Genomic DNA, 40414 nt, shown 5'->3' with positions numbered 1-40414 from the left:
CTACGTCGACCGAGCCGACTTCAGACAATCCGAAGCCGTCTGACGACCCGAAGGATCCGGAGCCACAGCCGTCGGAATCTGAGGATCCGTCTAAGCCGAGCCCGACCGATGAGACTACGTCGACCGAGCCGACTTCAGACAATCCGAAGCCGTCTGACGACCCGAAGGATCCGGAGCCACAGCCGTCGGAAACTGAGGATCCGTCTAAGCCGAGCCCAACCGACGACACCACGCCGGCGGAGCCGACTGCGGAAGAGACCCCGTCCGAGGATCCGACCACTCCGGTGGAGCCTTCCGACCCGACTGATCCGAGCGAGCCGTCTGAGCCGGGCACTCCGTCCGACCCGAACGAGCTTCGTATTCCGGAGGTCGGAAGCCTGTGGCCGGTCCTCATTCCGCTGGTCCTGGTACCTGCAGTGATCGGTCACTTCATCAACCAGCCGGGAACTCCGGCTCCGAAGCTGCCTGGTCTACCGCTGAAGCCGCAGAAGCCTGGGGATGCCATCAAGGATCTGCAGCCGAAGGCACCGGGTGAGGCTGAACAGCCTAAGCCGCAGGCACCGGTGGAGAATGAGCAGCTTAAGCCGCAGGACCCGCAGCCGCCGGTGGAGAACGAGCGGTCGAACTCGGTTGAATCCAAGGATGTTCAGCCGAGCCAGAGCGACAACACCAGCCGCTACACTGGCAAGTCCCCGATCACTACGGATTCCAAGAAGAGCACCAACTCTGGCTTCCTGGCCAGCACTGGTGCGAACGTCCTGGGTCTGATAGCCGCAGGTCTGGCACTCATTGCCGGTGCAGCACTGCTGCTGCGCCCTGGTCGCCGCCGCAAGGAGTCCTAGAACTACCTAGGACCCCTGGGGCCAAGTTGGCCCTAGGCCACGGCTGCTAAGGCCGTGAAGGAAACGCCCGAGCATAACGCTCGGGCGTTTCTTGTTTTGTTTATCTGGCCCTCTGGCTACTCAGGTGGTGCGAGTACTTCTATCCGAGTGGAGTGGTGGCGTGGTCGCGGCTGGGAGGCAATCAGTTCATCCCAGTTCCGGTGGATAGGGCGGGCACGGGAACCTTCTGGCTTTGATGTTGCTTCCGCGCAATGTTGATAGCGCAAAAATTGAGCACGATGGGCGGCGCAACGAGGTCGGTTTAAGGGTTATCGTGCTCATTTTTCGCGGGCGGGGGAGTAGAGAGAATGAGCCGAAGAAGGATCCCTAGGTTCCAACCGGCGCAGCTGGCATAGCAAAGGCCCCGGCAACCACTACTCGGGGGGAGAGAGGTGGTAGCCGGGGCCTTGGAAGAGCCTAGACGCTGTTAGATGTCGAATGCCTCTTCCAGCAGGTTCTTCTGCTCAATCTGGTGAACCTTCGCGTTACCGGTTGCAGTCGAGGACTGCGAGCGACGGGAGACGCGGACCAGCTCCGGCATATCCGGGATGAGCTCACGCAGGTGCTCGTTGTAGAACGGCCACGGACCCTGGTTGGCCGGCTCGTCCTGAACAAAGCGAACCTGCTCAGCGTTCGGGTAGGACTCAAAGGCCTCACGCAGGCGGTTGAACGGAATCGGGTGAAGCATCTCCACACGCACGATGGCGATGTCATCGCGGCCATCGGCTTCCTTCTTCTTGGCCAGCTCCCAGTAGAGCTTGCCGGAGACCAGCATGATGGTCTTAACCTTGTCGGCGTCGCCCACCTTCTTACCGTCGATGTCGAAGAAGTTCGGGTCGTTGATAACGGACTGGAACTTCGTAACCTCAGTAAAGTCGGACACGGAGGAGGTCGCAGCCTTGTTACGCAGCATGGACTTCGGGGTGAAGACGACCAGCGGGCGCTTCATCTCACCGAGAGCCTGGCGGCGCAGCAGGTGGAAGTGGTTAGCCGGGGTGGATGGCTGGGCCACGGTCATGGAGCCCTCAGCGCACAGCTGCAGGTAACGCTCGATGCGGGCGGAGGAGTGGTCCGGGCCCTGGCCCTCGTAGCCGTGCGGCAGCAGCAGGATCAGGCTGGAGAGCTGGCCCCACTTGGCCTCACCGGAGGAGATGTACTCATCGATGATGGTCTGAGCGCCGTTGGCGAAGTCACCGAACTGTGCCTCCCAGGCCACGACGGCATCCGGGTTACCCACGGTGTAGCCGTACTCGAAGCCCATGCCGGCGAACTCGGTCAGTGCCGAGTTGTAGACCATGAACTTACCGCCGTTGCCCTTGGACGTAGCCAGGTGAGCAACCGGGTTGTACTCTTCGCCGGTGGCTGGGTCGAAGGCCACAGCGTGGCGCTGGGTAAAGGTACCGCGGCGGGAATCCTCACCGGCGAGGCGAACAACCTTGCCGGAGTTAGCCAGGGAACCGAAGGCGATGAGCTCGCCCCAACCCCAGTCGATGCCGCCCTCGCGGGCGGACTTCTGGCGCTCCTTGGCAACCTTGCCCACACGCTTGTGGTACTCGAAGCCCTCCGGCGGGGTGCCGTAGGCATCGCCAATCTCCGCCAACTCCTCGGCGGTGATGGAGGTATCCAGACCGCGGGTGAGGTCCTGGGAGGAGGTAATACCGGTCTGTTCCTTCGGGCCGGCCTTCTCTGCTTCCTTGTGCTCGGCGAAGACGGACTCCATCTGGTCATGGAAGTCACGTGCAGCTGCCTCTGCCTCTTCATCAGACAGGTCACCGCGGCCGATAAGCTCCTCGGTGTAGCGCTCACGTACGGACTTGTGGTTGTCGATGATGTCGTAGAGCTGCGGCTGCGTCATGGACGGGTCATCGGCCTCGTTGTGGCCGCGCAGGCGGTAGCACACGAGGTCAATAAAGACGTCTTTGCCAAAGCGGCGGCGGTACTCGGTAGCGAGCTTACCTACCCAAACAACTGCCTCCGGGTTGTCGCCATTGACGTGGAAGACTGGGCAGTCGAAGCCTTTGGCCAGGTCGGTGGCGTAGTGCGTGGAACGGCCAGAATCCGGGGTAGTGGTGAAGCCCACCTGGTTGTTGACCACAACGTGGACGGTACCGCCGGTGGTGTAGCCACGCAGCTGAGACAGGTTGATGGTCTCCTGCACCACGCCCAAGCCGGCGAAGGAAGCATCGCCGTGGAGCATGATCGGGACAACAGTGTGACCCTCCGGGCCCTTGTCCAGGATGTCCTGCTTGGCGCGGGCAATACCTTCCATGACCGGGTCAACGGCTTCGAGGTGAGACGGGTTAGCGGCCAGGGTGACCTTGATTTCACCGTCGCCGAACATCTGGAGGTGCTCGCCCTCAGCACCGAGGTGGTACTTCACGTCGCCAGAGCCGCCGAGCTGGCCGCCCTTGTAGTTGCCATCGAACTCACCGAAGATATCGGCCAGCGGCTTGCCCACGATGTTGAAGAGCACGTTGAGGCGGCCGCGGTGCGGCATGCCGATGACGACCTCGTCGAGGTCCTGGCCAGCGGCAGTGTCCACGATGGAGTCCAGCAGTGCGATGAGGGACTCCGCACCCTCCAGGGAGAAGCGCTTCTGGCCCACGTACTTGGTCTGCAGGAAGTTCTCGAAAGCCTCGGCAGCGTTGACCTTCTGCAGGATGTACTTCTGCTCAGAGTTGGACGGCTTCGGCATGCCGGCCTCAATCTGCTCCTGCAGCCAGCTGCGCTCGTCGCGGTCCAGGATGTGGGTGTATTCGGAGCCCACCTTGAGGGTGTAGGCGGAGCGCAGGCGGGTAACCACCTCGCGCAGCGTCATGGTCTCCTTGCCACCGAAGCCGCCCACGTTGAAGGTGCGGTCCAGATCCCAAATGGTCAGGCCGTGAGTAGACAGGTCGAGGTCGCGGTGGTCCGGCCACGGCAGGCCCGGCTGCTTCCAACCCAGCGGGTTGATGTCAGCCAGCAGGTGGCCGCGGGAGCGGTAGGCCTCGATGTACTGCATAACGCGCGTGTTCTTATCGACGCCCGTGTTGGGCACGTCAGCAGCCCAGCGGAAGGGCTGGTAGGGAACACCCAGGGACTCGAAGAGCTCGTCCCAGAAAGCGTCGTCCAGAATGAGCTGGCCAATGGTGCGCAGGAATTCACCGGACTCCGCGCCCTGAATAACGCGGTGGTCGTAGGTGGAGGTCAGGGTAACCAGGCGGCCCACGCCCAAGTCAGCCAAGCGGTCGGCGGAGGTGCCGGCGAACTCAGCCGGGTAGTCCATAGAACCGACACCGATGATGGAGCCGGAGCCCTTGGTCAGGCGAGCGATGGAGTGGCGGGTACCGATGCCGCCCGGGTTGGTGAGGTTAATGGTGACGCCGGAGAAGTCATCCATCGTCAGCTTGTTCTTGCGGGAACGGTCAACGATGTCCTGGTAAGCATCGATGAATTCGGCGAAGGACTTGTTCTCTGCTTCCTTAATGGCGGCAACCACGAGGGCGCGGGAGCCATCCTTCTGCGGAAGGTCAATGGCCAGGCCCAGGTTGACGTGCTCCGGCTGAACCACGGTGGGCTTGCCGTCCTGAATCTCGTAGCGCACGTTCATGTCCGGGTGGATCTGAACGGCCTTGACCAGGGCGTAGCCAAGGATGTGGGTAAAGGAAATCTTGCCGCCGCGGGTGCGCTTGAGGTGATCGTTGATCATCGCGCGGTTTTCCCACATGAGCTTGACCGGGATGTCGCGGACGGTCGTAGCAGTCGGGATCTCCAGGGATTCGTCCATGTTCTTGGCAATTGCCTTGAACATGCCCTTGAGCACGCGGGAGCCGGGCTCCGGGGCGTCCTTGATGCGGTCGAGCGGGGACTCCGACTTCTTCGGATCTGCCTTCGCCTTCGTTGCCGAAGACTTCGAGTCGCTCGGTGCCTTAGCACCAGGAGCAGCAGGGGACTTCTCTGCAGGCTTAGGAGCGGAGCTTTCCTTCTTTTCTGCCGGCTTCTGTGCCGGGGCAGAAGCCGTGGAGCCAGACGCCTTGGCGGAGGCCTTGGGCTGTGCGGCTTGCTTGGGAGCCCCGTTAGCCTCAAAGTAGTCACGCCACTCCTTATCTACGGAGTTGGGGTCCTTTGAGTACTGCTGGAACTGTTCGTCAATCAGCCACGCGTTCGGGCCGTAGATGCTCGATTTGCTCACGGCAGGTGTTCGCCTCTTTCTGTGCTTTAAAGTTTGTCTTTAATCGACTGTAGTAGGCCATTCCATGGGTACGAAAGGCACCCGGAAAGGTGTCTCCCCATATGATACGGCCCGCGTAAGTTTGCTCACTACCCTGGGGCGCGTTTCCCGGTTTTAATCCCCCTGCAGGGGGGAGAGTTGGGTGCCCGCATGGTTAATAACTTGGCGGGCAATTTTACGGTTGGCCGTCGTTCCCAGCACTGCGCCTACCCCCATCGGCAAGAGTTTAGACAGCCATGCCCACTTCACTTTCTTACGGGCCTGCTTCAAGAAGAGCTTGGTCAATCGGCCGTTGATGCCACTGAGGGTGGGCCCGGAGAAACGGGAGAGGGTAGCAGCGGACTTCATACCGGAGAGCGTGGTGACGTCGCCAAGCATGGTGTCCACCAGAGCACTGCCCTGGGAGCCGGTGAGGACTACGAGAACGAGGGCGCGGCGGCGCTCTTCGTCGCGGATATCATCGCCACGCAGGTGCGCCGAGGCCAGGATGTACCACGCAGCAGCCTCAAGGAAGACGAGGGATTCTGCACCAACGGCTGCCGCGCCGGAGACCAGGCCGATGCCGGGGATGGCGGCCGAGGCACCCGCGGCCGCACCAGTGCCGGAGACGATATTGAGGAAGTGCTTGTCAATGAGCTCCTGCAGTTCCTCGGGAGATGCGTCCTTATTCTTCTTCTTTAGACGGTCGACATAGCCGATGATGATGGAGGATTGCGCCGACACCACCTTGTTGGTGGCCGCCAGAAATCCTTGACTAATGCGGTTGCTCTCGTCCACAGAGAGCTTGTCCACCTCGACGGGCGTGTTCTGTTCTTTCTCGCTAATTCCGAACATGTTCTTCACCTGATTTCGTCTACATTGTTAACGGTATGTTCACTACCGTATCGAAAAAGCAGTTCCCAGCGCAGAGTCAGGCTGGGGGATTAGTCTAGGGTCCATGAGCGAGTACGAGCCTTTCCCGCCGCGCGAGGTAAGCGCGGCTGCGGCCCGCCTGCTTGCTGAGTCTTTACACGCCCGGGCCCGCGCCGCTCAGGAAGCAGCGCGGACGGCGTTGGCGGATGAGATTACGGTTCTCACATCCTCTGGGTGGGTACGCGGCAGCGTTGAGGAGGACTTGCGCCCGGACCGGCCACTGTCGATGCCAGTGCGTTCGTGGCGCGGCATTCCTTTTGGGGCCGATACCGCGGGGGAGTATCGCTTCCGTGAACCGCGCCCAGCGCCGGCGTGGGAAGGGATTCGGGATTGCCGTGAGTTCGGAGATGTGGCCCCGCAGCCGGTCTATTCGTGGACGGACCGCATCGAAGGCACAGAGAACTGCTTGACCCTCGATATCGTCCGCCCACACACCGAACCCAGCCCTGGCACTGCCCCAAACACGGAGAAGCTCCCCGTTGTCGTCTACTTACATGGCGGCAGTTTTATCGTGGGTTCTTCGCACATGCTCATGCTGCGCGGCTTTGAGTTCGCCGCGCAGATGGGCGTGGTCTATGTGTCCGTCAACTTTCGCTTAGGGGCGCTGGGCTACCTCGACGTGCGCAGTTTGGGAGGGGAGGCCTGCGCTAACCCCGCGGTGGCGGATCAAGTCCTTGCTTTGGAGTGGGTTCGCGATAATATTGCTGCCTTCGGCGGAGACCCGAATAACGTGACTCTTATGGGCGAATCCGCGGGTGGCGCAGCGGTGCTGACCCTCATGGCGGTGCCCCGCGCGGAGGGCCTCTTTCACCGCGCCATTGCGCAGTCGCCGCCAATTGGCATGATTCATTCTCGTGCGCAGTCAATGTTCTGGGCGCGTGAGCTTGTGGACAAAATGGCCTTGCCGCGTGATACCACGGCAGATGATTTGCGCCGTGAGGATTTCGCGGACTTGGTGCGCTCGGGTCAATCCATGATGTGGCGCGCAGGCGAGTTGCTTTACCTGAACTCCTGCTACGCGCCCACCGTGGATGGTGAACTTATTCCCCAGCATCCGATTGAGGCTTTCGAGGACGGTGCCCAGCACCCGGTGCCGCTGCTCATCGGAACTAACTCCGGTGAGGCGAGTTTTGGAAAGTTCCTCTATCAACGTCAACGCTCCCGCGAACGTGCGGCCTTGCGGCTGTTGGCGTCTTTCGATCCGGAGAGCGCGCCGGACGTCGTTGCGGCCTACGGTGGGGCGGTCTCGCGCAGTGACTTCGGGGACTTGCTGACCGACGCCCTCTTTTGGGCCCCCACCGTTCGTGTCGCCTCCGAACACGCTCGTCGGTTCCCCACGTGGATGTATCGTTTCGACTTCGCGCCGGCAGCGTTGCGCTGGCTGGGGTTGGGGGCGATGCACTCGATGGAGTTGTCCAACATCTTTGGCGATCCTGGTGCCTCGCGCGTGTCCTTTTTGACCACCATGGGCAAGTCCTCCGAAATGGAGGAGGTCACTGAGAATATGCAAGAGCAATGGAGGGCGTTCATTAACGGCGGCGCTCCGCGCGAGGATTGGCCGCGCTACCGGGCCCCGCAGCGCGAGACGATGATTTTCGACGTGCAGCCTCATATCGAAGAGGCACCAATGGAGGCGCGCCGCCAGGCCTGGGAGTCCTATGACATGTTGGAGTGGGGAACCGGACGCCCGGAGATTCTGAAGCTTTTGGGTTTCATGCCCGATGACCACGATCGCGGGTAGGATGTGTGGGGCCTTGGTAGCAGCCGGGGTGACACTGCCACATGGACGGATGTTGATCACATGAGCTTTTTTGAAGATATTGCTTCTGCGCTGGACGGGGAAGGCATTGAGTCCCGCGTCAATGACGATGTGATGTTCGTGCCCATCACCTCTGACTTGGAGATCCAGTTTGTAGAAATTGACCCGATTCTCCCCGCCGCAAACGTCTACATCGCCGCCGCAGATGTGGATGAGGATGATGAGGATTTCGAGGCCGTCTTGGTCTCCGTTGCGTTCTCTGTGGAGGATGCGGTGGAAGCCGTGTCGCGCCATATCGCTACCGACCAAGTGGTCACCGTGCTCCGAGACCTTCTTGAGGGCACCGATGAGCGTATTGCTGAGTTGGAGTTTCTCCAGGATGAGTTCAACCCGAACCTCGTCGTGGCGGAGGTCGCCAACGATTCCGAGCTGCGCGTGCTCGTGGAAACCATCGACGGCGTCCCCAGCGCTGTGGTGCGGTTCCTCTCCTTCGACTTTGATGAGGACGAGCTCGACGAGCTGGAAGATGAAGCTATCAACGAGCTGTGGGAAAACGACGCCATGGAGGACCTGGGGGAGGAAGAGCGCGTGGCGCTTTTCGACGCCGGCGAGTTCGACGACGCCACCCTCGCCCCCATTATCGAGGTTCCCGCCGAAGCACTCGAGCTTGGCACCTACACCGACTTTGATCGCCTCTTTGACGTCCTGAGCTTGGTCTCCGACCAAGCCCTGGATTGGGAAGCGCAGCTGGTCAGTGTGGAGGACCCCGACTTTGATGAACCGGACGTCTACGACATTTTCGGTGCCGATGACGATGAGGACGACGATGACATTCTCTTCGACGATGCCGATGGCGACGAGGTCGAAGACGATGATGCCGACAACGAAGCCGATGATGGCGCCAACAATGGTCCAGAAGGCAGCGACAGCTAGGATTAGTCGCCTCCTAGGCATGGGCACGCTAGGATAATCGGGTACATTTTGAACTCGATGAGGAGCAGCCAGGGTCTATGCCGGTCAACAGGGCTTTTCGTGGTCAGCGCGTCAGCGTTGTCCTTGGCCTAGCCTGCGCAGTGGTGGCCTGGGGCCTCACCTTGACCCCGAGGTTCAAGTTTGCCGAAAGGACCTTTGAATCCCTCCTCCCAGCAACCGTGTGGGGCTTGAGTTTTCTATGCGTCCTTCTCCTCTTTGGCTCCCAGCGAGGGCTATGGAGTAGGCATGCGCTCATCAATGCCTTGCTCGCAGTTGTGGTGGACATGGTGGGCTCGACGGTGTTCTTCAATCTCCACATCCCGCTCTATATGGACACGGTGGGAACGGTGTTCATTGCGATTATTTATGGCCCTGTTCTTGGAATGGGAACCGCAGTTCTGGCGTTGAGCCTCAGATGCGTCTTCAGTCCTTTGGAACTTGCTTACCTGCCCAACGCGTTGATTCTGGCGTTAATGGTGGGCTGGCTAGCACGCCGTGGTGCGTTCAAACGCATGATTTCTACCCTGTTTGCGGGCTATGGGCTCGGCATCATTGCAGCGCTCGTGTCGTTGGCCTCGACCCTGTTTGCGCTGAACCAGATTTTGCCCCGCGGCGCCCGAGAGCTCGCCAACTTCTTCCTGTTGATTACCCACGACGAAACCACGGCGACACTTCTCCAAGTTCTAACCTCACACCCGCTCGATAAGGCCTTTACTGTCGTGCTGGTGTGCTTGTTTATCCGCTTCGTGCCGAAGCCCGTGCGGAACTCGTTCGACCGACCAGAAACCCAGTCGGCCGTGGCCCGTGTGCTGACAGAAGATCGTTTCACCCTTTCCTTGGACGAGGAACCTCCCCGCAACTTCGTCGGCCGACTGCAACGCTACCTGTAGAGCGCCGCGGCTTACGCAGCCTGGCTGAATCCTTCGAACAACGACAGCGGAGAGCGTACTGGGGTGTACGTGCTATCAACGAGCCAGACGAAGGTCGCAGCACTGCTGCTTGAAATCTCATGCACTGCCGAGACTAAGTTCGTGGGAACGAGCGCGCGAACCCACGCTTCCGCGACCGCAGGGGACACGGGCCGTCCGGTAGGGGAGGTAATACGAACGGTAATGAGGTAGGTCGGCACACGTTTTTCCCCGAAGCCAAGTACACGAGCTTTCGCCCGTTCGCCAACACGGTGACGCGACACAGTTAGCGTCAGCGGCGGGGTGGATTCTCCTTCCTCGCCCCGAAGCGGTACTGAGGGAAGTGACTTTGATGGTGGCCGCCATTGCGGTGTGGGACGCGCCAATGAGCGTGGATGGCGAATGATGCTTTCCACGGAGTTCAAGGTGTCACTGTGGTGAAAGAGGATATCTGCTGTGAGTTCTCCAGCATGAATGCTGGGCTGAGTGGAGCGCGGAACCGAGGTACGAAAGCTGTTGTAATTCTTCATGGCCCTCACAGTAGAAAGCGGTGTGGACATCGAAACCCACACTATCGAAAATGTGTTCGATGATTTGGGTGGGTAGGCTACAGTTGGTGTCGCTATGAGTAAGGGCGTTGCACAAGAACTGAAGATTCCGCGGGAGATCTGGGTGATGGTTACCGCGGGCTTTATCATCGCATTGGGCTATGGGTTAATCGCGCCCTTGCTTCCGCAGTTCATTGTCAGCTTCGATGTGTCGATGGCGGCCGCGGGACTGGTGGTCTCCATTTTCTCTGCTAGCCGTCTCATCTTCGCACCAGCCGCTGGCCGCCTCATCGATCGCGTAGGCACGCGCGGTGTCTACCTGACGGGGTTGTTAACCGTCGCTATTACGACGGGTCTTGTGGGTATTGCCCAGGAGTATTGGCACATCGTGGTGCTGCGCGCCATTGCAGGCATTGGCTCCACCATGTTCACTGTGGCAGCCATGGCGCTCATCGTGAAGCTCTCGCCACCCGCTATTCGCGGTCGGTGCTCAGCCACGTATGCCACGTCCTTCCTGCTGGGCAACGTTATCGGCCCACTCGTCGGCGCCAGCTTGTCCTTCCTCGGCTTTCGGTGGCCCTTCTTCATTTACGGGCTAGGAGTGGCGCTCGCGGCACTCGTTGTCTGGGTTCTGATGCCGGCGGTCGACACCGATGCTGAGCGTCAACACTGCCTTCCGCCGATGAAGCTGCAGGAGGCCTGGGGTGATACCGCTTATCGAGCAGTATTGACCTCGAATTTTGCCCAAGGATGGATCAATATGGGCGTGCGTGTTGCAGTCCTTCCACTGTTTGCAGCGTCCATCTTCCATAATGGTGGCCAGGCCTCGGGCATCGCACTCGCGGTCTTTGCGGCGGGAAATGCAGCCGTGCTGCAGTTTTCTGGTTCCTGGTCTGACCGTATTGGACGCCGGCCACTCATTCTTGCGGGCCTTGTGGGCTCGGCGCTGTTTGTAGGAACGCTGGGCTTGGCGACGTCCGTGTGGACCCTCCTTGTGCTCTCCGCCTTCGCCGGTGCTTCATCAGGGCTTATTGTGCCGTCGCAGCAGGCGGCCATCGCCGATGTGGTGGGGTTGAAGCGTTCTGGTGGACAGGTGCTTTCGACCTTTCAGATGGCTGGTGACTTTGGGCAAATCCTGGGGCCGATCGTGATTGGATTCCTTGCGGATCGATTCGGCTTTGGGGTGGCCTTCAGCATGTGTGCCATCGTGGCGGCGGGCGGAGTCCTTGCGTGGAGCTTCGGGCGTGACACCTTGCAGGATAAAAAAATTGTGTTGCAGGGGCTTCGCCGAAAGTATAAGTAGAACCTGCAAAAAGTCACTTTATTTGGCCACATTTTGAAAGCTGAGGCGGCCCTTAAAAAACTTTTTGTTAAACTTGTGGTGTGAATTTTCAACAAAGGGTGGAGCGCCACCGGGCGGAACTTAGTCGGGCAGACGAGGCGGTTGTTGATGTGATTCTTAGCCGCCCGCAAGAAGCGGCCCTGTGGCGCGGCGAAGACGTCGCTGCCAAGGCCGGCGTCCACGGCTCTGCCGTGACTCGAACAGCCAAGAAACTTGGATACAAAGGCTACCTGGAGCTGCGCCAAGAATTGCGCATGTTGCATGACCAGTACCTTGCTGCTGAGCATTCCAATGGCCGTCGGGCATTCCGCAATGAGGCTGGACAGACGATTCTGGGACAGCTGGTGTCCAAGGAAATGGATTCGTTGTCCGCGGCGTCGGGAAGCGTTGACCAGCATTCCATTAACAGGGCAGCGGACTTGGTGATGAATGCCCGCGATATCTACATCTATGGCCGCGGCAACTCCATTCCACTGTGTGATCAGGCAGAGCGCCGCTTTCGCCGACTGGGACGATCTGTCCACGACCTTGCGGGTGAGACGGACCACGACATCGCTGAACAGCTGCTCCGCATGGGGGAGCCGGACCTTCTTATAGTCTTCGCCTTCCGCCGTTCCACGCGTCCGCTACGTCAGCTGCTGAACTATGCTGAGGCGGTTAAATGTAAGGTCCTTCTCATTACGGATGACCTGCGTGTTGTACACCCAGTACCTGTCGTCACTCTGGCCGCTCCCCGTGGCGATGAGGGAACCTTTACCACCCTGTCGGTTCCAATGCTCATGCTAAACGCCATTGTGCTGTCGATTCAGCGGCGGTACGAGCATGATATTGCGCCGTTCCAGCAGAAGCTGAAGAATATTCTCGAGGGCTTCGAGTACTAACGAGAGGTATGTGCTCGCTTGCTGCAGGCGGCCCAGCGTGGGGCGTGGCCCAATGCAGCCTTGAAGTCACGCTCGCGAAAACGCGTGAAGCCATACGTGGAAGCCTCGGAACCGGTAGTAGGGCGGCTCCATCGCTTCTGGCTGCGTTTGCTGGAGGCTTCCATGCCTCTCCTCCGTAAGTTGCTCAACGGGTGTATATGCTCAGCGGACACTAAGCATCTAAGAGAATATTAGGTTAGTGCAAAATATCAGTCAATTCGCCACCATGAAATCCTCTCATTCGGGGGTGTGATTCTGACCAAATCCAAATGCCAACGCCCGATCTGAATCTGATACACCGTGATTATCGGCATTCTTTGTTGAATTGGGGGTGCCAGTATGTACCCGAGGTTAGCTAGCGTTACCAGACCGTAAGTTCCTGAAAATTCTTACATAACTGAATCAATTGCGGCAGTTCTATCTCCACTTGGTGGAGGTGTCCTCGACCTAAAGTGGCCAGTTATTGTTTAAGCGACCGTTCGTCCTGCCGCATACAGCTTCTTAGGCATGTCGCGACGTAGGCTCCATTCGAATTGGATGGGCTTTTCGCCGCGGTGAGTTACATAGTCAACGTTGCCGAGGAAGGTATAGGCCGCTGCGGTATCAACCTTGTTCTTCTTGGTGAAACGAGTAGCGATGATGATGTTTCCGCCGAGTTCTTGGTGATGGATGTAGCGCTTGGCCATCGCTGACTTCAAAGTGGTCGTGGATTGAGATTCCCAGTGAAGTCGATCTGGAGATAGCGGGTAGTCGCGGTAATTTGTCGAAGCACTTACATTCTCATCCTTTTGGAAGGTCACCAAGAAGAGATCAGTGTTTGATGTGTCGAAGCGTTTGACTCCTTCGCGGGGAAGGTTGGCGAGCTTTTTGAGCGGGCCTTCATCCAAGGCACCGACAAGTTCAGCAAGGCTATAGTCTGCATGCGTCTCGAGCACACTGTGAGAGGACTGCTGAGGAATTACGCGGGACGCTTCAATTGCAATCCGCATGACTTGATTGACTTCGTTGACGAACGCGGGATGGGACCGAACGATTTCAAGCGCTTCATCCAACGAGCCCGGGATGGCTTTATTGGAATTCGCCCAGAGCGCCAGAACGAGCATCGTGGCATAGCGCTTTTCGCGGTCAGTCATGTCCTGTTCTGAGGGGCCGTCGGCCTCCATGAGTCGGCTGTATGCCGCTACGCGGCCGGGGTCATTGATGTGGAGCAGAACTCGGATACGGCTCAGGAGGAAGGATTCTTCGCTGTCCTCGTTGGACGGAAGCAGAAGCTTTTCATCACGGAGGAGTGTGGTCCAGGAGATTCCTTTCCTGCGGTAGATGTCCTCCAGAGGAATATTGGAGGCGTGGATGAAAGCCGCAAGGTCAGTGGTGCCGTGTTCACTAATCTGAGAGCGGATCTTCTTGACTGTGTTTCGTGCCAGACGCTTGACGTTGGCCAAAACGCGGTCTGTCGTCACACGGTCCAACGTGATGTTGGAACCCGGTGGCGCAGTGGGGAAGCCCTGCTCGACTTCCTTCATGAAACTTTTGCCGCGGGCAGCGGTTAGCACTTTGAAGCGTTCTTCAAAGTCGAATTCTTCGTGCTGGAGTCCAAGAAAATCGAACACGATACATGCGTCCTTACCCTGGTTAAGGCGCAGTCCGCGGCCCAGCTGCTGAACGAAAAGAACCGGGCTCTGAGTTGGGCGCAGGAGCAGCAGAGTGTTGATAGAAGGAATGTCGACACCCTCGTTGAAAATGTCGACCGCAAAGATGATCTTGATGTAGCCATCGCGCAGCTGTGCAATAGCTCTTCTGCGTTCCTCAGTACTTTGCTTGCTGCTTACCGCTAAAGCAGGAATACCAAAAGCGTTAAATTGCTCCGCCATGTACTCGGCGTGGGCGATCGAAACACAAAAGCCGAGGGCTTTCATCTCGGAGAGATCGAAGATTCGGCGATTGAGTTCATTGATGATGAAACGGGTGCGCTTTTCTCCAGCCTTTATATAAAACTCGCTGAGCTCTGTCGTGTTGTAGTCTTTCTTTCCTCTGTTCCATGTCAGACTCGAGAGGTCGGTATCGTCATCGACCCCGTAATAGTGCAAAGGCGCGAGTAGCTGTAGGCGAAGCGCATCCCAGAGGCGTAGTTCATGGGCCACGCGGTAGTCGAAGAATTTCTGGACGTTCTCGCCGTCTCCGCGCTCGGGTGTTGCTGTGAGTCCGAGGAGCTCTTGAGGTTGGAAGTAATCGAGAATCTTTCGGTAGGTCGTGGCCTCTGCGTGGTGGAATTCATCGATCACGATGACATCGAAGTGGTCAGGAGCTATGCGCGTCAGGCGTTCGCCGTGGAGGGATTGAATACTTGCGAAAACATGGTCCCAGCGACGAGGCTCTTCGCCGCCAACCAGAAGTTCACCAAAATCGGAGCTCTGGAGAACCTCCCGGTAGGTGCGCTGTGCCTGTTGGAGGATTTCCCGGCGGTGAGCCACAAACAGAAGGCGCGGACGGCGTCCAAACTCATCACAGAGGTGGCGATAGTCTAAGGCTGCGACGACAGTCTTACCGGTGCCGGTAGCAGCGATTAGCAAGTTCTTGTGTCGGCCGTGCACTGCTCGCTCTGAACGCAATGCCTCCAGCATCTCCTGCTGATAGGGGTAGGGCTCGACACGCAGGCCCGATAACTCAAGCTTCTCTCCCTCCTTTGCTTCGAGGAACTTCGCTCCACGAAGTGCTTCAAGCAAGCGCTCGTAATCACGCTCCGGGTCGAAATGTTTGAAGTGATTGTCGAACCAATAGCTGTCAAAAGTCTTGATGAACTTCTCGATGATCTCCGGAGTGGTAGAGCGGGAGCCGCGAACGTTCCACTCCCATCCGTCGACAAGGGCAGAACGGGACAGGTTAGAACTGCCGATGAAGGCGGTATCGAATCCGGACTCACGGCGAAAGAGCCACGCCTTTGCATGCAAGCGGGTGGTCTTGTGCTCGTAGCAGATTCGAACCTCAGCGTTGTAGTCTTCGACAAGACGGCGCACTGCAGCGGCTTCAGTCGCACCGCAATATGTTGAGGTGATGACTCGCAGAGGTTTCTTGTGGTCGCGAAGGTATTCCAGCTCATCACTAATGACAGAAATTCCGGAATTCTTGATGAATGCGCAGAGCAGATCGACTGAATCCGCAGTACAAATCTCGCGCGCAATTTCCACCGACATGTTGGTGTCGTCCACGCTATTGGTGAAAAGCGCGCTGGAGTTCAGGGATACTTCGGGCAGGACTGGTGGTTCGGTGAGCTCTGAACTGTAAATCGCATAAAGGAGCTGTTCAGCTGATACCTTTTCGTCTGCACCAAAGTGCTGCGCGAGGTCATTGATGAGCGCGACGCGTTCTTCCGGCTTTTTGACTTCGAGCAGCCGTTGTTCAATAAGCCGGGCGAAGTGTTGGGAAACGGCCGTGGCAAATCTTGGATCGACATCCTTAGTGGTCACCTCGGTAATTCCGGAAGCCGCAGTGGGAAGGGCTCGTTGAGTTTCCTTGATGCGCTCGTGGATACGAGCCGTGACGGGCGTTTCGTAGATGCCAAAAGGCAGCAGGGAATCAGAAGTCATAGGCGTGAGGAGATGAGCTCAACGGCAGGGATGTCAGCGGGAGCCCAGTCGAGCTCTTGTGCTTCGGCGGCGGTGACCCACCGGGTGGCGTCATGGTCGGTGAGTACAAGGTCACCGGATTGGATGGTGCACAGGAAGGTGGTGAGTTCGATGGTGGCGAACTCATAAGTGTGAAGCGTCGTGGTGACTTTCTCACCGACAGTCGCTGTGAGAGAGAGTTCTTCTGCCAACTCGCGAGCTAATGCCTCCTGTGGAGTCTCGCCCGGCTCAATCTTTCCACCCGGGAATTCCCACATGCCGGCTAGAGATTTTCCTGGGGCCTTACGGCAAGCCAGGAATCGGTCACCATCAATAAAGATGGCGCCGACAACACGAATCGGAAAACTCATGTGACCAGTATGCCGGCTGGGCCGGCTCTTAGCCAGAAGGTACGGCCTGGTTTTAGGCCGAAACCGCAGAAAAGTGTGCGGTCACGATGTCGTCGATAAGCCGGGCGGCGAGCTTGGCTGTGCGGGAGTCGAGGTCGAAGGAGGGGTTGAGCTCGACGACGTCGACAAGCGCGAGGCGTCCCGTGGCGGCGAGGGTGACGGCGAGTTCGCGGATGATGGGGAGGTCAACGCCGAGGCCTGCGGGGGCAGAAACGCCCGGGGCTTGTGCTGCGGGGAGGACATCCAGGTCAATGGAGAGATGGATGGAGGCGTCATCGGTGCACAGGTGCTCGGCGTGGGCGCGGACCTGCTGGAGGTTCATGGCGAGCAGTTCCTCGTCAAGAGTGATGGCGACGCCGAGGTCGGCGGCCTCGTCGAAGAGGACCTTGGTGTTGTTGGGGCGGGAAATGCCGAGCACGGTGTAGTCGAATTTCTCGCGGCCAACGAGTTCAGAAATCTGCTTAAACGGCGTGCCGGAGGTCGGCACGTCCGCGGTGCGCAGATCGAAGTGGGCATCGAGGTTGATGATCTTCAGCGGGCCCTTCGCCTGAAAAGCGCCGCGGTGAGAACCGAAGGCAGTCTCATGGCCGCCGCCCAAGATGATGGGCAGGTGGCCGGCATTGGAGAGGGCTTCCACAGAGGTGGAGAGGCGTTCGTGGGCGGACTCCAGGTCGGTGCCTTGGGTGGTGATCGTGCCGGCGTCGTAAAGCACATGCGCATGGTGCACCGCGAGGGAACCGAGGGCACTGCGCAGTGCTTCCGGGCCCGCAGCCGCGCCGGGGCGGCCATGGTTGCGCGCCACTCCCTCGTCAGAGGCGAAGCCCAGTAGTGCTACGCCGGGCTGCCCCTGGGGGTTGTCCACGTCGAGGGGACGAACCACGCTGTGCCACCGCGCGTGCTCTGGGCCGGGGCCATCGGAGCGGCCGGACCACTCGGGGGCAGGGGAGTAAGCGGGGGCATCAACGCTGTTCATAGCTATCCTCTCGAAACGGGGCTGGGGTCAGTGTGTGCAGTGGCGTGGTTGTGCCGGCCGGTGAGGTAGAAAATGGCTGTCATGAGGATGATGAAGCCAACGCCTACCGCTAGGGCCGGACGATACTGCGGCTGCCATGCCATGATGCCAAAAGTAAACGTGATGAAGGCGATGGCGAAGTACTGTCCCCACGGCCAGAAGGGAACCATGTAGGTCAGGCTGGCGCGTTCCTGTGGCGACATTTTCCTACGGGAAGCCACGTGGGCCAGCAGAATCATGAGCCAGACGTAGATGGTGGCGAACGTGGCGAGGGAGGCGATGACCTCGAAGACGTTGTCAGGGATGAAAGCGTTGAGGGCAGTGCCGATGACCAAGACGATGAGCAAAATGACCATGGTCATCACCGGTACTCCGCGTGCTTTCTTGGCCATGACTTTCGGCGCTAGGTTTTGGCGTGCCAAGCCGGTGAGTACGTTGCCGGCGCCGAAGAGATCGGCATTGATGGCGGAGACTGCCGCGGTGATGACCACGACGTTGAGAGCGGCTGCTGCCCACGTGACGCCCAGGGTGGAGAAGATTTGGACGAAGGGGCTTTCCTCACCAGTGATGGTGCGCCAGGGGTTGATCATGAGGATGACCAGGATGGCCAGCACGTAGAACAGCAGGATGCGCACAGGGATGGTGTTGACGGCTTTGGGGACGGATTTCTCCGGTTCCTCGGCCTCAGCACTGGCCACGCCTACGATTTCCGTGCCGCCGAAGGCGAAGAGTACGAGGATGAAGGAGGCCACCATGCCGGAAGGGCCGTTGGGGAAGAAGCCGCCGTCATTGACCAGGTTGGCAGGGCCGGTGGTCTCTGCGGTGGAGAGGCCAAAGACAAGGACAGCAACGCCGCCAAGAATCATTGCGACGACTGCGCCGACCTTGACGATGGTGAAGGCGAACTCCAGCTCGCCGAAGGCTTTGACCGTGGCGAGGTTCGCGCCGCCGACGAGTAGGAGGGTGGCTGCCACCCAGACCCATTGCGGTGAGCCGGGGAACCAGAATTGCATATAGACGCCGATGGCGGTGAGGTCTGCGAGCGCCACGATGACCATCTCAAAGGCGAACATCCAGCCGGTGATGTAGCCCGCCCAGGGGCCGAGGAAGGCGCGGGCGTATTCGGCGAAGGAGCCGGTAACGGGGTGGTGGACCGACATCTCTCCGAGCGCGCGCAAGAGGAAGTACACGACGGCGCCGCCGAGGAGGTAAACCAGCAGCACGGAGGGGCCAGCAGCTTGGATGGCGCTGGCGGAGCCGTAGAACAAGCCGGTGCCGATGGCGGAGCCGAGTGCGATGAAGTGCAGGTGGCGGTGTTTCAAGCCTGGGCGCTTGGTGGTTTCTGCCACGGGAATGCGTCCTCCTCTGTACCCCCCTTACGTGGCGCTTGGGAATCTAGCGCCGCGGATGAGGGGGAGTGGTTGGTGCGAGTGATTCTGTGAGCTACTTTCCTCTAGTTCAGACGTGTGGTCAATTTTGCCGTGAAGGATGCCCGGCTGGACCTATGACGACTGACTCACCGGGGGTGTGGGGGTGACCTGCATGACATTTGTGTGTGGCGCCGCTAGTATGTGGAGGACCTGCGTGTGGCTGTCGCGTGGGCATGGTCAAAGCCGCGTCGTACGTTTGTCGTTGACGTGTGCTTGCTTGGTGCGTTTTTAACAAGAATGCGTTCTGGGCTGTGCTAATGACGAGTCGTTTCCACCACCGTGAGGTAGAACATGAAATCTGAAGACGCAATCGTTGACGCCTTCTACGAGAGCGAAGACGATGTCCCCTCCAAGAAGGGCATCTGGCGCCTTTTTGTCTACAGTGCCATCGGCGCTTTCGTATTCTTCTTTCCCATCAGCTACGACGGGAAGAAATCCATCCCGCTTGACCACATGGTCACCATCATCCGCACCTATGCCGAGGAGTTCGTGCCCTGGTTCATCCTGGCGCTAGCGCTTTACGGCACGGTGCGCAGCATCGTGAACAAGAATTGGCAGGAGGGGCCGCTGCAGGCGGTCTTTACTGTTCTCAATGTGGTGGGACTGGTGGTCTCCTTCCTCATGGTCATTGGAACTCTGCCGGGAGTGCTGGGCAACGACGACATCGTGCCTTTCCTGTGGAACTCCATCGCCACGCCAGTGGGACTCATTGTTCCTATTGGTGGTGCCTTCTTGGGCCTGCTCATTGGCTATGGCCTGCTGGAATTCGTGGGCGTGTTCATGCAGCCCATCATGCGCCCGCTGTGGCGCACGCCGGGGCGCTCCGCCATTGACGCGGTGGCCTCCTTCGTGGGTTCTTATTCGTTGGGAATCCTCATTACTGACCGTGTGTATCAGCGTGGCGGTTATACCGCGCGTGAGGCGTCCATTATTGCGACGGGCTTCTCGACGGTGTCAGCGGCGTTCATGGTTATCGTGGCCAAGCAGCTCGACCTAATGGACATGTGGGGCATCTACTTTGCGGTTTCCCTCGTGGTGACCTTCCTGGTCACGGCGATCACCGTGTGGATTCCGCCGTTGAGCAGGATTCCGAATGAGTATGTGGGTGGCGTGGAGCCAGATCCGGAAAAGCCGGTCAAGGGCAACTTCATCAAGGCCGCCTGGCGCGAGGCGCTGCTAGCTCTGGACCGTGCGCCCTCCTTGGGTGCTGCCATTTGGGAGAACCTGCGCGATGGTGTGCGCATGGCGGCAGCGATTGTGCCCTCCATCATGTCCGTGGGCTTGATTGGCCTTGTGCTGGCAAACTTCACTCCGCTCTTCGATTGGCTGGGCTACCTGTTCTACCCGTTCGCGTGGATTGTCCAGCTGCCGGAGCCAGCACTGGCGGGCAAGGCGGCGGCCATGGGAATCGCGGAAATGTTCCTTCCCGCAACCGTGGCGGCTGGCTCCTCAAGCATGGTGCTGAAGTTCGTCATCGGTGTGGTCGCCATTTCCGCCATCATCTTCTTCTCCGCGCTGGTGCCCTGCATCATGGCCACCAAGATTCCGATCAAGCTATGGCACTTGGTCGTCATTTGGTTCGAGCGTGTGGTGCTCACCATCATCATTACGACGCCGATTGCGTTTTTGGTGACCTAACTAGGGCTCACACGAGGGCTCATTAGACTGTGGGCTCATGAGTACCTCCCGAGTCCCGGCGGCGCGCAATGCGCTGGAAATCCTCCGGCTGTTGTCTACCATCGACGTGCCGATTTCCGCCGCACGCATTCGCAGCGAGCTGAATTTGCCGCGGTCCTCCACTTACCACCTACTCAAGGAAATGGTGGACGCGGGATTCGTGGTGCACGTTCCGGAGAATCAGACCTATGGCTTGGGCCTTGCTGCCTACTCCATGGCCGCGGCGTATGCCACGCAACAGCCCCTCGTGCGAGCAACGCAGGGGCACCTCGAACGCATAGCCAGCCGTGTGGGCGGCTCGGGGCACCTGTCGCGCCTGGCGGGATCGGAAATCCTCTACCTCAACGAGGTGCGCGCGCCAGGGGCGTTGTCCTTGGTGACGGAAAGGGGAGTGCGGCTGCAAGCGCAACGGACGGCCTCCGGGCGAGCCATGCTGGCGCTGCTTCCGGAAGCAGAATGGCGGGCGGCATACTTCCCCGGTCCCTTGGGATTTGGTGAATACAAGGACATCCTGCGCCAAGTGCGTAAGCGCGGGTGGGCCGAAGAGATTGAGGTGGTGGCGCGCGGTCAGGCGTCGGTAGGCGTGGCGGTGGTGGATCACGTTGGCAGACCCGCGGCGGCGCTGGCGGTAACCTTTCCGGTGGGCACTGCCGATGCTGCCAGCGTGGCGCAGCAACTGCACGAAGCCGCGCAGCAGGTGGCGGGGAGGATGTATGGACGCGGCTAGCGAGGGCAGAGTGTACGCAGAAAGTCTTGGCGCGCCGGGGAGCCTGTTGTACTATGAGCGCAGCGCGTAAGGCTGTCGCGCGTATCACTATTTTTCTAAACTTGTGAAAGCAAGTACGTATTTTCGCGTGCCTTTCTCCCCACCGGTGGGTGAGGTGCGGGCAACGCGGCGACGTTGAAGGAGCCTTACATGTCTCATACTTATCCTTCCACCGTGACTGTGGGAATCGGTGCCTTAAGCATCGAGGAGGTCGTGGCCGTTGCGCGCTGTGGCGCGAAGGTAGAAATCTCCAATGAAGCGCTAAATGAAATCGCCACCACGCGTGACCGCGTGGAAGAGCTGGCCCAGGACCCGACTCCGGTGTATGGAATCTCCACTGGTTTCGGTGCGCTTGCGCGCCGCCACATTCCGGAAGAGATGCGCGCCCAGCTGCAGCTGTCCTTGGTGCGCTCCCATGCCGCGGGTACCGGCCCGGAGGTAGAGACCGAAGTGATTCGCGCTCTTATGCTTCTGCGCCTGTCTACCTTGTGCACCGGCCGTACCGGCGTGCGTCCGGTCGTGGCTGAGACCTATGCGGCAGTGCTTAATGCCAACATTCACCCGGTGGTTCGCGAATACGGTTCCCTGGGCTGTTCCGGTGACTTGGCTCCACTTGCGCACTGTGCGCTGGCCTTGCTTGGTGAAGGTGAGGTGCGCGTTAACGGCGGTGAGGTTACCCCGGCCGCCGAAGCCCTTGCGGCTGCGGGCATTGAGCCGCTGCAGCTGCGTGAGAAAGAAGGCCTTGCCCTTATCAACGGCACCGATGGCATGCTGGGTCAGCTCTGCCTGGCCATTACTGACCTGCGTGAATTGGCCAAGATGGCTGATATCGCCACTGCGATGACCGTGGAAGGCCTGCTGGGAACCTTGGTGGTCTTCGCCGACGACCTGCAGCAGCTGCGCCCGCACCCGGGCCAGGCTGATGCTGCTGCCAATATCCTCACCGTGGCAGAAGGTTCTGCGATTCTGGAGGCCGCCCTTGAGGAATTCAAGAAGAACCAGGTGCAGGATGCCTACTCGGTGCGTTGTGCGCCGCAGGTGGCCGGTGGCTTCCGCGATACCTTGGCGCACACCGCGCTGGTGGCCGAACGTGAACTGGCTGCCGCCGTTGATAATCCTGTCGTAGCCAAGGACGGGCGCGTCGTCTCCAACGGCAACTTCCATGGCGCGCCGGTGGCCTATGCGCTGGACTTCCTGGCGATTGTGGTGGCTGACCTAGCCTCCATTTCTGAGCGCCGCACCGACCGCTTCCTCGACACTGCCCGCAACCGAGGCCTTAACGCTTTCTTGGCCGATGATCCAGGCGTGGACTCCGGCCACATGATTGCGCAGTATGCGCAGGCGGGCATTGTTTCTGAGCTCAAGCGCTTGGCCACCCCATCCTCGGCGGATTCCATTCCGTCCTCGGCCATGCAGGAGGACCACGTTTCCATGGGCTGGTCTGGTGCGCGCAAGCTGCGCAAGGCCGTCGACGGCCTGCAGCGCGTGCTCGCCATCGAAATCCTTACCGCCGCCCGCGCCATCGATATGCGCGAAGGTGAGCCTGCCAAGGGCACCGGCGCGGTCATTGATGCTCTGCGCCAGACCGTCCAGGGCCCGGGCACCGACCGCTACCTCTCCCCGGAGATTGAGGAGACCGTGCGCCTAGTCAAGGAGGGCGCTCTGGTGGCCGCGGTAGAGGAGGCCGTCGGCACGCTGCGCTAAGCGCCATCCCTGCCCCATGGTCGTGCTGTCCCGCACGTTCCATGGGGCTTTTTCTGTGCGCACCGCCCCCTAGGCACCGGTCGCTCGACAGTCTGGAATCTGAGACAGATAGCCGAAAAGTACCCTAGATCAAGGTCATGGGTCACAGTAACTTGTCCTGTGTGACGCCGACCAAGCCTCTAGGGACAGCCCCGGGAAACCGGCCTGGGGCTTGGGAGGGCGTCGAGAAGCACGAGCGAAAGGAAGTCATGTCTGAACCCCGCGAAGTACGCGCCCCGCGCGGAACCGAACTCACCGCCAAGTCTTGGCAGACCGAAGCCCCGCTGCGCATGCTCATGAATAACCTCGACCCCGAGGTTGCTGAGCGCCCCGAGGACCTCGTGGTCTACGGCGGCACCGGCCGAGCTGCCCGCAGCTGGGAAGCCTTCGATGCCATCGTGGAGTCGCTCAAGGACCTTGAATCTGATGAGACCCTGCTGGTGCAGTCCGGCAAGCCGGTGGGTATCTGGAAGACCAACGAGTGGGCACCGCGCGTGCTCATTGCCAATTCCAACCTGGTCGGTGACTGGGCTAATTGGGAGCACTTCCGCAAGCTCGAGGATGAGGGCCTCATGATGTACGGCCAAATGACGGCCGGTTCCTGGATTTACATCGCTACCCAGGGCATCCTGCAAGGCACTTTCGAGACCTTCGCGGCCGTGGCCAAGAAGCGCTTCAACGGAACGCTTGCCGGCACGTTCACCCTGACCGGTGGCTGCGGCGGCATGGGCGGCGCACAGCCGCTGTCCGTCACCCTCAATGGCGGCGCTTGCCTCATCGTCGATGTTGATGAGACCCGCCTGAAGCGCCGCCAGTCCAAGCGCTACCTCGATGAGGTTGTTACCGACCTGGATGAGGCACTCAAGCTGGTGCTCGACGCCAAGGAGAACAAGAAGCCACTGTCTGTTGGCCTCGTAGGCAACGCTGCTGAGGTCTTCCCGGAGGTGCTGCGCCGCCAGCGTGCAGGCGAGTTCACCGTGGATATCGTTACCGACCAGACCTCCGCGCACGATCCGCTGAGCTACCTGCCCACGGAAATCACTGTGGAAGATTGGCACAACGAGGCTAAGGCAGATCCGACGACCTTCACCAAGAAGGCTCGCGAGTCCATGGCTGCTCAGGTTCAGGCCATGGTGGAATTCCAGGACGAAGGTGCGGAGGTCTTCGACTACGGCAACTCCATCCGTGACGAGGCCCGCAAGGCCGGCTACCAGCGCGCCTTCGAGTTCCCAGGCTTCGTTCCGGCCTACATCCGCCCGCTCTTCTGCGAGGGCTTGGGCCCGTTCCGCTGGGCAGCGCTCTCCGGGGACCCGGAGGACATCAAGGTCACCGACCAAGCGCTCAAGGAGCTCTTCCCGGACAACGAGCACCTACACAACTGGCTCGATGCTGCGGAAGAGTACGTGGAGTTCGAGGGCCTGCCGGCACGTATTTGCTGGCTGGGCTACAACGAGCGCCACAAGGCTGGCTTGCTCTTCAATGACCTGGTCAAGGAAGGCAAGATTAAGGCCCCGATCGTCATCGGCCGCGACCACCTGGACTCCGGCTCCGTGGCCTCTCCCTACCGCGAGACCGAGGCCATGCTCGACGGTACCGATGCCGTGGCCGACTGGCCGCTGCTCAACGCCATGACCGCTGTCTCTTCCGGTGCCACCTGGGTCTCCATCCACCACGGCGGCGGTGTGGGCATGGGACGCTCCATCCACGCTGGTCAGGTCACCGTCGCCGATGGCACCGAGCTGGCCGCCGCCAAGCTGCGCGCGGTGCTCACCAACGACCCGGGCATGGGCGTTATCCGCCACGTGGATTCCGGTTACACTCGCGCCAAGGAAGTTGCCGACGAGCGCGGCGTGCGTATCCCGATGGAATTCAAGGCCCGCGACTAGACAAGAGAGGAAAAGAAGATCATGTCCACCCTGTTTACTGGAATCTCAGAGCTGCGCACGGTGTCAGAGGCAGGCACGCTTGCCGACGCCTCCCTCATCGCCAACACCGACGGCACCATCGCCTGGATCGGATCGGCGTCCGAGGCGCCGGCCGCGGACGAGAAGGTCGACCTTGGCGGGCGCGCAGTTCTGCCGGGCTGGGTGGATTCCCATACCCACATGATCTTCGATGGCGACCGCTCCGCCGAATTCGAGGCCCGCATGGCGGGCGAGTCCTATCAGGCCGGCGGCATCGCCGTGACCATGGATGCGACCCGCTCGGCGGGGGAGGAGCGCCTGGAAAAGCTTTTGGTGGAGCGGATTGCCGCCGCCCACCGCGGTGGTACGACGACCCTGGAGACCAAGACCGGATACGGTCTCGATACCGAATCTGAGGTCGAGGCTGCTCGCGTGGCCGCCCGCCACGTTGATGACGTCACCTTCCTCGGCGCGCATCTCGTGCCGCCGGGAGCGGAAGCCGAAACCTATCTCAACGAGGTGGTCGGTCCCATGCTCGACGGCGTGGCCGAGCACGTGCAATGGATCGACGTCTTCTGCGAGCGCGGCGCCTTCAACGAGGAGCAGTCGCGCCGCGTACTGGAGGCAGGCAAGGCCCGCGGACTTGGTGTGCGCGTGCACGGCAACCAGCTCGGTGAGGGCCCTGGCGTAGCGCTCGCCGTGGAGTTGGGTGCGGCCTCCGTGGACCACGTCAACTACCTCAGCGACGCCGACGTTGAGGCGCTGGCTTCCTCTGACACCGTGGCCACGCTGTTGCCGGCCTGCGACTTGTCCACGCGGGAGCCGCTGGCCCCGGGGCGGAAGCTTCTTGACGCCGGCGCCACCGTCGCCATCGCCTCCAACCTCAACCCCGGCACGTCCTACACGTCCTCAATGAACTTCTGCGTGACCACGGCCGTGCTCCAGCAGCACCTCACGCTTGATGAGGCTATTGCTGCCGGCACCGTGGGCGGTGCCACCGCGCTGCGTCGCCAGAATGTTGGTGAAGGTAAGGATGCGCAGGGCCGCCCAGCCAAGGGTTCGCTGGTAGTCGGCGCTGCCGCTGACCTGCATGTCCTCGATGCCCCGAGCGCTATTCACCTGGCCTACCGTCCGGGTATGCCGATGACGTGGAAGACCTTCGTGGGTGGTCGCGAAGTGGGCTGATGAAGCCTCGCGAGTCTTAAAACTCTAGAGTGTGAAAGTTTGCAGTCTAGAGTGTAAAAAGTGCCACGCTGCTGTAGGCTGTGGGCATGCACTGGACGGTTGAACAGCTCGAGGAATACCTCGAGCACTGCCGCCTCAGGCAGTCGGATACCACGACTGTGGAGGTGAAATCGGGACGCAGAGGAATGCCTCAATCTTTAGGGGCAACACTGTGTGCCTTTGCCAATATGCCTCGCGGAGGCACGGTCATCATTGGCGTCTCAGAACCGGACTTTGTGGTGCAGGGAGTTGACAGCCCTGCCACCATCGAGAGCGCCTTGGCAGACCAGGCGCGTACTCTCGTGGAGCCGGCCCCCTATATCGAAACGCAGACCCTGTACGTGGAGGGTCGCGCTGTTGTGCTGGGACACGTGGAAGGGTTACTTCCGCACCAGCGGCCAGCGTTGTATCGCGGCCGCCCTTATTTGCGCATGGCTGATGGTGACTACGTGATGAGCTCAAATGACCTCCGCATGGTAGAGGTTGACAAGCTTCATGCGCGTGAGGCCATGGCCTACGATTCGGTACCCGTACCAGGCTCCGGACTGGACGTCTGCGAAGAATCAGCAGTGAAATCTGCCATTGTGGAGCTACGCAAAGCTACGCCTCGCCTCACAGAGGTCAGCGATACGGAGCTGCTTGAGCTTTTCCGTGTGGTGGATGTTCAGGGACAATTGAGCGTGGCCGGGCTCTACGCATTGGGGCGCTTTCCACAGGGGTTCTTTCCGGACCTTCATATTTCAGCCGCAGTCCAATATCCAGCTGGGGACGAAGGGCCGCGTACTCGCAATCTCGAAGAATTCTATGGCTCCGTGCCTGAGCTTGTGGATGCCGCGGTGGCGTGGGTGGAACGCAACATCGATGTTGATTTGGTGTACGGGACTGATGGCCATGTGCGTGAAGTACCGGAGCTTCCCATGGCGGCGGTGCGTGAGGTCATAGCCAATGCCGTGGTCCATAGAGACCTCGGGCCAGAAAGCCTGGGTGCCGGTAAATTCATCACTATTCGGCTGACCCGTCAGGCACTTATCGTGACCAGTCCTGGTGGGTTACGCGGCATCTCCGTGGAGGAATTGTCGGGAACAATTTTGTCGCCGGTGGCGGTAAATCCGCGGCTGTACACTTTGGCGACCAAGCTGCGCCTTGACGACGGTGAACGGGTCATCGAGGGCCAGGGCGGAGGCATGCGTGTGGTGTTTGATTCGTTGAGACGTGCTGGGCTGCGTGCGCCGACGCTTATCGATACTGGCGTGCGCTTCACCGTCATTCTGTGGCGCCCGACAAAGGGCAACGAGCCCGACAACGCTTCGTTCCACCAAGCGCCGGTAGAGCCGCCACTTGTTTCTCCACCGAGTGCTGTGGAACCCACCAGCAGCGTGGTGGAGGACAGTCTTGTTGCCCAACTCGGTGGAAACGCGGCTCTTGTTCTTTCTGCTTTGAGGCGGCAGGGAGCACTGCCACTCGTTGACATTGTGGCTAACACTCGCCTCACACGCGGCCAAGTTCGTTACGCCTTGGACAAGCTTATGAAATCTGGGCGGGTAGTGATGAACGGCAAACATGGAGACCGTGCCACGCGTTATGCCCCGCATGATCCGGACACAGAGTAAGTGCATGCCAGGTACTCGGCTGACGAAATGGCTAAATAAGAGTAGGTGCCGTACTCTGGTCTGAGCAATGAGCATTACCGATAACGCCACCGGCGGCGTGAACGAGCCGGAAGAATTCAATATGTCGGAATCTCAGGAAAACTCGCAAGGTGGCGAGGCGCAGGACGCTTCGCAGGCTTCTAGCCAGGACACCGGGGCTGCGAATAACCCTGAGGACACCGGCGCTGAAGAAACTTCAGCCACTGACAACTCCCAGGGTTTTGCACACCTCGGTTTGCCTGATGACGTTCAGGAAGCCGTAGCCAAGGTGGGCTTTACCCAGCCATCCCCGATCCAGGCAGAGACCATCCCGATCCTCATGGAAGGGCGCGACGTCGTCGGCCTCGCCCAGACCGGTACGGGTAAAACCGCAGCCTTTGCGCTGCCGGTTCTCTCCCAGATCGATACTGATGCCCGCCATCCGCAGGCACTCGTTCTCGCGCCCACGCGCGAGCTGGCCCTTCAGGTCGCGGACTCCTTCCAGTCCTTCGCCGACCACCTGGGCCGCATTGAGGTCCTGCCTATCTATGGCGGCCAGGCCTACGGCATCCAGCTGTCTGGATTGCGCCGAGGTGCCCAGGTCATCGTGGGTACTCCGGGCCGTGTCATCGACCACTTGGAGAAGGGCTCGCTGGACATCTCCCAGCTGCGTTTCCTCGTCCTCGATGAGGCGGACGAGATGCTCAACATGGGCTTCCAAGAAGACGTTGAGCGCATTCTTGAGGACACTCCGGAGGACAAGCAGGTAGCACTGTTCTCGGCCACCATGCCGAACTCCATTCGCCGCCTGTCCAAGCAGTACCTCAACAACCCAGCGGAGGTTACGGTCAAGTCTGAGCGCCGCACGAATGACAACATCACGCAGCGCTTCCTACTGACCCCGCACCGCCACAAGATGGATGCGTTTACCCGCATCCTGGAGGTCATTGACTACGACGCCATCATCGTCTTCTGCCGCACCAAGCATGAGACCGAAGAGGTTGCGGACAACCTCAAGGAGGCTGGCTACAACGCAGCCGCCATCAATGGCGACATTGCCCAGCAGCAGCGTGAGCGCACCGTGGACCAGCTCAAGGACGGCCGCCTGGACATCCTCGTGGCTACTGACGTGGCAGCGCGTGGTCTTGACGTGGACCGCATTACCCACGTGGTCAACTACGACATCCCGAATGACACTGAGTCTTACGTGCACCGCATCGGCCGCACCGGCCGTGCTGGCCGCACTGGTGAGGCCATCCTGTTCGTCACTCCGCGTGAGCGCCGTATGTTGCGCTCCATTGAGCGCGTGACCAACGCTCGCCTCGAAGAGATGGACCTGCCGACTGCTGACGAGGTCAACGCAAAGCGCAAGGAGAAATTCTTCAACTCCATCGGCGCCTCGCAGGAGGACAAGCAGTTCGAGTTCTTCCGCGACATGGTGCGCGAGTACTCCGCTGCAGAAAACGTGGCCATGGATGACATCGCTGCATCCATTGCAGTGCTGCTGCAGGGCGGTACGGACTTCCTGCTGAAGGAACGTCCCGTCACCAAGAAGGACCGCCGTGAGCGTGAGCGCTTTGAGCGTGATGGCCGCGGCCGTGATCGCGACGGCCGTGGCCGTGACCGCGGTGGCCGCGACCGTGACCGTGGCCCGCGCCGCCCAGACGGTGACTTTGAGACCTACCGTCTGGACGTGGGCAAGCGTCAGAACGTGCGCCCAGGTGCCATCGTTGGTGCACTGGCCAACGAAGGCGGACTGACCTCCAAGGACTTTGGCCGCATCACCATCGCGGTAGGCCACACCCTGGTGGATCTGCCGAAGAATCTGGACCCGGCAGTACTGGACCGTCTCAAGGACACCCGCATCTCCGGCCAGCTCATCAAGATTCAAAAGGATACCGGCCGCCCGCCACGCCGCAACTTCGACGATGACCGCGGTGGCCGCGGTGGCCGTGGAGGTCGTGGTGGCCGAGGCGGATATCGTGACCGCGACCGCGGCGGACGTGGCGGCCGTGGAGGCTGGCGCGATTAAGCAACTGTCGGCACTGGTGACGTACTAGTGCCAACACAGAAAACCTCCCGAACTCTGAAAAGTCTTCGCTCAGATGGGGATTTATGAGCAGACTTTTTAGAGTTCGGGAGGTTTTATGCTAGCGGTGCGCTGTGTTTGCGCTCTGGTAGCGCACTAGACGTACATGAGGATGGCGCAGACAACCCACAGCAGGTTGAAGATACCGGAGAACATCGCCAGCTGCTTCTTCAATTTGGCAACATCGGCGGTGCCGGGGGACGTGATGGCAGCCAAAGCCTTGTTCTGCTTCGGAATAACCATGGCGAGCAGGATGACCCATGCGATGACTGCGAGCAGGATTGCGATGTGGAACTGGACCTGGGACTTATAGGCGTCAAGGTCAGTAAGGAAGACTGCCAGACCGATAACCGGAACGATGGTAGAGATGTAGCCATAGGTGGTGGTGATCTTGTTGAGGACGCCCGCAGCACCAGCAGCGGACGCATCGCCAGCAGCGGCCTTCTCAAGTTGGCCCGGGAAGGCAGAAGTGGAGACACACACGGTACCGACCAACAAAATAGCGGCGAAGGCGTGGAGGAAGATGAGCAAGCTAGTCATGAGGAGAAGTATTTACCTTTCTGGTCATGGGTTTCCCTGCGAAAGTCTAACGGCGCTCCGTAATGAAATCGAATCGACACTGATGACGCATGGCCTCGTAGTCGCGGGCGGGAAGTGGTAGTTCATACTTCCGCGCCACGGCAGCGAGCCTTCGCGAATAGTCACACCGGTCTGTCGGTGGAAGCCAGTCACCAGGCAGTGAATCTGACTTTGCTTGGTTGAGAGTTCGGGCGGTGGCAACGAGGTTGAGTGGGTCGTTAGCAAACGCGAGCTTGTGCTCTCTTGTCCACGTCGACGCACCGAGGTCCCATGCTGCGGAGAGTGGAAAGACGTGGTCCACTTCAACGCGGTCCGGGGCAGGGCCGCTGGAGTAAGGGTCATAAAGGATGCCGTTGACGGTTTGGGTGTCTTTGATGGCCTCGCGTGTGCCGGGCAGCCAACCACCAAAGTCAGCACGTTCATAGCCGGGTGTCGATACGCGCGCGGGCACTGTGGCCACTCCTAGGTTGGGGCCGGGGAAGAAGTGGTAGACCCCGTAGACCAGGGTCGCAACGGAAAGCAGACTGATGTAGGCGGTGCGCGCGTTCATGCATTTTTAGACTGCGCGGTGGTTTGGGTGGTTCCCGCAAGAGTGGGAAGCTCGTGCGCGCATAGGCGTGTTGGATGGGTGCAGTCACACGGCATTTACTAGAAGGCATTAGTCAGAAGGTTTCTTTTTTTTGGGGGGGCAAAGGCACCTTTTAGAGGCCTTCACACGGCGTATTCGAGGTAAAGACGCCTTGTGAGAAATGCCTTTTGAGTAGTGACCAATGCGGTGCCCTGAATGCCACAAGCGAAACCCCGCCGCAGCAGTAACGGGACTGCTGAAGCGGGGTTCGCGCGTGAGGAGGGAGAGGGGAGAGGCTTACTTCTGAACCTTCTCCGCGGCCTCTTCGAAGTCGAGGTTCTTGTTGTTCTCGACGAGCTTGGCCAGGCGGGAAGCCTCCTCAAACTCCTGGGTGACCTTCTCATCCGGAGCCTTGGTGGCTATGGATACACCGATAGCCACAAGCAGGGCGGAGATGAAGCCCGGAACCAGCTCGTAGAGGGTATCGCTCAGCGGGCTCATGCCCCAGCCGATGGCCACGACGGCGCCGGTGAGCATGCCGGCGATGGCGCCGGTGGAGTTCAGGCGCTTCCAGTACAGCGACAGAAGGACAATCGGGCCGAAGGCAGAACCGAAACCAGCCCAGGCGAAGCCAACCAGACCCAGAATCGAGTCGGACGGGTTGATGGCCAGCAGAGCGGCGATGACAGCGATGGCCACCACGGCGGTACGGGAGAGATTGATCAGTACGTTTTGGCTCGGCTTCTTCTTGGCGAAGATGAGGTAGAGGTCCTCAATCAGGGAGGTGGAAACAACCAGCATCTGGGAGGACATGGTGGACATGATGGCTGCCAGAACAGCGGTCAGGACCAGACCAGCGAAGAGCGGGTGGAACATAACCTGTGCCATGTCCAAGAAGATGGTCTCGTAGTTCTCCTGGTCGGTGATGGAGTGGTTGGTCTCAGTGAAGAAGACGGTACCGGACAGCGCCACGAAGATAGCACCGATCAGGGAGATGCCCATCCAGCTGACGCCGTAGAAACGGCCCGCGCGGGCATCGGAAGGCTTACGCAGCGCCATGAAGCGCACGATGATGTGCGGCTGGCCAAAGTAGCCCAGGCCCCACGCCAAGTTACCAATGATGACGGCAGCGGAAACGCCGGAGAACAACGAGAAGTAGTTCGGGTTCTCAATAACGCCACCGGTGGCGTAGGGGTTCTCAGCAGCGAAGCTGAAGATCTCCCCCGGGTTGTCCAGGGAGAACAGCACCATGATCGGCACGATGATGAGGGAGGCGAACATGAGCAGGCCCTGGACGGTATCGGTATAGGACACCGCGAGGAAGCCACCGACGAAGGTGTAGAACACCGTCACGGCAGCCACGACGAGCATGCCGACCATGTAGTCGCCTCCGAAGCTGGACTCGAAGTAGCGGCCACCGGCGACCATGCCGGAGGACACGTAGAAGGTGAAGAAGAAGATAATGATGGCTGCAGCGATGATGCGCAGCATACGTGATTTATCGTGCAGACGGTTCTCGAAGAAGGACGGCACGGTAATGGAGTTGCCGGCAATTTCAGAGTAGGAGCGCAGACGCGGCGCAACCCACTTCCAGTTCGCCCAAGCACCGGCAAGAAGACCGATGGCCATCCAGAGCTCGGACATACCGGTGAGGAACAGGGCGCCAGGCAGGCCCATGAGAAGCCAGCCGGACATATCGGACGCACCGGCGGACAGTGCGGCTACGAACGGGTGAAGCCCGCGGCCGGCTAGAACATAGTCGTCGTATTCATCCGTCTGCTTGTAGCTCCAGAAGCCGATGGCGGCCATGGCAAGCAGATAGATGATCATCGCAACGACGTACCAAGTGGAGTCTTGCACTGATCTCTCCTTGAGATTGAGATTAAGAGTAGGACTCATTCACGCTAACGAGGTAAACGGCCCTGCCCAACTGAAAATCGGCAAGGTGACCAGTATTCGGTTACCTTGGTCACAGCTTAATGTACGGTCTTACTGGCGTAACGCTGAAATATAACGAGACTATAACAATTGGGTATTTCGGCAGCATTTGGGAACTTTCTGCACAAAGTGCCCCCAGATGGTGTGCTGCTAAACTGGCCGTTATGGCTTCTTACCTGCTGCATGGCCTCTGGCTGCCCGTCTCTGGCCTGAGTCTGTGGATCGAACAGGTCGAAGGACACAAGATCGTCATGCCCTCCGCCGTTCCTGAGGGCACCTTCCCCGATGTCGTCGACACCATCTTGGAGAAGAAGACGTTTCGCAACCGAGCGCGGGTATCGCTGCGCACGCCGAAGGGAAAAGACGTCTCCCTTATGGTGCCCATGGCCATGTTCGCGCCGGACGAGGCAGTTGAGACCCTGGCCAAATTGGAATTTCTCGATACTGGCAGCCAAGCGGTGACGGCAGAGCAGCGCTTGACCATTGCCCCAGATCTCATGTGGCTCATTCGGGCTTACCGCGGTCTCTACCGCTTTGTGCGCGCCGGACGCGTAACTATTCGCCTCTCCTACCAAGCCGGCGAGTGGTACCCCATGTGGCAGCTCGCCTCCGGATTAGGAGAGCGCAGCTGGCTGGCGGAGATGCTTGCCTCAGCACCAGGCATCCTGACGATTAATAACCGTGCGCTCTCTGATGATTTAGCTGATGAACTCACGCACTGGATCGCCTATACCCAGCTGCGCCCGCAGATCGATGCTCCACGGGCAGCTCCCTGGCATGATTTCGCCCTCTCGCTGCTGAAGACTGCACCAGTGAAGAAGGGGCGTGCCCAGCTGCTTCGCGGGCTCAACGAGTGGAAAGACTCCATCACCTCGGTAGATCTACAGCTGGTGTTCCTCGTTGAAGAGCCCAGCAATGATGAAGACCCTGAAGAGACCGTCTGGCCCATCCGCGTGCTTGTGCGCTCCGGCACCGATTCACCGCGGCCGGTGAAGCAGGAGCAGTTGGATCGGGGGAGCGTCGAGAAGCTGCGCGATGCCCGCCGCCACGCCTTTGACGTGGCCCCGCGCCTGAAATATAACTCTGGGGCACCTTCACCCTATGCCGGTGACTGGGACGTGTATCTGACGACTGAGCAGCTCGTGGAGTTTGTCACCCACGATGCTGCCGCCTTGCGCAAGGCCGGTTTTACCGTCATGCTGCCGAAGTCCTGGTCGCATATGGAGACTAAGGCCCGGCTAGAAACCGTCGAGGCTCACGATCCAGCGGAGGGCGCCACTAAGGCCCATATCGGCATGGAGAAACTCGTCAACTATGACTGGAAGCTCTCCGTCGGTGATACGCAGCTCACCGACGCCGAAATGGAGGAGCTGGTGAGGTCCAAGTCAGGCCTTATTAAGCTGCGCGGCGAGTGGGTCATGGCGGATACTCAGGCGCTCAACAAAATTCAGCAGTACATGCGCGAGCTCGCCGATACCGCCCGCAGGCGAGCCCTCAAGGAACTCGAACAGCTCGCCAAAACCGCAGAAATGGCTCGCCAGCTGGAGCAGCCCGGCTGGGAGGAGCTCGTTGCTGAAGTAGAGCGCCGCCGCAAGGAATTCAACGAAGGCGAAGAAGAAAACCTTGTCTCCATCGCGGACCTGCGCGAGATGGCGCTTAAGTCCATGGCGGAGGATCCCATCGCCTTTACCGGCTCGCAGTGGCACACCTCGCTGCTCGGAGGCCTGGAGACCACCGCCCCGGACCGCGTGGATATCCCGGATACCGTCCACGCGGAGCTGCGCGATTACCAGCGCCGCGGCGTGGACTGGCTCTATTGGATGTCCCAGAACAATATTGGAGCAGTGCTTGCCGACGACATGGGGTTGGGCAAAACCCTCCAACTACTGTCGTTGCTGGCCGTCGAAAAGGCGGCGGCGTCAAGCGCCGCCGCGAAAGACAAGGGCGCCGCGGGAAAGACGAACGCCGCGGAAGACAAGGACGCCGCGGGCCAAGAGGACACCGCGGCGTGGAACCCCACGCTGGTCGTCGCCCCCACCTCCGTCGTGGGCAACTGGGCTCGCGAGGCCGCGCGCTTCGTGCCGAGCTTCAAAGTCGTGGTCCAGCACGGCACTGGCAGGCTTAAAGGCGAGAAGCTTGTGGAGGCAGCGCAGAACGCTGACGTCGTGATTACCTCCTATGGCACCGTGGCCCGAGACTTCCTCACCCTGAGCAAGGTGGACTGGGACCGCGTCGTGCTCGATGAGGCCCAGGCCATCAAGAATGCAGCAACGCGCTCCTCCAAAGCAGTGCGCGCTATCCCGTCGCGCCACCGCGTGGCGCTGACCGGTACGCCGATTGAGAACCGCTTGTCAGAGATGCGCTCCATCCTGGACTACTGCAACCCCGGCATTCTCGGCTCGGCGTCCTTTTTCCGTAACCACTTTTCCAAGTCCATCGAACGCGAAGGCAACGAGGAGATGGCCGAGCGTCTCCGCCTTCTCACCGCGCCGTTTATCCTGCGCCGGCTCAAGACTGACCCGAACATCATCGATGACCTGCCTGACAAATCCGAGCAGATCATCACGGTGCGCATGACCGACGAGCAAGCAGCGCTGTATAAGGCACTCGTTGCTGACGTGGAACAAGCCCTAGGCAAAAAGGAGGGCATGTCGCGCCGCGGACTCGTGCTGGCCTCGCTTACGCGTATCAAACAGATCTGCAACCACCCGGCCCACTTCCTTGGTGACGGCAGCGCGGTCATCATTAAGGGCAAGCACCGCTCCGGCAAGGTGGAAGAGCTCATGCGCATCGTTGACCAGGCGATTGAATCTCGCGAGCGCGTGCTCATCTTTACCCAATACAAGGCCTTTGGCGATATCCTCCAGCCTTATCTATCCGACCAGTTGGGCACTGACATTCCTTTCCTCCACGGCGGGGTAAGTAAGAACAAACGTGACCAGATGGTGCAGGATTTCCAAGCCGACGATGGCGCTCCCGTTATGTTGCTCTCGCTGAAGGCGGGAGGTACGGGGTTGAACCTCACGGCGGCGTCGATTGTCGTGCACATGGACCGCTGGTGGAATCCGGCCGTGGAGAACCAAGCTACCGACCGTGCCTTCCGCATTGGCCAGGAGCGCAACGTGCAGGTCTACAAGATGATTACCGCTGGCACGCTGGAGGAATCCATCCAAGACATCCTCGACGGCAAGACGCAGCTCGCCGGCGCCGTGGTGGGCGAGGGCGAAGGCTGGCTCACGGAGCTAACCCCTGAGCAGCTGGCAGATCTCATGAGCTACAAGGGACAGGAGAACTAAATGGCACCGTCACGCCCTGGAGACGACAACGTCATCTACGCCAACTTTGGCACCCGCAAGCGCGTCAGCACCCCTGAGGAGGTCCACCGCGTAGACCGTGTACGCACGATGCAGCCGGCTGCCACGCGCGTGGTGAACTTTGTCAACGGGCAGACGGATTCCGGGCGCATCAGCCGTGGCCGCCAATACGCCACGGAAGGTCACGTCGTGGGCCTTGACGTGCGCAATGGTGCGGTCCACGGCAAGGTCGCCGGCTCCCAGAACGAGCCTTTCGCGGTGCTCATCCAGGTCCCGTACCGCAACAACGAGGACATTGGCCGTTTGTCGGAGATGTTTGCGCGTACCCCCAACTCCGTGGCGAAAGCCAGGGAGGGCATGCTTGCCGACGACACCCTCGACATCCTCTTTGCCGAATTCGCCGACGACCTCCGTTTCTCCTGCACCTGCCCTGATCCGGAGTATGTGTGCAAACACATCGTCGCCGTGGCAGATCGCCTTGCTGCCCGCATGGATGCCGATCCGTCTGTCATCTTTGCCCTGCGCGGACTGGACTTTGCTCGTTTGGAGCAATCCGTCATGGAGCAGGCGAAGGCCGCCTCGGAGGATTCCTATAGTGGTGTGGATATTGACCCTGAGGAGCGCAATGCCTTGTTCTGGGAAGGGCGCGAACTGCCACCCCTTCCCGAACCTAAGTACGCACCCGCGGTCGATGATTCTGACCCTGACCTGCTGCGCCGAGCCATGCGTGCGGTGAGCCATACGAACATAGATGTGCTTCGCGCAGTCTCCGATGTCGATGACCTTTACTACCATCTGACGCATTAACGATTTTGCCTCCGTGTCGAGTGAGGAGTAAGAATTCATGGCCGCTGTCACGTTTATCCATACCTCCGATTTTCAGCTGGGGATGACCCGCTGGTTCCTCTCACCAGCAGCGCAATCGCGCTTCGATGATGACCGTGAGGAGGCGGTAGCGCGGCTTGGCAAGCTAGCTACCGAAACGGGTGCCGAATTCATCGTCGTGGCCGGTGACGTGTTTGAGCACAACTCCCTCAACAAGTCCACGTTGCTGCGCGCAAAAGAGGTCTTCAAGAACTTGCCCGTGCCGGTCTATTTGCTGCCGGGCAACCATGACCCGCTCGTGGCGGACTCTATTTTCTTTCACTCTTTTGCAGATAACGTCCACGTTATTGCAGATTCCAACCCCATCGAGGTGCGCCCGGGTGTGGAAATCGTCGGCGCGCCCTACCTGTCGAAACGCGCGAATTACGACCTCGTGCGCCGTGCACTGGAGCCCTTGGAGCCTGTCGATAAGGCAGCGGGTGGGATCGCCCGCATCGCGGTGGGGCACGGCCAAGTGGAATCGCGTGCAGGTGAGTCCGCTGATACGGATGCGGACACCATTGACTTGGCATTCGTGGAGCGCTGCCTCGACGAAGGAACTATTGATTATCTCGCGCTGGGCGATACGCACTCCACAGCCTCTTTAGGCCGCACCGGAAAAGTGTGGTTCTCCGGCAGCCCGGAAACCACGGCTTTCGATGATCGCGAGCGTGATTCCGGTAATGCGTTGGTGGTGACGGTTGAGGGTGATCGGGTGGACGTCGCTAAGCATAGCGTCGGACGCTGGCACTTCCACGCCATTGATGCTGACCTTAACTCGATGGAGGAGGTTGAGCGTTTCTTGTCGGAGCTGGATGAGCTGCCGGGAAAGACGCGCACCGCGGTGAAGTACAGCCTGCGCGGAACGCTGGGCCTGAATGCACAAGCACGCCTGGAGCAGGGCCTGGCGGATTTGGAAGAGGTCTTTGCCTCCCTGAAACCGCGGGAGAGGACGATGGATCTGCATCTGGCGCCGTCGGAGGAGGAATTGGGCGAGTTGAGTCTGAGCGGCTACGCGGCCGATGCACTGGCAGAGTTGCTCGAGGATCTGGACAACCCCACCGCCCGTGATGCGGCCAACCTGCTGTTTCGTCTCAGTGCGAAGGGAGCCTAAACCATGATGCAGCTACATTCTGTTGAACTGAAAAATGTCCGAGCTGTGGAACGCCTGGTGGTTTCGGATTTGCCGGAGACTGGCGTCGTGGTGATTGGCGGCCCGAACGAGGCCGGTAAGTCCACGCTCGTGGAGGCCATCGACTTTGTGCTGACGGAAAAGCACACGGCGGGCTCGAAGAAGATTAAGGCGCTTAAACCGGTGGGCCGTGACGTAGCGCCCGAGGTCACGCTGGAAGCGACCGTGGGGCCGTACCGTTTCCGCATCCACAAGAGGTGGTTGAAGAAGCGTGCCTCGGAATTGCAGGTGTTGTCTCCGCGCCCCGGGCAATGGACAGGTGCTGAGGCCGACAATGAGCTCGACCGTATCCTGAGCGAACACCTTGACCGCGCGCTGCTCGATGCGCTGTTTGTGCGCCAGGATGACCAGAATGAGGGCATCGCTGCAGTCGGCATTCCGTCTCTAACTGCCGCACTGGAAGAAGAAACCGGGGCGAGCGCTGTGGCTGAGGATTCCGAGCTACTCACGCGCATCGAAACTGAGTACACGCAGTACTACACCGCCAAGACGGATAAACCGGCAGGGGAGTACAAGGCTGCTATCGCGGCTTTAAAAGAGGCAGAGGAATCGCATGCCTCTGCTGAAGCCGCCCTGCGCGAGCTCGACGGTGTGGTGGAGCGCTACGAGGCTGCGGAGCTCAAACAGAACGAAGCTGAGGCCGCCCTGCCTGCTGCCGAAGAGGACTGCGCTCGCCTCGATGCAGATCTTGTCGCGGCACGCGCGGCTCAGGAGAAGGTGAGTGCTCAAGAGGCTGCCGTGACCCGCGCTGCGGAGGCCGTGACGCGTGCTCAGGAGGATGCCGAGCGCCGACAGGCCCTCGTGGAGGAGCACTCCCTCGCGGTCAAGGCCGCCGAGCGCGCTGCGGCGGTTCTGGTGCAGGCAACTGAACGCGCGGACACTGAAGCAGCTGCACGGGCGAAACTCGAAGAAGAACGCGCTGAGATACAGAAAACTTATGACGCAGTGCGTGAGGAGCGCCAGCGGGCTCGCCGTGCGCAGCAGCGCGCGGAGCACCAAGCGCTGGGTGCACGATTGAAAACGCTGGGCACCTTGGAGGAGGCGCTGGCGGTTCGCCGCCGTGAACTGGCCGCAGCACCCGCCATTGCAAACCTTGGTGCGCTAGAGGAAGCCGAACGTGAGGTCAGCATTCAGAAGCGCCTGCGCGCGGCCGCTGCCGCGAAGCTCTATGTCACCGGCTCCGGTGACATCTCGGTGGACGGTGAGCCTCTGGTTCTCGATCGCGGTAAGGAAACCCCGGTTGAACTGCACGATGGCACGATGGTGTGCATCGGCGAGGTCACTGCCCGCTATGCCGCCGCTGCCGGTGAATCCGGAGTCGATGGTGTGGAGAAAGCCCAAGCGGAGTTAGCCCGACTTCTGGACAACGTTGGCTGCGAAAGTGTCGAGGATGCTCGCGCTGCCCATGAGAAGCACCAGCAGCTCGCTACAGCGGTCGACAGCGCTTCCCGCGAACTGGCTGCTGCCCTGAGCGGTGACGATCTGGGCGAGCTCCGCGCACGCTTTGAAGCGAGTGCCGTTGAGGAATCAGAGCCGGCCTCTGACGGCGATGGCGAGCTGCGAGAGCTCGCCGTTGTGGAGAAGGAAGAAGAGGAGCTGCGCACTCAGCTCGACGAGCTGGAGCGTGCGTTGGCTCCCTACCGCGAGAACAAGGCTGGGGCAGCCCTCGACGTTGCTCAGGTCCGCGCCGACGAAGCCGAATCGCAGCGTGGCCTCAAGGCCCAGGCCCTTGCCGCCGCCCGCGAACAGCGTAGTGACGACGACGTTCATGCTGCTATAGAGAAGGCTCGTACCGCACAGGCCCACGAGGAAGCAGCCTTTAAAGAGATGTCGGGCGTGGATGTTGCCACCGCGGAAACCTTGGCACAAGGCGCAAGAACGCACGTCGAGTCGCTCAAAGCGGCTGTGTCTGATGCCAACGGTGAGAAACGCGAGCTTACTGGCCGCATTGAGATGTATTCCGGCGCTGCCGAGGCACTAGAAAGGGCCGCTGCCGAGCTGGAGATAGCCCGCGAACGCCAC

General features: G+C 60.2%; 28 protein-coding genes (1 of these 28 running past the window's edge). 17 read left to right on the top strand and 11 right to left on the bottom strand.

Features of this window, described 5'->3' with window-relative positions; translation table 11 throughout:
- Window positions 1-842 (top strand): LPXTG cell wall anchor domain-containing protein (locus QP922_RS08835; protein ID WP_284808983.1); only part of this gene is annotated, 842 nt, incomplete at its 5' end.
- Between the two features lie 466 nt (window positions 843-1308).
- Here the strand turns inward: QP922_RS08835 and QP922_RS08830 are convergent.
- The gene (locus tag QP922_RS08830) at window positions 1309-5052 is read right to left on the bottom strand and encodes a multifunctional oxoglutarate decarboxylase/oxoglutarate dehydrogenase thiamine pyrophosphate-binding subunit/dihydrolipoyllysine-residue succinyltransferase subunit (RefSeq protein ID WP_284808982.1); all 3744 of its coding nucleotides are present in this window, start codon (window positions 5050-5052) and stop codon (window positions 1309-1311) included.
- Window positions 5053-5205: 153 nt separating this feature from the next.
- The gene (locus QP922_RS08825) at window positions 5206-5925 is read right to left on the bottom strand and encodes a hypothetical protein (protein WP_284808981.1); all 720 of its coding nucleotides are present in this window, start codon (window positions 5923-5925) and stop codon (window positions 5206-5208) included.
- Window positions 5926-6028: 103 nt separating this feature from the next.
- On the opposite strand from QP922_RS08825, the gene QP922_RS08820 reads away from it, so the two are divergent.
- The 3 genes from QP922_RS08820 to QP922_RS08810 all read left to right on the top strand — a co-directional run bounded on the left by QP922_RS08820 (window position 6029) and on the right by QP922_RS08810 (window position 9624).
- Window positions 6029-7744: a carboxylesterase/lipase family protein gene (locus QP922_RS08820; protein ID WP_284808980.1), complete on the top strand. Its 1716-nt coding sequence runs from the start codon at window positions 6029-6031 to the stop codon at window positions 7742-7744.
- Window positions 7745-7804: 60 nt separating this feature from the next.
- Window positions 7805-8695: a DNA primase gene (locus QP922_RS08815; protein WP_070671812.1), complete on the top strand. Its 891-nt coding sequence runs from the start codon at window positions 7805-7807 to the stop codon at window positions 8693-8695.
- 77 nt (window positions 8696-8772) lie between these two features.
- Window positions 8773-9624: a hypothetical protein gene (locus tag QP922_RS08810; RefSeq protein WP_284808978.1), complete on the top strand. Its 852-nt coding sequence runs from the start codon at window positions 8773-8775 to the stop codon at window positions 9622-9624.
- Between the two features lie 11 nt (window positions 9625-9635).
- Here the strand turns inward: QP922_RS08810 and QP922_RS08805 are convergent, their stop codons facing one another.
- On the bottom strand, window positions 9636-10172 hold the full coding sequence (locus tag QP922_RS08805) for a hypothetical protein (RefSeq protein WP_284808976.1): 537 nt from the start codon (window positions 10170-10172) through the stop codon (window positions 9636-9638).
- A 94-nt stretch (window positions 10173-10266) separates the two neighbouring features.
- Here QP922_RS08805 and QP922_RS08800 point away from each other — a divergent pair, with 94 nt between their 5' ends.
- The gene (locus tag QP922_RS08800) at window positions 10267-11493 is read left to right on the top strand and encodes an MFS transporter (protein WP_284808975.1); all 1227 of its coding nucleotides are present in this window, start codon (window positions 10267-10269) and stop codon (window positions 11491-11493) included.
- An 80-nt stretch (window positions 11494-11573) separates the two neighbouring features.
- Window positions 11574-12413, top strand: coding sequence for a MurR/RpiR family transcriptional regulator (locus QP922_RS08795; RefSeq protein WP_284808973.1), 840 nt, complete (start codon window positions 11574-11576; stop codon window positions 12411-12413).
- On the opposite strand, the gene QP922_RS08790 is transcribed toward QP922_RS08795, so the two are convergent.
- The 5 genes from QP922_RS08790 to QP922_RS08770 all read right to left on the bottom strand — a co-directional run bounded on the left by QP922_RS08790 (window position 12410) and on the right by QP922_RS08770 (window position 18825).
- A complete protein-coding gene (locus QP922_RS08790; protein WP_284808972.1) occupies window positions 12410-12577 on the bottom strand; it encodes a hypothetical protein in 168 nt (55 codons plus the stop codon). The genes QP922_RS08795 and QP922_RS08790 overlap by 4 nt on opposite strands.
- Before the next feature lie 342 nt (window positions 12578-12919).
- Window positions 12920-16036, bottom strand: coding sequence for a DUF3427 domain-containing protein (locus QP922_RS08785; protein ID WP_284808971.1), 3117 nt, complete (start codon window positions 16034-16036; stop codon window positions 12920-12922).
- A complete protein-coding gene (locus QP922_RS08780; RefSeq protein ID WP_070671801.1) occupies window positions 16033-16425 on the bottom strand; it encodes a (deoxy)nucleoside triphosphate pyrophosphohydrolase in 393 nt (130 codons plus the stop codon). The genes QP922_RS08785 and QP922_RS08780 overlap by 4 nt, the downstream gene beginning before the upstream one ends.
- A gap of 52 nt (window positions 16426-16477) precedes the next feature.
- Window positions 16478-17437 (bottom strand): formimidoylglutamase, encoded by a 960-nt coding sequence (gene hutG, locus QP922_RS08775; RefSeq protein WP_284808968.1) that lies wholly within the window; start codon window positions 17435-17437, stop codon window positions 16478-16480.
- A gap of 2 nt (window positions 17438-17439) precedes the next feature.
- A complete protein-coding gene (locus tag QP922_RS08770; RefSeq protein ID WP_284808966.1) occupies window positions 17440-18825 on the bottom strand; it encodes an amino acid permease in 1386 nt (461 codons plus the stop codon).
- A 372-nt stretch (window positions 18826-19197) separates the two neighbouring features.
- Here QP922_RS08770 and QP922_RS08765 point away from each other — a divergent pair, with 372 nt between their 5' ends.
- The 7 genes from QP922_RS08765 to QP922_RS08735 all read left to right on the top strand — a co-directional run bounded on the left by QP922_RS08765 (window position 19198) and on the right by QP922_RS08735 (window position 29880).
- On the top strand, window positions 19198-20544 hold the full coding sequence (locus QP922_RS08765; protein WP_284808964.1) for a YjiH family protein: 1347 nt from the start codon (window positions 19198-19200) through the stop codon (window positions 20542-20544).
- A 37-nt stretch (window positions 20545-20581) separates the two neighbouring features.
- Complete coding sequence (locus tag QP922_RS08760) at window positions 20582-21310, top strand: IclR family transcriptional regulator (RefSeq protein WP_070671793.1); 729 nt, start codon at window positions 20582-20584, stop codon at window positions 21308-21310.
- 189 nt (window positions 21311-21499) lie between these two features.
- Window positions 21500-23053, top strand: a complete 1554-nt coding sequence (gene hutH / locus QP922_RS08755) for a histidine ammonia-lyase (RefSeq protein ID WP_284808961.1) — start codon at window positions 21500-21502, stop codon at window positions 23051-23053.
- Between the two features lie 248 nt (window positions 23054-23301).
- Window positions 23302-24978 (top strand): urocanate hydratase, encoded by a 1677-nt coding sequence (gene hutU / locus QP922_RS08750; RefSeq protein WP_284808960.1) that lies wholly within the window; start codon window positions 23302-23304, stop codon window positions 24976-24978.
- A gap of 21 nt (window positions 24979-24999) precedes the next feature.
- On the top strand, window positions 25000-26181 hold the full coding sequence (gene hutI, locus QP922_RS08745; protein WP_284808959.1) for an imidazolonepropionase: 1182 nt from the start codon (window positions 25000-25002) through the stop codon (window positions 26179-26181).
- 86 nt (window positions 26182-26267) lie between these two features.
- Window positions 26268-27830 carry an RNA/DNA-binding domain-containing protein gene (locus tag QP922_RS08740; protein WP_284808957.1) on the top strand — a complete coding sequence of 521 codons (1563 nt, stop codon included), beginning with the start codon at window positions 26268-26270 and terminating at the stop codon, window positions 27828-27830.
- Between the two features lie 67 nt (window positions 27831-27897).
- Window positions 27898-29880, top strand: a complete 1983-nt coding sequence (locus QP922_RS08735) for a DEAD/DEAH box helicase (protein ID WP_284808956.1) — start codon at window positions 27898-27900, stop codon at window positions 29878-29880.
- A gap of 153 nt (window positions 29881-30033) precedes the next feature.
- Here the strand turns inward: QP922_RS08735 and QP922_RS08730 are convergent, their stop codons facing one another.
- From QP922_RS08730 to putP, 3 genes are all read right to left on the bottom strand, one after another.
- Window positions 30034-30477, bottom strand: a complete 444-nt coding sequence (locus tag QP922_RS08730; RefSeq protein ID WP_070671780.1) for a DUF2269 domain-containing protein — start codon at window positions 30475-30477, stop codon at window positions 30034-30036.
- 46 nt (window positions 30478-30523) lie between these two features.
- On the bottom strand, window positions 30524-31066 hold the full coding sequence (locus tag QP922_RS08725; RefSeq protein ID WP_284808953.1) for an HNH endonuclease family protein: 543 nt from the start codon (window positions 31064-31066) through the stop codon (window positions 30524-30526).
- A gap of 315 nt (window positions 31067-31381) precedes the next feature.
- Entirely contained in the window at window positions 31382-32944 is a 1563-nt protein-coding gene (putP, locus tag QP922_RS08720) for a sodium/proline symporter PutP (protein ID WP_284808951.1), read from the bottom strand.
- Between the two features lie 242 nt (window positions 32945-33186).
- Here putP and QP922_RS08715 point away from each other — a divergent pair, with 242 nt between their 5' ends.
- The 4 genes in view from QP922_RS08715 to QP922_RS08700 are tightly spaced (at most 37 nt apart) and all read left to right on the top strand, a layout consistent with a single transcriptional unit that may run on beyond the window.
- On the top strand, window positions 33187-36318 hold the full coding sequence (locus QP922_RS08715) for a DEAD/DEAH box helicase (RefSeq protein WP_284808949.1): 3132 nt from the start codon (window positions 33187-33189) through the stop codon (window positions 36316-36318).
- The gene (locus tag QP922_RS08710) at window positions 36319-37143 is read left to right on the top strand and encodes an SWIM zinc finger family protein (RefSeq protein WP_284808947.1); all 825 of its coding nucleotides are present in this window, start codon (window positions 36319-36321) and stop codon (window positions 37141-37143) included.
- A 37-nt stretch (window positions 37144-37180) separates the two neighbouring features.
- A complete protein-coding gene (locus QP922_RS08705; protein WP_284808946.1) occupies window positions 37181-38314 on the top strand; it encodes a metallophosphoesterase family protein in 1134 nt (377 codons plus the stop codon).
- A gap of 3 nt (window positions 38315-38317) precedes the next feature.
- Window positions 38318-40414, top strand: the 5' portion of a protein-coding gene (locus QP922_RS08700; protein WP_284808945.1) for an AAA family ATPase. Its footprint extends 474 nt past the window's final position; the window shows 2097 of its 2571 coding nt (coding positions 1-2097); its start codon is at window positions 38318-38320; its stop codon lies off the right edge, out of view.

Origin of the sequence: Corynebacterium sp. MSK218 (assembly GCF_030232655.1) — a bacterium.
GTDB lineage: Bacteria > Actinomycetota > Actinomycetes > Mycobacteriales > Mycobacteriaceae > Corynebacterium.
Note: the sequence above shows the minus strand (reverse complement) of the source record. Positions and strands in the feature narration are given on the sequence as shown.

Bases quoted from the DNA above. Each gene is read 5' to 3' on its own strand.
- QP922_RS08825 (WP_284808981.1), bottom strand. From the start codon at position 5,925: ATGTTCGGAATTAGCGAGAAAGAACAGAACACGCCCGTCGAGGTGGAC.
- QP922_RS08820 (WP_284808980.1), top strand. From the start codon at position 6,029: ATGAGCGAGTACGAGCCTTTCCCGCCGCGCGAGGTAAGCGCGGCTGCG.
- QP922_RS08815 (WP_070671812.1), top strand. From the start codon at position 7,805: ATGAGCTTTTTTGAAGATATTGCTTCTGCGCTGGACGGGGAAGGCATT.
- QP922_RS08810 (WP_284808978.1), top strand. From the start codon at position 8,773: ATGCCGGTCAACAGGGCTTTTCGTGGTCAGCGCGTCAGCGTTGTCCTT.
- QP922_RS08805 (WP_284808976.1), bottom strand. From the start codon at position 10,172: ATGAAGAATTACAACAGCTTTCGTACCTCGGTTCCGCGCTCCACTCAG.
- QP922_RS08800 (WP_284808975.1), top strand. From the start codon at position 10,267: ATGAGTAAGGGCGTTGCACAAGAACTGAAGATTCCGCGGGAGATCTGG.
- QP922_RS08790 (WP_284808972.1), bottom strand. From the start codon at position 12,577: ATGGAAGCCTCCAGCAAACGCAGCCAGAAGCGATGGAGCCGCCCTACT.
- QP922_RS08785 (WP_284808971.1), bottom strand. From the start codon at position 16,036: ATGACTTCTGATTCCCTGCTGCCTTTTGGCATCTACGAAACGCCCGTC.
- QP922_RS08780 (WP_070671801.1), bottom strand. From the start codon at position 16,425: ATGAGTTTTCCGATTCGTGTTGTCGGCGCCATCTTTATTGATGGTGAC.
- hutG (WP_284808968.1), bottom strand. From the start codon at position 17,437: ATGAACAGCGTTGATGCCCCCGCTTACTCCCCTGCCCCCGAGTGGTCC.
- QP922_RS08765 (WP_284808964.1), top strand. From the start codon at position 19,198: ATGAAATCTGAAGACGCAATCGTTGACGCCTTCTACGAGAGCGAAGAC.
- QP922_RS08760 (WP_070671793.1), top strand. From the start codon at position 20,582: ATGAGTACCTCCCGAGTCCCGGCGGCGCGCAATGCGCTGGAAATCCTC.
- hutH (WP_284808961.1), top strand. From the start codon at position 21,500: ATGTCTCATACTTATCCTTCCACCGTGACTGTGGGAATCGGTGCCTTA.
- hutU (WP_284808960.1), top strand. From the start codon at position 23,302: ATGTCTGAACCCCGCGAAGTACGCGCCCCGCGCGGAACCGAACTCACC.
- hutI (WP_284808959.1), top strand. From the start codon at position 25,000: ATGTCCACCCTGTTTACTGGAATCTCAGAGCTGCGCACGGTGTCAGAG.
- QP922_RS08740 (WP_284808957.1), top strand. From the start codon at position 26,268: ATGCACTGGACGGTTGAACAGCTCGAGGAATACCTCGAGCACTGCCGC.
- QP922_RS08735 (WP_284808956.1), top strand. From the start codon at position 27,898: ATGAGCATTACCGATAACGCCACCGGCGGCGTGAACGAGCCGGAAGAA.
- QP922_RS08730 (WP_070671780.1), bottom strand. From the start codon at position 30,477: ATGACTAGCTTGCTCATCTTCCTCCACGCCTTCGCCGCTATTTTGTTG.
- QP922_RS08725 (WP_284808953.1), bottom strand. From the start codon at position 31,066: ATGAACGCGCGCACCGCCTACATCAGTCTGCTTTCCGTTGCGACCCTG.
- QP922_RS08715 (WP_284808949.1), top strand. From the start codon at position 33,187: ATGGCTTCTTACCTGCTGCATGGCCTCTGGCTGCCCGTCTCTGGCCTG.
- QP922_RS08710 (WP_284808947.1), top strand. From the start codon at position 36,319: ATGGCACCGTCACGCCCTGGAGACGACAACGTCATCTACGCCAACTTT.
- QP922_RS08705 (WP_284808946.1), top strand. From the start codon at position 37,181: ATGGCCGCTGTCACGTTTATCCATACCTCCGATTTTCAGCTGGGGATG.